Source organism: Blastopirellula marina DSM 3645, assembly GCF_000153105.1.
GTDB lineage: Bacteria > Planctomycetota > Planctomycetia > Pirellulales > Pirellulaceae > Blastopirellula > Blastopirellula marina.
This window is the reverse complement of record NZ_CH672376.1, coordinates 392,711-450,381: the sequence shown is the minus strand read 5'-3', so window position 1 is coordinate 450,381 and position 57,671 is coordinate 392,711. Positions and strand designations below refer to the sequence as shown.

General features: G+C 57.4%; 45 protein-coding genes (1 of these 45 cut by a window edge). 17 read left to right on the top strand and 28 right to left on the bottom strand.

The window, feature by feature from the left end; all coding sequences use genetic code 11:
- On the top strand, positions 1 to 791 hold the 3' portion of the coding sequence (locus tag DSM3645_RS03475; protein ID WP_002650638.1) for a DEAD/DEAH box helicase. 496 nt of this gene lie to the left of the window's left edge; 791 of the gene's 1,287 nt are visible here — the last part of the coding sequence; its start codon lies beyond the left edge, outside the window; the stop codon is at positions 789 to 791.
- Positions 792 to 1,011: 220 nt separating this feature from the next.
- On the top strand, positions 1,012 to 2,235 hold the full coding sequence (locus DSM3645_RS03470) for a DUF1444 family protein (RefSeq protein ID WP_040351577.1): 1,224 nt from the start codon (positions 1,012 to 1,014) through the stop codon (positions 2,233 to 2,235).
- An 80-nt stretch (positions 2,236 to 2,315) separates the two neighbouring features.
- Here the strand turns inward: DSM3645_RS03470 and DSM3645_RS03465 are convergent, their stop codons facing one another.
- The 7 genes from DSM3645_RS03465 to DSM3645_RS03435 form a co-directional block, all read right to left on the bottom strand.
- Positions 2,316 to 3,818, bottom strand: a complete 1,503-nt coding sequence (locus tag DSM3645_RS03465; protein ID WP_002650636.1) for an FAD-dependent oxidoreductase — start codon at positions 3,816 to 3,818, stop codon at positions 2,316 to 2,318.
- 76 nt (positions 3,819 to 3,894) lie between these two features.
- Positions 3,895 to 4,275 carry a hypothetical protein gene (locus DSM3645_RS03460; RefSeq protein ID WP_002650635.1) on the bottom strand — a complete coding sequence of 127 codons (381 nt, stop codon included), beginning with the start codon at positions 4,273 to 4,275 and terminating at the stop codon, positions 3,895 to 3,897.
- 240 nt (positions 4,276 to 4,515) lie between these two features.
- The gene (locus DSM3645_RS03455; RefSeq protein WP_002650634.1) at positions 4,516 to 5,487 is read right to left on the bottom strand and encodes a DUF1559 domain-containing protein; all 972 of its coding nucleotides are present in this window, start codon (positions 5,485 to 5,487) and stop codon (positions 4,516 to 4,518) included.
- A 53-nt stretch (positions 5,488 to 5,540) separates the two neighbouring features.
- The gene (locus DSM3645_RS03450; protein WP_002650633.1) at positions 5,541 to 6,953 is read right to left on the bottom strand and encodes a FecR domain-containing protein; all 1,413 of its coding nucleotides are present in this window, start codon (positions 6,951 to 6,953) and stop codon (positions 5,541 to 5,543) included.
- Complete coding sequence (locus tag DSM3645_RS03445) at positions 6,950 to 7,534, bottom strand: sigma-70 family RNA polymerase sigma factor (RefSeq protein ID WP_002650632.1); 585 nt, start codon at positions 7,532 to 7,534, stop codon at positions 6,950 to 6,952. Before DSM3645_RS03445 ends, DSM3645_RS03450 begins: the two co-directional genes overlap by 4 nt.
- A 262-nt stretch (positions 7,535 to 7,796) precedes the next feature.
- Positions 7,797 to 9,209, bottom strand: coding sequence for a bifunctional folylpolyglutamate synthase/dihydrofolate synthase (locus DSM3645_RS03440; protein ID WP_002650631.1), 1,413 nt, complete (start codon positions 9,207 to 9,209; stop codon positions 7,797 to 7,799).
- A gap of 350 nt (positions 9,210 to 9,559) precedes the next feature.
- Complete coding sequence (locus tag DSM3645_RS03435) at positions 9,560 to 10,585, bottom strand: DUF1559 domain-containing protein (RefSeq protein ID WP_002650630.1); 1,026 nt, start codon at positions 10,583 to 10,585, stop codon at positions 9,560 to 9,562.
- Between the two features lie 443 nt (positions 10,586 to 11,028).
- Here DSM3645_RS03435 and DSM3645_RS03430 point away from each other — a divergent pair, with 443 nt between their 5' ends.
- The 4 genes from DSM3645_RS03430 to DSM3645_RS27620 all read left to right on the top strand — a co-directional run bounded on the left by DSM3645_RS03430 (position 11,029) and on the right by DSM3645_RS27620 (position 17,628).
- Positions 11,029 to 11,973, top strand: coding sequence for an ABC transporter ATP-binding protein (locus DSM3645_RS03430; RefSeq protein WP_002650629.1), 945 nt, complete (start codon positions 11,029 to 11,031; stop codon positions 11,971 to 11,973).
- Positions 11,974 to 12,075: 102 nt separating this feature from the next.
- Positions 12,076 to 13,881: a hypothetical protein gene (locus DSM3645_RS03425; RefSeq protein ID WP_081444702.1), complete on the top strand. Its 1,806-nt coding sequence runs from the start codon at positions 12,076 to 12,078 to the stop codon at positions 13,879 to 13,881.
- Positions 13,878 to 15,671 carry a hypothetical protein gene (locus DSM3645_RS03420; RefSeq protein WP_002650627.1) on the top strand — a complete coding sequence of 598 codons (1,794 nt, stop codon included), beginning with the start codon at positions 13,878 to 13,880 and terminating at the stop codon, positions 15,669 to 15,671. Before DSM3645_RS03425 ends, DSM3645_RS03420 begins: the two co-directional genes overlap by 4 nt.
- 115 nt (positions 15,672 to 15,786) lie before the next feature.
- Positions 15,787 to 17,628 carry a serine/threonine-protein kinase gene (locus DSM3645_RS27620; protein WP_002650625.1) on the top strand — a complete coding sequence of 614 codons (1,842 nt, stop codon included), beginning with the start codon at positions 15,787 to 15,789 and terminating at the stop codon, positions 17,626 to 17,628.
- A 51-nt stretch (positions 17,629 to 17,679) separates the two neighbouring features.
- On the opposite strand, the gene DSM3645_RS03410 is transcribed toward DSM3645_RS27620, so the two are convergent.
- Positions 17,680 to 20,592 (bottom strand): secretin N-terminal domain-containing protein, encoded by a 2,913-nt coding sequence (locus DSM3645_RS03410; protein WP_161603282.1) that lies wholly within the window; start codon positions 20,590 to 20,592, stop codon positions 17,680 to 17,682.
- Positions 20,593 to 20,975: 383 nt separating this feature from the next.
- On the opposite strand from DSM3645_RS03410, the gene DSM3645_RS03405 reads away from it, so the two are divergent.
- Both DSM3645_RS03405 and DSM3645_RS03400 read left to right on the top strand, forming a co-directional pair.
- Positions 20,976 to 22,430, top strand: a complete 1,455-nt coding sequence (locus DSM3645_RS03405) for a zf-HC2 domain-containing protein (protein ID WP_002650623.1) — start codon at positions 20,976 to 20,978, stop codon at positions 22,428 to 22,430.
- Positions 22,431 to 22,526: 96 nt separating this feature from the next.
- Entirely contained in the window at positions 22,527 to 24,077 is a 1,551-nt protein-coding gene (locus DSM3645_RS03400) for an RNA polymerase sigma factor RpoD/SigA (RefSeq protein WP_002650622.1), read from the top strand.
- Between the two features lie 53 nt (positions 24,078 to 24,130).
- Here the strand turns inward: DSM3645_RS03400 and miaB are convergent, their stop codons facing one another.
- Complete coding sequence (gene miaB / locus DSM3645_RS03395) at positions 24,131 to 25,558, bottom strand: tRNA (N6-isopentenyl adenosine(37)-C2)-methylthiotransferase MiaB (protein WP_002650621.1); 1,428 nt, start codon at positions 25,556 to 25,558, stop codon at positions 24,131 to 24,133.
- A 76-nt stretch (positions 25,559 to 25,634) separates the two neighbouring features.
- Positions 25,635 to 25,868, bottom strand: coding sequence for a hypothetical protein (locus DSM3645_RS03390; protein ID WP_002650620.1), 234 nt, complete (start codon positions 25,866 to 25,868; stop codon positions 25,635 to 25,637).
- A 270-nt stretch (positions 25,869 to 26,138) separates the two neighbouring features.
- On the opposite strand from DSM3645_RS03390, the gene DSM3645_RS03385 reads away from it, so the two are divergent.
- The gene (locus DSM3645_RS03385) at positions 26,139 to 26,987 is read left to right on the top strand and encodes a hypothetical protein (RefSeq protein ID WP_002650619.1); all 849 of its coding nucleotides are present in this window, start codon (positions 26,139 to 26,141) and stop codon (positions 26,985 to 26,987) included.
- Between the two features lie 387 nt (positions 26,988 to 27,374).
- Here the strand turns inward: DSM3645_RS03385 and DSM3645_RS03380 are convergent, their stop codons facing one another.
- Entirely contained in the window at positions 27,375 to 28,517 is a 1,143-nt protein-coding gene (locus DSM3645_RS03380; RefSeq protein WP_161603281.1) for a HEAT repeat domain-containing protein, read from the bottom strand.
- A 181-nt stretch (positions 28,518 to 28,698) separates the two neighbouring features.
- Here DSM3645_RS03380 and DSM3645_RS03375 point away from each other — a divergent pair, with 181 nt between their 5' ends.
- Positions 28,699 to 29,955: a transporter gene (locus DSM3645_RS03375; RefSeq protein ID WP_040351574.1), complete on the top strand. Its 1,257-nt coding sequence runs from the start codon at positions 28,699 to 28,701 to the stop codon at positions 29,953 to 29,955.
- Positions 29,956 to 30,336: 381 nt separating this feature from the next.
- Here the strand turns inward: DSM3645_RS03375 and DSM3645_RS03370 are convergent, their stop codons facing one another.
- Together DSM3645_RS03370 and DSM3645_RS31125 are read right to left on the bottom strand one after the other, a co-directional pair.
- Positions 30,337 to 31,323: a DUF368 domain-containing protein gene (locus tag DSM3645_RS03370; RefSeq protein WP_002650615.1), complete on the bottom strand. Its 987-nt coding sequence runs from the start codon at positions 31,321 to 31,323 to the stop codon at positions 30,337 to 30,339.
- A 229-nt stretch (positions 31,324 to 31,552) separates the two neighbouring features.
- Positions 31,553 to 31,711, bottom strand: coding sequence for a hypothetical protein (locus DSM3645_RS31125; protein ID WP_237564891.1), 159 nt, complete (start codon positions 31,709 to 31,711; stop codon positions 31,553 to 31,555).
- Here DSM3645_RS31125 and ispE point away from each other — a divergent pair.
- Both ispE and DSM3645_RS03360 read left to right on the top strand, forming a co-directional pair.
- The gene (gene ispE, locus DSM3645_RS03365) at positions 31,670 to 32,563 is read left to right on the top strand and encodes a 4-(cytidine 5'-diphospho)-2-C-methyl-D-erythritol kinase (protein ID WP_237564859.1); all 894 of its coding nucleotides are present in this window, start codon (positions 31,670 to 31,672) and stop codon (positions 32,561 to 32,563) included. The genes DSM3645_RS31125 and ispE overlap by 42 nt on opposite strands.
- A 176-nt stretch (positions 32,564 to 32,739) precedes the next feature.
- On the top strand, positions 32,740 to 33,345 hold the full coding sequence (locus tag DSM3645_RS03360; RefSeq protein ID WP_002650613.1) for a SpoVG family protein: 606 nt from the start codon (positions 32,740 to 32,742) through the stop codon (positions 33,343 to 33,345).
- Positions 33,346 to 33,362: 17 nt separating this feature from the next.
- On the opposite strand, the gene DSM3645_RS03355 is transcribed toward DSM3645_RS03360, so the two are convergent.
- Positions 33,363 to 34,472: an HD domain-containing protein gene (locus DSM3645_RS03355; RefSeq protein WP_002650612.1), complete on the bottom strand. Its 1,110-nt coding sequence runs from the start codon at positions 34,470 to 34,472 to the stop codon at positions 33,363 to 33,365.
- Positions 34,473 to 35,075: 603 nt separating this feature from the next.
- Between DSM3645_RS03355 and DSM3645_RS03350 the strand changes: the two genes are divergently transcribed.
- Positions 35,076 to 35,930 (top strand): fumarylacetoacetate hydrolase family protein, encoded by an 855-nt coding sequence (locus tag DSM3645_RS03350; protein ID WP_002650611.1) that lies wholly within the window; start codon positions 35,076 to 35,078, stop codon positions 35,928 to 35,930.
- Positions 35,931 to 36,102: 172 nt separating this feature from the next.
- Complete coding sequence (locus DSM3645_RS03345) at positions 36,103 to 37,689, top strand: aldehyde dehydrogenase (NADP(+)) (protein ID WP_002650610.1); 1,587 nt, start codon at positions 36,103 to 36,105, stop codon at positions 37,687 to 37,689.
- A gap of 96 nt (positions 37,690 to 37,785) precedes the next feature.
- Here the strand turns inward: DSM3645_RS03345 and DSM3645_RS03340 are convergent, their stop codons facing one another.
- The 4 genes from DSM3645_RS03340 to DSM3645_RS03325 all read right to left on the bottom strand — a co-directional run bounded on the left by DSM3645_RS03340 (position 37,786) and on the right by DSM3645_RS03325 (position 41,071).
- Positions 37,786 to 38,208, bottom strand: a complete 423-nt coding sequence (locus tag DSM3645_RS03340; RefSeq protein WP_002650609.1) for a hypothetical protein — start codon at positions 38,206 to 38,208, stop codon at positions 37,786 to 37,788.
- 46 nt (positions 38,209 to 38,254) lie between these two features.
- Entirely contained in the window at positions 38,255 to 39,160 is a 906-nt protein-coding gene (locus DSM3645_RS03335) for a DUF1559 domain-containing protein (RefSeq protein WP_002650608.1), read from the bottom strand.
- Between the two features lie 429 nt (positions 39,161 to 39,589).
- Entirely contained in the window at positions 39,590 to 40,000 is a 411-nt protein-coding gene (locus DSM3645_RS03330) for a hypothetical protein (RefSeq protein ID WP_002650607.1), read from the bottom strand.
- A gap of 102 nt (positions 40,001 to 40,102) precedes the next feature.
- Positions 40,103 to 41,071: a DUF1559 domain-containing protein gene (locus tag DSM3645_RS03325; RefSeq protein ID WP_002650606.1), complete on the bottom strand. Its 969-nt coding sequence runs from the start codon at positions 41,069 to 41,071 to the stop codon at positions 40,103 to 40,105.
- A gap of 496 nt (positions 41,072 to 41,567) precedes the next feature.
- Here DSM3645_RS03325 and DSM3645_RS03320 point away from each other — a divergent pair, with 496 nt between their 5' ends.
- Complete coding sequence (locus DSM3645_RS03320; RefSeq protein WP_002650605.1) at positions 41,568 to 42,002, top strand: secondary thiamine-phosphate synthase enzyme YjbQ; 435 nt, start codon at positions 41,568 to 41,570, stop codon at positions 42,000 to 42,002.
- Positions 42,003 to 42,923: 921 nt separating this feature from the next.
- Entirely contained in the window at positions 42,924 to 46,232 is a 3,309-nt protein-coding gene (locus DSM3645_RS27615; RefSeq protein WP_081444700.1) for an aminotransferase class I/II-fold pyridoxal phosphate-dependent enzyme, read from the top strand.
- A gap of 34 nt (positions 46,233 to 46,266) precedes the next feature.
- On the opposite strand, the gene DSM3645_RS03310 is transcribed toward DSM3645_RS27615, so the two are convergent.
- Positions 46,267 to 48,459, bottom strand: coding sequence for an efflux RND transporter permease subunit (locus DSM3645_RS03310; protein ID WP_161603280.1), 2,193 nt, complete (start codon positions 48,457 to 48,459; stop codon positions 46,267 to 46,269).
- A gap of 342 nt (positions 48,460 to 48,801) precedes the next feature.
- Here DSM3645_RS03310 and DSM3645_RS03300 point away from each other — a divergent pair, with 342 nt between their 5' ends.
- Positions 48,802 to 49,140: a CPCC family cysteine-rich protein gene (locus tag DSM3645_RS03300; protein WP_081444899.1), complete on the top strand. Its 339-nt coding sequence runs from the start codon at positions 48,802 to 48,804 to the stop codon at positions 49,138 to 49,140.
- A 91-nt stretch (positions 49,141 to 49,231) separates the two neighbouring features.
- Here the strand turns inward: DSM3645_RS03300 and DSM3645_RS27610 are convergent, their stop codons facing one another.
- The 9 genes from DSM3645_RS27610 to DSM3645_RS31120 form a co-directional block, all read right to left on the bottom strand.
- Positions 49,232 to 50,374, bottom strand: a complete 1,143-nt coding sequence (locus tag DSM3645_RS27610; protein WP_002650600.1) for a TlpA family protein disulfide reductase — start codon at positions 50,372 to 50,374, stop codon at positions 49,232 to 49,234.
- A 35-nt stretch (positions 50,375 to 50,409) separates the two neighbouring features.
- Positions 50,410 to 50,895 carry a hypothetical protein gene (locus DSM3645_RS03290; protein WP_002650599.1) on the bottom strand — a complete coding sequence of 162 codons (486 nt, stop codon included), beginning with the start codon at positions 50,893 to 50,895 and terminating at the stop codon, positions 50,410 to 50,412.
- Positions 50,895 to 51,839: a DUF1559 domain-containing protein gene (locus DSM3645_RS03285; protein ID WP_040351571.1), complete on the bottom strand. Its 945-nt coding sequence runs from the start codon at positions 51,837 to 51,839 to the stop codon at positions 50,895 to 50,897. The genes DSM3645_RS03290 and DSM3645_RS03285 overlap by 1 nt, the downstream gene beginning before the upstream one ends.
- Before the next feature lie 302 nt (positions 51,840 to 52,141).
- Positions 52,142 to 53,092, bottom strand: a complete 951-nt coding sequence (locus DSM3645_RS27605) for a helix-turn-helix domain-containing protein (RefSeq protein ID WP_081444699.1) — start codon at positions 53,090 to 53,092, stop codon at positions 52,142 to 52,144.
- 235 nt (positions 53,093 to 53,327) lie between these two features.
- On the bottom strand, positions 53,328 to 53,549 hold the full coding sequence (locus DSM3645_RS03275) for a DUF2905 domain-containing protein (protein WP_002650596.1): 222 nt from the start codon (positions 53,547 to 53,549) through the stop codon (positions 53,328 to 53,330).
- A gap of 15 nt (positions 53,550 to 53,564) precedes the next feature.
- Positions 53,565 to 53,876 carry a hypothetical protein gene (locus DSM3645_RS03270; protein WP_002650595.1) on the bottom strand — a complete coding sequence of 104 codons (312 nt, stop codon included), beginning with the start codon at positions 53,874 to 53,876 and terminating at the stop codon, positions 53,565 to 53,567.
- 175 nt (positions 53,877 to 54,051) lie between these two features.
- The gene (locus DSM3645_RS03265; protein ID WP_040351570.1) at positions 54,052 to 55,473 is read right to left on the bottom strand and encodes a sulfatase family protein; all 1,422 of its coding nucleotides are present in this window, start codon (positions 55,471 to 55,473) and stop codon (positions 54,052 to 54,054) included.
- Between the two features lie 460 nt (positions 55,474 to 55,933).
- Positions 55,934 to 57,460 carry an AAA family ATPase gene (locus DSM3645_RS03260; RefSeq protein ID WP_040351569.1) on the bottom strand — a complete coding sequence of 509 codons (1,527 nt, stop codon included), beginning with the start codon at positions 57,458 to 57,460 and terminating at the stop codon, positions 55,934 to 55,936.
- Between the two features lie 17 nt (positions 57,461 to 57,477).
- Positions 57,478 to 57,671 (bottom strand): hypothetical protein (locus DSM3645_RS31120; protein WP_002650592.1); only part of this gene is annotated, 194 nt, incomplete at its 5' end.

The window sequence follows — 57,671 nt, the reverse complement described above, 5'->3', positions numbered from 1 at the left end:
GCCCTGATATCGAAAAAATCTTGCGTCGCTGCCCCGAAGAACGCCAAACGTTGTTGTTGAGCGCCACGGTGCCGCCGACGATCGAAAAGCTGGCCCAGCGCTATATGCGCAACCCCGAGAAGGTCGACTTTTCGCCGACCAATATCTCGGCCGAGACGATCGAGCAGCGCTACTTTACCGTCGACCACTCGAAGAAGTTCGACATGCTGGTCGAACTGCTCAAACGCGAACAGCCGCAAAAGGCGATCGTCTTTTGCCGGACCAAGCGAGGGACCGAACGGATCACGCAACGGTTGTCGAAAAAGACCAAGCTGGTCCATTGCATCCACGGCGACATGCAGCAAGGCGCTCGCAACCGGGCATTGTCCGATTTCAAAGCCAGCAAATTTCGGGTGCTGGTCGCGACCGACGTCGTTGGCCGCGGTATTGATATCTCGGACGTGTCGCACATCATCAACTACGACATTCCCGAATTCTCGGACGATTACGTCCACCGCGTCGGCCGCACCGGCCGCATGGGCAAAGAAGGTATCGCGTACACCTTTGTCACGCCGGAAGAGGGGAATGAGCTGACGCGGATCGAAGTTCGGATCGACAAGCTGCTGATCCGCGACGAGTTGCCTGGCTTCGCTCCGTATGAGCGAACCGATGTCGACACCGGGCCTGGTCCGGCGGCGACGGCGATTGGTCCCGATGGCCAAAAAGAAGTCGGCATGGTGACTGAAGAACCGAAAGCGGAACCTCCCAAAAGCCTGAAAAGCCGCGCCAAGCGATACCGCAAAGCGTTGTAGCCAAATAGACGTACGCCGCTTATTGACCTTCTAGCGGCGTTCAGCGAGCCTCCAACCGAGGACGCTGCGGAAAAAGTTCGCGGCGTCCCACGCGGTCTTCCCTGTGACGTAGCAGCCAGGTTTCTTGCAAACGGCCGCGCCAAAGCCCAAACTACGATGACATCGGGATGAACAGGCAAGCGCAGGAGCGCGGCTTGACCTTGGCGCAGGAGCTTTCGGCATGGGTATGTTTGACTTTTTGTTTGGTCCCTCCAAGCAGGAACGTTTCGCCCAATTGCTGATCGATCGGATTCGTCTGGCGGGCGAAACCAAAGAAATCCTCTTCCATAAAGAAGAGTTCCAGCTTCGCTTTTATGAGGATGGCGACGAGGCCGGCGTCGCCAACCTGAACAATCTGTACGCCGAATACTGCAGCATCGCCAAAGCCGATCGGGACGAGTTCCTCTCGCAAGCGACCCGGGCGCTCCTCTCGTATCGCAAAGAAGTCCCCGAAGATTTTGAAGACGCGCGGCATGACGTTCGCCCGGTCGTCCGGAGCCGCGCCTATTTCGAGATGCTCCGGCTCGAGCAGTACTTTCGCGGCGGCCCTCCGCTGGAACTTCCCTACGTCGATATCGGCCGACATCTGCTAGCAGCGCCGGTCTTTGATCTGCCAGAATCGATCCGCGCGATTGATCAAGAGCTGCTCGATACGTGGGGGGTCTCGCTCTATGAATTGATGGAGATCGCCAAACAGAACTTGGAAGACTCGGAGTTTGTGGTCGGCGTGGTCGGCGAAAAGCTGTACGCATTGGCGAGCGGCGATAGTTATGACGCCGCTCGGATGCTGCTGATCGACCATATTTTGGAATTCAAGCTGGAAGGAGATCCGGTCGCGGTCGCACCCAATCGCGATTCGCTGATTGTCGTCGGCAGCGACGACAACGAGGGGCTGGCGATGATGCTCGATCTGATCGAGCAATCGAGCGCCGACCCGCGCCCGATCAGCGCGATTCCGGTTCGGTTGTTCGACGGCGAGTGGGAAACCTGGCTCCCTAATCGTGCGCATCCGCTCTATCCCCGCTTTCGCGAATTCGAGGTGCAATCCCTGCTCGGCGAGTATGAAGAGCAGAAAGCGATGCTGGAAGGAGTCTTCGAGGAAGAAGGAATCGACCTCTTCGTCGCGACCTACACCGCGATTAAGCGGAACGAGTCGAACGAGATCCTCACTTACAGCGTCTGGACGCGTGATGTCGCGTCGCTGTTGCCCAAGACCGACTATGTGCTGTTCGGCGACCCCGGACGCCTAGGAACGGTCGCCTCGGCTTCGTGGGACAAGATGGAGTCGATCGTCGGCGATTTGCTGGAAGATCTAGGGACCTACCCGCCGCGGTTCCGCGTGACCGAGTTCCCCAGCGACGAGCAGTTGGAGAAGCTGGGACATGACCAGCGGATCAGCGCCTAACGCGCTGCCGCCGATGCTTCGACCTTCACTCGACAACCAGTTTTCTGCCGAATGAAGGCCGTTCACAAATCAAGCGACCGTTACGAGGCCACGGTCTTAGTCTGGGCGAACTTTTGAACTTCATTCCAGGCCAACTCGTGCGGCATCACCCCTTTTTGGATCGAGACGGCCGAGGTCAAACCGGCCGCTTCTCCCATCGGCACCGCGTTGCCGGTGACGCGATAGCTGGAATGAGCGAGAAAGTCGCCGCTGATGCAGCGTCCGGCCATCATCAGCCCATCGACATCGGCGGCGACTAAGGCCGGCAACGGGATGTCGTACTTTTTGACGCCGGCCGCTTGATATCGCTTCACGTCTGGCGGATTGGATCCGTCCGGAAAGACGTTGTGAACGTCGAACCCAAACCGGGTGCTGCAAACCGCTTCCTTATGCCGCATTCCCGAGATCAAGTCGTCCGCCGTGATGTAGTAGCGCCCCCGAATCCGTCTCCCCTCGCGCACTCCGATCTGCTCGGCCGTCGCGACGACGGCGAGATCTTGCCAGGGGCTCCCCAATTTCCGCAATCCTTGCACGATCGCATGCACTTCCGCTCTGGATCGGATCGTCGCCTCCGTGATGGCGCCGGCGTCGAACGCCGACACGCCATATTCGTGATTGGTCATCAGCGAATAGATTCCGCTATGCAGGTGACGCAAGGTCGGCGCGCGATACGAGGGATCGATGCCGGCCTCTTTCATAAACTTGTAGAATCGCGATTTCGCTTCGGCGCCGTTCTCGCGAATAAACTCAGACACTTCCGCCGTATTCAAGCCTGTCAGCAGGGCCATCATCGACATCGGCTGACATTCGCAATTGCGGTCGTATCCGACGTCAAACTGACAACCGACTTGCGCCGCGAGATCGCCGTCGCCGCTGCAGTCGACGTAACGCTTCGCGACCCACGCTTGGCGGCCCGACTTTGACTCGGTAATAATCGCGACGATTCGCTTCTGCTCGTCGGTGACCGTCCCGACCAAGCGCGTGTGCAGCTGAATGCGAACGCCGGCTTGGACGCACATTTCTTCTAACACCAGCTTCATAAGTTCGGGATCATAGACGGCGCCGCTCGTCGATTTGGCGACATCGCCGCCGCGCAGCTGCATCGCGGTCAACACTTCTTGCATGACGCCGGTCTTGTCCCCGCCGCCGATGATCTTGGTCAACAAGCCTGCGGTCCAGACGCCTCCCAAGCAGCCGGCGACTTCAATCAATTGCACGCTGGCTCCGGCCCGCGCTGCGGCCAGCGCTGCGCCAATGCCGGCGGGTCCGCCGCCGCAAACCAACACGTCGCTATGACCGGCGATGGGTATGGCGCGCTCGCGTTCGACCACGGCGGCCCGACTTTCGATCAGTTCGCCCTGCGTGCGCAATACTTCTCCATGCAGCAAGTCCGGCTTTTTCAGAACACCGTCCAGCGCGGCCGAACTTTCGGCGCCCAGCGCTTCGCCGAGCAGCAACGTTTGCGCTCCGACTATCGCGCCGACGGCCGATGCTTGAAAGAAGGCGCGTCGACCTGGGTTGATCTGAGACTTGTTTGGATTCATCGGTGACTTTCTGATACGAGTAAAGCAAGGCCTGGCGTTGCAGAAGCGAATGATCGCCATTGGTCTGCGCGTTGCGTTATTTTGATTGAAGATCGAAGTCGATCACGTTCGCTTTGTCTTCGACAACGGCAGTTAAGACGGTTTGATCGTGATATTTTTTCGGCAGCATTTCTTTTCGCATGACCTTGCCATGTTCGTCTTCAATACGCGTACGGATCGTGACAACGGTCTCGCCTAACGAAACTCCGCTTCGCTCCAAGGTATACTTCATCGAGTACTTACCGGCCTGATCGGTCGAGCCATACGATGGCCGGCCGGTCTTTGGTTGAAACTGCACGGTAGCGCCATCGAGCGGCTCGCCGTCCAGCATGACCGCCCCCGTGACCGTCGCCAGATCGGGTCCCTGCTGTTGCTGGCAACCGATTAGGCATGGCGACAGAAAGGCTGCAATCAGCATCCAAGGCGGTGGGAAGAACCGTGAATTGAAGTCCTGCGTCATGAAGCACCGTATCGTCTAAATGGGGAATAAAGAGAAGTTGAACCGCATTTCGCATCTGTGGACAACCTTCACAGGCAAGACTCTTTCGGCCCGCAGGAGCTTTATGCAAGTTGGTGAAAAACGAGCCTGCGTTGGTCGCGACTAGAGGGCGGTCACCCAGAGCGAGCATACGAAACCAAGCGGCTCACACTTTACTGCCTAAAAATCACCAAGAACCTGCCCGTCATTGCGAGCTAACAAGCGTTCGTAAGCGCTATCGACTCCACTTGTATTGCTGGAGCCGTTGGTGACGAAATCAATCGTTTCGGCGATGAGCCGAACCGAGCCATCCATGAAGACAAATTGGGCGCCTCCGGGATGCAAACTGCTATAGCTCTCGCAGAGCTCATTGGAGACGGGATTCGCGTGATTGATCGACGCTCGGCCGCCTGAATAGAGATCTTCGGCGGCGTTGCCCCCTTTGCCTTTGGTCGCGCCGGCCCAGGCGCCCGCCTCGTAGAACAGGTCTCCCCGTTTCCAGGCCGCTTCCCCGACTGCAATGGTGTTGGACGTGCCGTCGGTGACGTCGCGCATTCGAATAGAGCCGACCGAACCGCTCGCCGGTCCTCCCAAGGGCTGAAAGACGCCGGTTTGCTTATCTGGATTCGCGGCGGAGATCGACAATGCTCCAGCGCAATGTCCGTAGCTCGCTTTGTAGTTCGACAGGGCCCACTCCGAATACTTCCGTCCGTCGCCGATGGTCGGCCCCGTGTCAGAAGGACAGCGGTAAGCGTCGAGCGGAGTCATCGCGACCGGGCTGATCACGTCCTCTAACAACTGTCCCTGACCAATACCGGATTGGTCATAGAGCGCCGATTGTTCGATGAACGGCAGCAAAAAAGCGCCCCAGCCCCAACATTCGACGTTCGAGTCGGATGTCGCTCCGCCCCAATCGGGATCGTTTTCTTGCACGACATGCCCAGGCGGCAGCGCTCGATGAACATCATGATAGTTGTGTATCGCTAGGCCGATCTGCTTCAGATTGTTCGAGCAACTCATCCGTCGCGCCGCTTCGCGCGCTTGTTGCACCGCCGGCAGCAGCAATGCGATCAGTACGCCGATGATCGCGATAACCACCAATAGTTCGACAAGCGTGAACGCTCTTCGGTTGGGGCCGCTGGCGTTAGTCATATGGCAAGCTCCTTCGATAAGCACATTAGAATGAAGAGAAAGATGAATTGATTTCAATCGTCAAGCTGCATCTTGGGGACGACGACGATCCCATACATCGAACCGGCCATTTCGGTAGCCCGGTCAAATTGGTCTGATTTTTCTCCGTTGGCCCCCAACTGGACGATCGGACCAGCGATCTCCTTCCGTTTCCAGATATTCACCGGCACATCGACGGAGTTTCCGGCGCCGGTTCCGAGCCAACGCTTGCCGACATGATCCAAAGCGGGCGCATGTTTCTCGCCGCGGCGATGCGCATCGCCGATATCAATTCCAAGCTTCCAGCCGGTGTCGACAAAATCGGCCGAGAGCCAGTCAGGAATTAGGTATCTCTGATCCACCAAGACATAGACATCGGCCGGTCGCGACAACGTCAAAGTGATCTGGATGTCTTTCCGATTTTTATCGTCGTTAAAGGTGCGAATGTAGTCGGCCCCAATCAACTCTGGGGGAATTCCTGATTCGCCCAATCCGTTCCATTCATGATTTCGATCCGAGTAGACTTTCGCCTCCTCCCCAAATCCGCCGGGAACGACAACGTAAAACTTGGCGTCCGAATCGCTGGATACGTTGTCCGCGACAGATGCGATTAGTGAGTTATCGTTTCGCGAGACGGTCGACCAATCTGTCGGTGACGCCGAGCTCCAGACGGTTGAGATTCGCTCATCTCCGCCTGACTTGCGGTATCGTTGCGCTTGTCCCGAGACAAGCACTTCGCGTGCTGACTTCGGCAGTTGGTGGCTCGCAATATCGACGACTCCGTCAAACACCAAGACGTCGGTCTCGCCGAGAGCGTTCGCGCTAACGCCGAATACCGTCCCCAGATCGATAACGTCGACCGCTTCGGTCAAAACGGTAAAGCCTTTGCCTAGCTCCCCGACGTCGACATAGACCTGGCCTGCGTGCAGTCGAACCAATTTGGGAGTTAGCAGTTCCAAATCCGCCCCTTTCGCCAAGGAAACCCGGACGCCGTTGCGAAAGACGACCGAGCTCTCATTTTCGGTCGCGACAATTCGCTCGCCTGACCGTAGTTCGCGGTCCGTGGACGTTTGGTAGCCGGTCCAAGCGATCGGCGTCGACTTCGCTGTGGGAAAGAGGAGCCAGCAAGCGGCGATGGCGCAGATCGCACAGCACACGGCCAACAGGGCGACCGGCTTGCGCCGCCGCGATAGGCTGCGGTCTGCTGCGGCGCTGCGTTCGACAGGTTGCCCAACTTCGGCCAACGCATCAGACAGCGAAACGTGCAGTTCGGCCAACTGCATGTAGGTGTTGCGCAACGTTTCGCTCTCGCCAAGTTGCGATTGGAATCGCTCGAATTCTTGATCCGAGATCTCCCCTTCCAGCAGCTTGCCGACCAATCGCTCGAATTCGCGATCGGAGAAGTCGTCTTCCCACGAGCCGTAATGAGCGTTTCGAACACGAATCATTGTTTCACTCCCGACTTCATGCACTGCAACAAAGCGGCTCGCGCGCGACTTAATAGCATTCCGACGGCAGTCCGCGATCGATCTGAATTCTCCGCGATAAATTCGATCGAGCGCGCTTGATGATAACGAAGCTCGATGACCTCTCGTTGCCGCGCCGTAAGTCGATGCAAACAGGATCGGAGACGGTTCGACATGTCATCCGTCAAAATCGCTTCGGAGGTTCCGGCCTGTTCTGATAGCTGATCGACCAAGTCCTGACGAAAAACGAGCCGACTGCGGTCCGACGCTTTGAGCGCGGCCAACGACTGATAGTAGGCGATGCGCAAAGCCCACGATCGAAAGTTGGTCCCCGGCGTAAATTCGTCCCGCTTCTTCCAAATCACCAAGCTGGTCTCTTGAACGACATCACGCACCAAGTGCGAATCTCTTACCAAGGAGGCGACGAAGCTAAACAAAACTCGCTGGATCGAATCCAATTCCTTGCGAAACCATTCGTCCCTCTCGACGAATGAGTCGCGTCGGCCAGGGGTCCCATTCGTCACTCTCACCTCTGCGGCCATGTCATCCGTCTTGCGATTCATAGGGTGCTCGAAAAATCGACGGCGATTGCGGAAACGAAACCAGTCCTACCAACCCGTTCTTGTCCCTAGCGGCGCCGACATCAAGCAATTGACGCAATCGCCCAGACATAACGCGAAAAAAACGAGAATCGCCCTTTTTCGTCCTTTTTTTATTCCCGCCGCTTGAAACGAAAAGAAATGCGGGCCCAAAAGGCAAAACCCTCTTATCTTCGAGGGGAGATATAGACTACAGCGCCCCGCCGATTGGATCGCGACGCGTACTTTAGGACGCGGCTGGAGGCGAAAGCTCGCGAAAGAACCGCCGAAACTCGCCCGCAATAAAGAACGACCCGGCCACGCACAGCAAATCGTTTTCGTCCGATGCGGCGATTGCGGCGGCGAACGCTTGCTGCGGATCCTCGACAATGTGGCGGATCACCGTGCGGCGACCGGTGGGCAGTTTGACCGCCAACGCTTCGAGTTCCGCCGGCTCGACCGCGCGGGGATTGGTCGCATAGCGGGTAAACCAGATCTCATCAAAATGCGGGAGCAGCAACTTCAGAATCTCGCGATGCTCTTTGTCGCTGGAGAGAGCCAGCACGAGTCGCCGGCGGTTCACCGGCAGTTCGTTCAGCACATCCAGCAGTGCGGTGATCGAAGCGTCGTTGTGGGCCGCGTCGACATAGATGACCGGCGAGTCGGCCAAACGTTCAATTCGGCCCGGCAATTCAGCGTCCGAGACGCCGCGACGAATCGCCGCTTCGCTGACGGTAAAGCCGTACGACTGCAGCGATTTGGCGACCATCACCGCCAGCGCCGCGTTGCGCATCTGATGCTTGCCCGCCATGCGGCACATGAGTCCGGTCAGCGTTTCGCTTTTCTCTCCCTGTCGCCAAGTCAGATCAAACGTCCGCTCGCCATGCGACTGGACGACGAAGTCGCGTCCGACTTCAATCAGTTGGGCCGCGTGTTGGGCGGCGATCTGCTCGATCACGGCGGTCGGATCTGGTTGGTCGACGCCGGAGATAATCGGCGTTTCGGTCTTGATGACGCCGGCCTTCTCGGCGGCGATCTCGGCCAGCGTGTCACCTAACAGCGCCATGTGATCGCGACTGATGGTGGTGATGACAGAGACCAGCGGACGGCAAATGTTGGTCGAATCAAGTCGCCCGCCGAGTCCGACTTCCAGGATGGCCGCGTCGACCCCTTTGCGGACGAAGTGCATCAGCGCCATCGCGGTGGTGATCTCGAAATAGGTCGGACCATCCCCGTCTCGTTCGGCGTCAATCTGCAACACGACCGGCGCGATATCGTGAATCAGCTGCGTCACTTCGTCGGCCGAACAAGCGATTCGATTGATCGCGAACCGCTCTTCTAGTCGCTCGAGATGAGGAGAACTGAACAGCCCGACCTGATACCCGTCCGCTTCGAGAATGGCGCTGAGCGTGGTCGCGGTTGAGCCCTTACCTTTGGTTCCGGCAATATGGACGATCTTCAGTTGGTCGACCAGATTTCCCAGCAGTTGGTCCAACCGACGCATTCGCGCCAGATGAAACTGGGGGGAACGATACGGGATAACCGCCGCTCGCTCGTAATTGATCCGACCTAGTAGAAAATCGATCGCCTCGTCGTACGAGCGAATCTCAGGAGTCGCCAGTTCGACGCTCGGGGGCGATGCTTCAGGTTTTCCGTCCATTTGCTTGAGTTTACTACCCTGACCAGCAGATGTCGTTGGGAGAAGACCACGGAAGCGGGGGCCAAGAAATAAAAAAAGCCGGCTTGGCTGCGGGAGGCCTAAACCGGCGAGGATCTCAGCGGAGTTCTGTCGGAGAGTGCGGAGAGACGCTACTTCGGGAAGAGTTCACGTCTTGGATTCTGAGAGGTTGTTAAAGCACAACCCGTGCCAAAACCGTCTTAATAATCACAAAAATCGCTGTATCTCATTACAGGACAATAGGTTAATGCGATATTTCGTCCGCTTTTGTCGCTGGATCGATTGTAATAGTTGCAGATCTGTAGCGGCAAGCTTTGTAATCGTTGCATTCCCTACAAGCTGCTGCGGTCGATCACTTCGTTTCCCGCTCGGGTTGAGATAGCGCGCCAGGCATTCAGGTCCACCGTTTCGGAAACGCGCGAGACCGAGCCATCCATGAAAGAAACATTGACGATGCCGGGGTGGAAGCTGCGTGCCGTGACTGCCGCAACGGTCGGAGCATCGGAGGCAGAAGTGACGTACTTCTCTCGATTATTCGTAAAATCGATGGCCAGACCTCTCCCATTGGCATCTTTGAACAAGGTATTGGGGGGGAAGAACGTGGTGAATCCGCTGTGATGGACATGACCGTCGACCCATTCCGTATGCCCAGAATCACGACTAATGCTTCCCACAAGTCCCTCCATGTACGATTGCACCGTCGCGCTAGACTGCAGTGATTTGTCGCTATAGGTGGAGGTATCGCGATCATAAAGCGTAAATGCGCGGGCCTCGCTAAAGGCCAGCGTGTTGCTGGTTCCGTCGATAATGGCCGCCATATTTGTGCATTTTTCAGCCGTAAATCCTCCCTCGCCGCCGTTGGCGCCATCCCAAACCACCCAGCGCCCCTGATTGACGACATAGTTCAGCGGGTAATGCTCGGGATTTCCGCTCCCATCCGAGCGAGTCTGATCTTTGATTTCCGATGGACAAAGGAGCGCGTCGACTCGCAGCGCCGGCAAAATGCGGCTATCCGAGCCAAATCGGATCGAATCATGGGTGCCCATGATGTACTCGCCGTAGGGGACGTGAAACTCGATCGCATTCTGTAATGCGATCTGTTCGATAAACGGCAAGAGTCGAGCCTGGATTGACCAGCCGCCCGAGTTTTCTCGAGTCATCGGAAAACGGAGAAAGGTATCGTGGTAATTATGGGAAGCCAAAGTGAGCTGCTTCATGTTATTGGAGCAAGACATCCGCCGCGCCGCTTCTCGGGCCTGCTGCACCGCAGGCAACAACAAGGCGATCAAAACCCCGATAATGGCGATCACCACCAGCAATTCAACGAGCGTAAATCCATGAGTTTCCGACCTCTTCATTCCAGTTCCCCGCGCAATTCATCCAAAGGCTATTGAAGCTGAGACTTTATATCAAAATTGAGCAGCAATTATGATTCCGCTTCATTCAGGGGTCAACCAGACTGGATCCCCCCCGTACGTCGGAGTGAGAGAAACAGGGTATTCCGCATAAGCTGCAAGAGTAGGCAAACCGGGATAAATCAAAGAAGATCGGATGAAACCTCCGTTCCGTAGAACTTCGTTTCCTTGCGATACGCCCCGCTGGCATCTATAGTCAACCTTTTACGCCATCGTCCTTTATCCTCCCCTGACACGGGGTAAAAAAATGGACGCGGCTCGGCGAACGATTGCCCATGGATGTGCGTAGATGATGGGTAGAGCTAGCTCTTCTATTGCTTGCACGCGGCGTCATTCATTTCCTTACTTATCCTTCTCGCTACTTATTTGGCAGGTTTAGCTCCTCTATGGCGACGACCGAGACCATGGATTCAGCGGCGGAAACGCCGTCGGCATCCAATGAAATCGTTATTGAAACTCGTAATCTCACCAAGGTTTACCGCGATTTCTGGGGACGCCAAAAAGTCCGCGCCTTAAAGGCGCTCGACTTAGAGGTGCGCCGCGGAGAAATCTTCGGCCTGCTGGGACCCAACGGTTCCGGTAAATCGACCACGATGAAGCTGCTGTTGGGACTTCTCTTCCCGACCAGCGGTCAGGCGCTCGTCTTTGGCGAAGATCCGTCGAAGGTCAGCATCAAGGAACGAATCGGCTATCTGCCGGAAGAATCGTACTTGTACCGCTTCTTAAGCGCCCGCGAAACGCTCGAATTTTATGGCCGCTTGTTCGACATGCCGGCTTCGGTTCGCCGCGAGCGCATCGACAAGCTGATTGAGATGGTCGGCCTGAAATGGGCCGAGCGACGCCAGTTGAAGGAATACTCCAAGGGGATGACGCGCCGCATCGGCTTAGCCCAGGCGTTGATCAACGACCCCGAACTGATCTTCCTGGACGAACCCACCACCGGTCTTGATCCCCTCGGTATCCGCGAGATGAAAGACTTGATCTTGCGTCTGCGGGACGAAGGCAAGACGGTGTTGGTGACCAGTCACCAATTGGCCGACCTGCAAGACGTCGCCGACCGGATCGCGATTTTGCATCAAGGTGAGCTGAAAGAAATGGGGCGTGTGGACGCTCTGTTGAAAGTGCGCGATGAAACGCAAATTCGCGCTCGCGGGCTGTCGGACGCCGCCAAAGAAGAGATTCGCCAGGTGATTCAACGTCACGAGGCCGAATTGATCGACATCGAGAATCCGACCACCACCCTGGAAGAATTGTTCCTCAGCATCGTGCGCGACAGCGAGGCCCGACCGGGTCGCCGTGCTCGCGTCGACCGAGACGATTCGGCCGACTAATTCTGGATCTGCGTCGGACGCCGCTACCGGGGGCGCCGCTTCTTTCTTTTCTGGCTTCGTAGGTAAAGCGATTCAATGGGAATCGAGAACGATATTTATTCGATGAACGACTGGCTGCTGCCCGGCGCCGATCACCTGGGCGGTCTGGTCGTGTTCATCTCGGCAATCGCAATTTTGGCGGTGGCCGGAGCGCTGATTGGGTTCATCGTCTCCTCCATTCGCAACGGCCCGTTCGAAGCGTTCTACGCCGTCGGCCGAATTGCGGTCGAGTCCGTGCCGGAACTCTTGTCGATCTCGCCGCGTCGCGTCGGTGCGATGACCTGGCTCGCCTTTCAAGAGGCGATCCGCAAACGAGCGCTGGTCGCGTTCGCGTTGTTCATGGTGGTGCTCCTCTTCTCTGGTTGGTACATCACCCCCAACTCGGAATCTCCGGTGCGGCTCTATTTGAGCTTCGTGCTGACGTTCCAAAACTGGCTGCTGCTGTTGATGTGCATTTTGCTCAGCGTCTTCAGCTTGCCGGCCGACATTCAAAACAAAACGATCTATACGATCTACACCAAGCCGGTTCTGCACTGGGAAATCTTCCTAGGGCGATTGTTCGGCTATATCGGCGTCGGCTCGATGATGCTGGTCGCGATGGGCGTTTGCTCGTATGTCTTCCTCTATCGCGGTCTCGATCACACGCATCAGATCGATCCGCAATCGGTCACCGAGCTGACCGATACCGATGATGATACCGGCGAGACCAAAGTCATCGGCTGGGAAGGGGAAACGACCTTCAACGTCGGCCATAGTCACCCCTTCTCGCTAGACGCCGACGGAGACGGACTGGCCGCTCGCGAACGGCAACATACGCACCAAGTGACGCGCAACGAAGATGGCACGTTCACCGTGTCTGGGCCCAAAGAGATGCTGCAAGCCCGCGTCCGTCATCTGGGCAAGATTCGCTTCCTGGATCGCGGCGGCGAACCGACCAACAAAGGGATCAACGTCGGTAACGAATGGGACTATTACGGCCACATCGAAGGGGGAACCCTCTCGGCCGCCGTCTTTACGTTCGACATGTCCGACGCTTTGCTGAACGAAGAAAATCAGCTGCCGATGGAGTTCAATCTGCGCGTCTTCCGCACCTACAAAGGCGACATCGTCAGCGGCATTCGCGGTTCGTACTATTTCAAGCATCCTGACCTCGACATCCGCTCGCGTTCCATCCCCTTCACGGCCAAGGAAGAAGCGGAAACCGTGCTCGTCTCGCGATCGCAAGAGAACTCGGACATTGACCCGACCGCGCCGAATCTTGATCTGGTCGAAAACCTGACCAACGCCGACGGCAAGATTGAACTCTGGATTCAATGCTCGGAACGGGGCCAATACTACGGCGTCGCCCAAAACTCGGTTTTCATCTTGAAGAGCAACGGTTCGTTCTTCTGGAACTTCGTCAAATGCTATATCAGCATGTGGTTCCAAGTGGTGATGGTCGTCACTTTCGGCCTGGTCTTCAGCACGTTCCTCAATGGTCCGGTCGCCGCGTTGGCGTCGTTGATCGCATTGGGCTACGGCTTCTTCGCCGAGAGCGTCCGCGAGTTGGCCAACGGCGAGTGGTACGGCGGCGGGCCGGTCGAATCGTCGATTCGTCTTTTCAATCAGAAAAACGTGATGGTTGATCTCGACGAAGGCGTTTATGTGAACATCGTCAAGTTCATCGACGCACGCTTCTTCGACGGGCTACGCGTGTTTGTCAACATGCTGCCTGACTACAACCAGCTTGATACTCACAGCTTTGTCGTGGACGGCTATAACATTCCGGGCGTGGTGATGATTCAACAATTGTTGATCGTCGGCGCGTTTTTCGTCTGCCTTGTCACGACCGGCTACTTCTTCCTGAAAACGCGGGAGATCGCGGGATGAACAACGGATCATTTATTCGCAAGATTATCTATGGCGGCTGCATTGTCGTTCTGTTGATCTTGAACTCGTTCCTAAGTCAACCAAGAACGTCCAATAGCGCCGGCGGATTGCTTGCCCAAAAACGGACCGAGTACCGCATCGCCAAAGCCGAATTGGGCGAAATCGATCCGACCAGCGAAGCGATGCGTCTGAGCATGCTCGGCATGGATGGGATCGCGACGCTGATCCTCTGGAATCAGCTGAACGAATACCAAAAGACCGAGCAGTACGATCACGTCAATGCGATCTGCGAACAGATCACTCACCTGAATCCTCACTTCCTAAGCGTGTGGGAATATCAGGCTTGGAACTTGTCGTACAACATTTCGCGCGAGTTCGATAACTATCGCCATCGTTATCTGTGGGTCAAAAAAGGCCTGGAATATCAGATGGCCGGCACGCGTTACAACTATGACGAACCGAAACTGATGAACGCGGTCGCGCACTTCTTCGGCATCAAATTTGGCTATGCCGACGAAAAAACGCAGTACCGGCAGATCTTCCCGGACGACACCGAATTTCATGCTGAAATCAATGACTACCTCAGCAAAGCCGGCTCCAACGTTGAGCAAGACGCCGCCGGCGTCGGCAACAAGCCCGACAACTGGCTCGTCGCTCGACTCTGGAATCAGTGGTCTGACCGAGTGGTCGATACCGGCGCCGGCAAGATCGGCAACGCATCGCCGGCGATCTTCTTCTCGAACGCTCCGAAGCGAATGATGAGCTTCGCCGAGTTTATCGAAAAAGAAGGCGCCATCGGCGATACGGCCCAAACGGCTTGGGCGAAAGGGAATGAAGAATGGACCAACGATTACGGCGATCGCGACTTGCCGACCAGCTGGGGCATTCCGGTCAAACTGAATGACTACAAGCGTTACACGGAACAACTGAAAGAACTGCGTGCGAAAGCGAATGCGTTGATCGGACCGATTGACGCCGAGATTCGCGCAGAGAAAAAGAAGGAACTGCCGGAAGATCAACTCGCGGCGCTCGAAGTTCCCGAAGCGGAGCAGACCGGCGAACAACGTCTCGCCGCACGCAAAGCCCAAGAAGCGATGACGCCGAAACCGGCGGATCTCATCAAACGCATCGACGACCCGAAAAAAGCGATCGAGATTCGTCGCTTGTATCGTGACATCGCCGATCTGGAGTTCCTGCAAGGAATCATCGACAAACAAAAGAGCGTCGTTCATTACGATTACTGGGAAACTCGCTCTTCGACCGAAATGACCAATCGTGCGATCAAGGCGCGCAGCCTTGTCTATCAAGCGAATCAGGCGTTCGAGAACGCCAACTTGGTCGAATCGCGTGACCTTTACAACCAAGCCTGGGATCTATGGGCGGAGATTTACGCTGAACATCCCGAATTGAAAGATGACGCGGCCAGCGGCGACTTGTCGGAAGAGCTGAAAACGTACGCACAATTGCTGGAACAATTGGGCGAAACGTTGCCGGCCGACTTCCCCCTGATGGACCTGATGGAAATTCACATTAACGGTTTCCAGCGTCCCGCCCCTCCCGCGACTTCGGCAAAGGACGAGACTGAGGAAGAGCAGAAAGCGGACGAGCCGATGGACGAAACTCCGGCGACAGAGCCGGAGATGAAGAAGCCGGCGCCGACGAGCGACGCTCCGGAGACGGAAGCGCCGATGGCGGACAAAACGCCAGAAACGCCCTCCGCAGAGAAGCCCGCAACCGAGGAACCGGCCGCAGAAGCGACGCCGGAAGCCGCGACACCAGCCGCGGAATAGCCTCGCACTGCAAAAACGCGTATTCTAAAGAGCGGCGGAGCATTTCAACTTCGCCGCTTTTGCTTGCGCACTTTGCATCTCTTCTTCTCCGCTCCTCTCGATTTCGCACGCGCTCATGACCCACGAAAAATTCGGCCCTTACGTCATTCACGAAACGCTCGGTCGCGGCGGCATGGGCACCGTTTATGTCGGCGTCGATGAGCGAACCGGCGATCGGGCCGCGATCAAGGTATTGCACGGCGGAGCTGGTCGCGGAGGAGCCCGCGAGCGTTTTGAACGCGAGATCGAAACGCTCAAAACGCTGAAGCATCCGCACATCGTTCGCTTGTTCGGCTATGGAGAAGAACCGGCCGGCATGTTCTACGCGATGGAGTTGGTCGATGGGAACAGTCTGTCAGAATTGATCCAGCGAAAGCGCGACTACACTTGGCGAGAAGCGTTCGAAATCGGCTTAGCGATCGCCCAAGGCTTGAAGCACGCGCACGACTTTGGCGTCATTCATCGCGACGTGAAGCCGGCGAACATTCTGATCGACAAAGAGGGGAACGTCAAAATCTCCGACTTTGGCATCGCTCGGCTCTTTGGCGCAACCGGGGTGACGGCCGACGGAGGAATCATCGGCACCGCCGACTTCATGGCCCCCGAACAAGCCTTTGGCGAACCGGTCAGCCCACGCAGCGATCTCTATAGTCTGGGCGCCGTCATTTACGCGATGCTGGCCAAGCAGCCGCCGTTTCGCGCGAAAACAGTCACCGAGGCGCTCGACAAGCTGCGAAACTCCGAGCCGCCGCCGATTGATCGCTTGTGCGATGGAGTTCCCGAAGAAGCGGCTGACATCATCCATCGTCTGCTGGAAAAGCATCCCCGCGATCGCTTTCCCACCGCGACGACCGTGATTCGCCGGATCGAAGCGCTGTTGGAGTCCGAGATTCCTGACGAAGCGGCCTTTCGCATCGAATCGGCCGTGATCGAAACGCAGACTCCCGACTTGCTGGACGATTATCGCCTGAAAAGAGACGCCAGCGAATCGGCTCAGATCATTGCCGATGACGAAACGCGCATCGCCCCCGAGTCCGCCGCTCCGGAACCGCCGCCCCCGATCGGGCAAACCAAACATTTCACGACGGTCGCTCAAGATAGCAAGTCAGGACGTTACTTTACGCACAACGTCGAACCAGTTTCGTCTTGGCGAAATCATATTCAAACCGGCCTGATCGCGCTGGCCCTGGTCGTGATCGTGGTCCTGATCTTCTGGCTCCCGCGCGCCCCTTCCGCCGATGCGATGTATGAGCAGCTTGCAGCGTCCGTCGACAATGGTCAATTAGACGAAGCCGGTGATGAACTCGATCAGTTTATCGCCATCTATCCCGACGACCCGCGCGTTGAAGAAGTCAAATCGTGGAAAGAAGAACTCAGCCTGGATCGTCGCGAACGCCGTTATCGCCTAACCATGCAGTTACGGCAAAAGACCGAGACGTTTGATGCGATTGAGATCGCCTATATCGACGCGCTGCGTCAGATCGACTCGGCGCCGGAAGAAGCTGCCGCCAAGATGCGGGCCTTGCTGGCCGTCTACGGTCCGCCGGATCGGATCACCGGCGATGCAAGTCGCTGTCTGACTCTCGCCGCACGTCGACTCGTGCAACTTGACAAGCAACTGGCCGAGACCAGCAGCAAGCAACTTGCCGAAATCGGCGCTCGCATGGCGGCCGCCAACCAGATGGCTGCCGACGAGCCGAACAAGGCGCGGCAAATTTACCAAGGGCTGATCGACCTGTATGGAGACAAACCTTGGGCGTGGGAACAAATGGAACAGGCGCAACAAGCGCTGAGCGAAACTCCCGCGAGCGTCCCCGTCGAAGAGCAGCCGGCGCCCGAAAGTGAACAGGCGCCCCCAGAAGAAGCCGCCGCCCCCGAGAGCGAAACCGAGACGCCGGCGGAACCAAAGAGCCCGTAATCTCTTCGCTCGCGCTGCGGGCTACGAAGAGTAGTAGCATCCTCAACCGCCTTACTGCGCGACTTCGGCGCCGCCGTTCATCCCTGGCTGCACCTGCGGTTGACCATTTTGCGGGCCGCGTTGATTCGGCTGCGGGTTGTTCGCTTTCTGCTCGCGTAGCAATTTGTCGAGCGCGTCCCGAATCTTCACGGGGTTTCCGCTTCCATTGAGCGTGATCACACGCATGGTGGAGACCGGCTTGGCCAATTCGTCGACGCGCTTGATCATGTCGGTCACCAGCGTCATCAGGCTCTCCCCTTCGGTCGAAATCAACAGCGTGTTCGAGACGTTGTCGATGCCGATCGAGAGTTTTCCTTGAAAGGTGATCCGAGTGGGAGCGGCCGAGTTGCTGTCGTCACCGAAGAACGAAGATCGCCCGCGGCTCGAACCTTGGCGCTGTTCGCCTCCCTGCTGATTTTGCTGGAGCGCTTTATCGTTGGAAGACAACAAATCCCGGAAGACGTCTTTGACCGCGTCGGCCACGACTTCGGCTTTGGAATAGCGAACCTGGTAGATCGAATTGATCCGCGCCGTCTGTGAAGTGACCGGCTCTTGTCTGTCATAAAGTTCAATCAGATCGGCGATCGTCTTCAGTTGGTCATTGTCGGCGCCTTGCACGACGATCGTGTTGGTGTCGATATCATAGATAAACTTCAACGGGCGGCGATTGGACAACCGGAGCGGATCTTCCTGCTTTGAATCTTCCGGCATTCCATACCACCAGCGACGGAATGAGTCATCCGAATCATCCTCTTTTTTCTCTTCGAAGAACTCCTCCAGATTGAGAATCACTAACGAAGCGGAAGCGTATTTCAACGTGAATACGTGCCAATCCTTAGGAGGCGGCGCGAGTTCGCGGATCAAATCTTCGATGCGATTCAGCGCGTCGGCATCGGCCGAACTGATCGTCAAATGTCCTTGCGAATCGAGCCCGATCTGAATCGGCGGCGCGGCTGCGGCGACCGCCGTCGCTTGTTTCTCGGCTTCAACAACCGGCTCTTCAACGGCAACGGTCATTCGCTCTTGGGCAAAGTGAAACTTGCCGACCGGCAAGCTGGTCGCTTTGTCATCGGTCTGGGCCGCAGACGGCGTCTCTTGGTTTTCGTCGGCCGCCGGCTCAGCGGCAGGCAAGTCAATCTGCAGCGGATTGGCGCCGGCGCCGGGCCAAAGCTTTTGGACGCGATCCATCAACTTGCGAGCCGTCTCGGCGTCTCCCACATCGACTCGCCGCACCAAATCGCCAGGCGTCCCTTCCAGCGGAATCTCGCCCAATTGCGTCAGCAACTTGTTGATCTCTTCCAGCTCAAGTTCGTTCGCCCACAGCAACAAGCGATTGCTGATCACGTCGGCGTCGACGCGAAACGAGTCGTCCTCTTTTTCTTCTTCCTGATTGCGGCCGCCGTATCCATAACCGTAATAGGAATAGCTGTTGCGACGCGGCTCTTCTTTTTGCTCTTCCTTGCCCATCATGAAACGGATCGTACCGGCGACATAATCCGCTTTTAAGCGCCGCAAAGGAATCACTTTGAACTGTCGCCCAGACCCATCCAGCTTCTTGATCAACATGTCGACTTGCTGATGATCTTTCAGATCATTGGAAATCACGACCACCGCTTTGTTCTTTTCGTCCGCGTACAGGATCGTCGCTGGATTGAGACCGCCGGTCTCTTCCATCACTTTGATCACCGTCTTGGGGTCCAATTGATCCAAGCGATGAATTTTCATCTCTTCAAAGCTTTCAGAAGCCGCGTACTGGCTATCCTTGGGCACGTCCAGCATTCGCACCGCTTGAGAAACCAGCGAAATCCGATCCGGCGGACCATACGCGACCAGACTGTTGTTCCGGGGATTGACGATCAACTGCAGTTCTTCGTCATCGCGGCTGCTGGGCTTTTTGGCGCCCCCTTTTCCCTGCTGCATTTGTTGCATCTGCTGCTGCATTTGCTGCTGCATCTGTTGCATTTGCTGCATCTGATTTCGATCCATCGGCATCGCGGGACCCGACGATTTCGACATTCCCAGCAGCGATTCAATCTGGGTTTTGATGTCGGCGGCGCGAGTATATCGCAATTGAAACGGCATCATCCGGGTCGACTGGGCCGAGCCTGATTGCTCTTCTTGCAGCATGTGATAGATGTCGATCAAGTTGGCGACCGCGTCCAGCGACTCTAACCGATTGGATGTTGTGAGGGCCGTCATCTTGCCATGCGGGCTCAGCATCGGCTTCAATTCTTCGACGGCCGTTTCAGCGATCAACCAACTGAGCGGAAACGAAACTTTGACGAACTCGTGCGGATCGCGATAGCGAAGATCCTCGGGATGAACCCGCGGCACCGAAGCGGGATCGAGCTTGTCGAGTTTCGTGACGACCAATCCATCTTGCTGACGCAGGATGGTGTAGCCGCGCATCATCAGACGTTCGTTCAGCAGATCGCGCACTTCGTCAATCTTGTAGGGACGTTGCGTCGTTAGATTCAGATAATCCCCTGGCAACTCTTGCCAGTCGAGACTCGTGCCGGAAATCTCAGCCAACCAATCGAGCACCGCTTTCCACGACTGACCGCGAAAACTGAATTCAACTTTCCCTTGCAGGTCAGGGCGAACTTTCAGCTCTTTTGGATCGGCCTCGTCCGGCGGCGTATCAGGACGTTTGATCGGCTCGCCTGGTTTCGGCTGGCCTGCGGCCGGTTTCTCTCCCATCGGCGACTTCTCGTCCGACTTCGCTTCACCGGGCTTGGTTTCACCCGGCTTGGCGGCGGCGTCTGCCGGCGTACTTGTAGTCGGCTTGGCGCTGGGACCAGATTGACGCGAACGGGCCTCCACAGCACCGCTGGGAGTCGCCTGAACCGCTTCGGGCTTTGCTTCTTGAGCAAAAACGGAAGCAGCGCATAGCATTAGCAGTAAGGTAGTTAGATACCTAATCATGGGGAAAAGCGCAGGCTGATGCATGATGGGAAAATTGAGCGCAGGGTCCAACGAAGCTCAAAGATTCCTCCCACTCTACCACGATGGAGGGCCCTAATCACCATCTTTGTAGGAATTGGGGAGACTATTTCAACCAGGAAGACGATTCCCGCTAGCGAATCGTTTTACAAAAAAAGAAAACCGCATTCCTGCGTTAACTCGTTATTTGCGTTACACTTAGTTCTTCCACTCCCACGATGTCTGAGCTTCGTTTTGGGGAGAAGGAACTTTTACGTGACAGGCCCCGTCTTAAGTTTTGAGTCGCGCGGCCTGATCCGCCTGGGGCCTGCGAATCATGCGCGGTAACATTCTTGGCGGAAAGATTTTGCACTCGAACTAGTATTATGAACGCCGGGATTCCAGAAGAACTGCTATCGGCTTATCTCGACGGCCAACTTGGCCCGGTCGAGCTACAGCGCGTTGAAGCTGCGCTGGCTGAGAGTCCGACTCTGCAGAATCAGCTGAAAAGCCTGGCGACGACCCGCAATGCCGTTCACAGCTTACCTGCCGCGACGGTTGGACGTGATCTGACGGCCGATATCTTTGCCGAAATCACGCGTCGTAGTGCGACGACTACTGTCGCGCCTGAGGTCGCAGTCGAACTTCGTCCGACGCCTGCTGGTCGCGTGACCGACCGACATCGCCGTAACCCGAATCGATCGTGGCGATGGATCGGCGTCGGCGCCGCCGCTGCAGCGCTGGTTGCTGGCCTGCTAGCGGTCCCCGCTTGGCTGGGTGACAACGGCGATATCCCCCATAACGACGTGGCGAACGTCGATCTGAACAACGATGTTCCCGTCACCGTCTCTCCGACCACGGTCGAAGAGAAGCCGGACGCCAACCCACCAGAAGCGGCGGTTCCGCAGCCCGAAGTTCACGCGCCCAACTTTACCGAACTGATGGGAACGGGCGACAATCGCGTGAAATCTGAAATTCCGACCGCTCCGGCAACTTTGCCCGATCGCAAACCGCCTGGGATGCGTATTAAGATTACATCGAACCCAGCTACGGAGGTTCCATCGCCTGACAAGATGGAAACCAAGCCGATGGGGACGGGAGCGATTGCTCGCGCGACGCCCAACCTCACGGAGAAAGCGGATGCGGCGTTTGATCGTTATGTAAAGCCAACCGACTTCGCGGCGGAAGACAGGAGACAATTGCTCTCGCTGCTCGCTACCGAGAAGACGGATACGGCGAAAGAAGTTTCCGACATCGAGATGCTTGCGGGTTTACGAAAGTTGCCCAAAATCTTGACGTCGACTGACGAAGATCTGGTTGAATTGATTTCCAAACTCGATTTGGATGATAACAATCAGATCGACGATCGCGAACTGGCCAGTTGCCTGGCGGACGCACGTTTTCGTGAAACGGAAACAGGGCGTCAGGTTGCTCGCCTATTTTTCCGAATCGACGACAATCATGATGGCGTATGGACCAACGAAGAGGTGACGAAGAACGTTCGCCTTGCCGGGGGTTTGGACCAAGAATTCACGCGAAAGATTCGCTTATGGGATCAGAACCACGACGGCGTGGTGAATTTCGTGGAGGCGGAGTTTGGCGCTTCGGCGCTGCAGCGTGAGTTCCAATTGATTGAAGGCAAGCTTTACGATTCGCAAATTCTGGCCCAGGCCCAACGCTTGTTCGCTTCGCTGGATCGAAGCGGCGACGGCTCCCTCTCTGGTCGTGAACTGACCCGAGCCCTGGATACGCCCGAGATTGCCGCTGCAGCCGCTGGTCGCAAGACCTTGTCGCTGCACGAGCTATACCTGCATCTGGAAACGATCGCGCTCGGACTCTAAGCCGCGAATTCATCGAGCCGCCCCTCAAAATCAATCGCAGTGCTGGTCCGCTAGCCAGCTTGGGCGGCGCTGCGACGCAAGAAGGAGCGAGTGCGAATGTTGCAGGCAGCCAAAGGCGTTGAGCCTCATGATTCAAGCGACCTAGGATGGCTCGCTGGTCAAGCGACCGAAAGCTTATCGACATTAACCGGCAATTCCACCACGCCCCCGCGTGAGGAAGTTGGCGACGAAGACGCGGCGCCGCCTAGCAAAGATACGACGCCCAGCGACGCTTGGGATGATGACGCATTACGGCGTTATCTCAACGAAATGTCACGTTCGCCGTTGCTATCGGCGAACGAAGAACGCCTGGCCACCGAGCGCGTGATCACTGCACGCAAAAGATTTCAGCGGCGATTGTTCGGCTGTGGAGTCGCTGTCAAGCAAGTGGAAAAGCTGATCGTCGAAACGCTGGACGGATCGCGCCGCTTGGATCGCACGTTCGAGATCACCGTTACATCCGCCGCTCGCAAGCAAGCCGAAATGCTGAAGTTGCAGCAAGCCCTGGCGAATCTCCGCAACGCGAAACAGCGCAACGCCGACGATCTGCAAATCCTCCTCTCGCCCGAGCCAATCGAGCGGCGCAATCAAGCGATCGAACGGCTCATTCGTCGTCGCTATCAAACCGCGATTCTGATCGAAGGTCTCACTCTGCGGATCAAGTTCTTGCCTGACATCCTGTCCCGTCTGGGGAAACTCGTCCAAGAGTTATGCAACCAGCGCAGCGATTTGAATAGTCGGACCAATTTTCAACTCCCCCGCCAAGGCGCGGGCGCCGAAGTCTGGGTCGACAAGTACCAAGAGTTTCCCGAAACGCTCGTTTGGCAATATCCCCGCATCATGCAAGCGCACGAAGGGCTTTGCCGCGCCCAACGCGCGATTACGTCCGCGAACTTGCGTCTGGTCGTATCGATCGCCAAGTCGTTTCGCGGTCGTGGACTCAGCTATCTAGACCTGATTCAGGAAGGGAACCTGGGCTTGATGCGAGCGGTCGAAAAGTTCGATCCTTCGCTGGGCTATAAGTTCGCCACGTACGCGACGTGGTGGATTCGTCAGGCGGTCATGAAGGGGCTCGCCGATCAAGGAAGAACCATTCGTCTGCCTGCACGAATGCAGGATCGCATCCAAAAAATCAACGTCGCCAAAGCGATTTTGTCACAAGAACACCGGAGCGAACCGCCGATCGAATTGACCGCGAAGCAGGCGGAACTGACCGAACGAGAAGTGGTCGCCGCCGATCGGTTGGGTCGCACGATCATGTCGCTGGACGTTTCGAACAATGATGATGACTCGTTTGGCGATACTCTTGCGTCCGGTGACGCCGAACAGTCGTCCGCCGATGAACAACGACTACCGCTAGCGATCAATCAATTGCTGCAGGAATTGACCAGTCGTGAACAAGAGATCGTACGGCGACGCTTTGGCATGTTTGACGGCCGCGTGCAAACGCTCGAAGAAGTCAGCCAGGCGTTTTCGGTAACGCGGGAACGAATTCGCCAGATCGAATCAGCTGCAATCCGCAAACTGCGACAACCGCACTTGATCCGCAAGCTCGACGACTTTTTGGAGGCTCGCGACCTCCGCGCCGCCGCGACCAAGCCGCGTTAGTACGGCCAAGCCAATGCTTCTTCGTAGCCCGAAGAGAATAGTCGCAGAACGCTCTAGCTCAGCATGAACAATTCGGACCCGCACTCTTCGGTGATGACTTCGCCGAAGAGCGTGTGCGACGCCGAATCGTAGATTGCGACCGGCAAGATCTGGCCGATTTGACGGCGATTTCCGTCAAACACGACGATCCGATCGCAGTGGGTTCGTCCCGTCAATTGCACAACCGGCGAGTCGTCCGCATCCTCTTTTTTGGCGGCCGCTTTGCTGATCCCTTCGACCAACACGTTGAGCGTATTGCCGATCTGCTTTTGGTTGTCTTCTAGACTGATCCGATTTTGGATCTCGAGCAGCGTGTTATTTCGCTCTTGCTTGACCGTAAACGGCACGTCGTCTAAAAAGAGCTCGGCGCCGCGGGTTCCTTCACGCTCGCTGTATTTGAAGATAAAGCTGTTCTTGAAACGGCACTCTTCGACCAGATCGACCGTCATCTGAAATTCGGCTTCGGTCTCACCGCAGAAACCGACGATGAAGTCGCTGCTGACCGCAGCGCCGGGGACACCTTCACGAATTCGGCGCATCATGTCCCGATACTGCTCGACCGTGTAGCCGCGTTTCATCCGCTTCAGCATGTCGTTCGAACCGCTTTGCGCCGGCACGTGCAAGTAAGGCGAAACCTTGTCGAGCTCGCGCACGGCGGTCAACAACTCGTCGGTCATATCTTTGGGATAGTTCGTGACGAACTTGATGCGGCGAATGCCGTCGATTTCGTGGATCGCGGCCAGCAGATCGGCCAGGTTCCAGCTCTTGCCGGCCGCATCTTGCCCGCGATAGCTGTTGACCGTTTGGCCGACTAGCGTGATTTCGACCGTTCCTTGATCGGCCAGATGTCGCGTCTCGGCCAAGATATCCTCAGGGCGGCGTCCCTGTTCGGGGCCGCGGACGCTTGGCACGATGCAGTAGGTGCAAAATTTGTCGCAGCCGATCTGAATGCGGACGTAAGCCTGAAACGGCGTCGGGCGCATTTCGGGATCACGCAACGGATCGAAGCTTTCGTGACTCCGCGCGATCTCCACGCGTGAGCCGTCACGTCGACCGAGACTAACTTCGATCTGCCGTCCTTCGCCGGCGGCGACCTTGTCGATCAATGACGGAATTTGATGCAACTGTCCAGGTCCAACGACCAGATCGACGTAAGGGGCGCGCTGAAAGATCTTCTTCTGATGGTTTTGCGCCATGCAGCCCATCACGCCGATGATTTTCTCCGGATGGCTCGCCTTCAAGTCGCGCAAGACGCCTAAGTGGCTGTATGTTTTGTTTTCGGCCTGCTCGCGTACGCTGCAAGTATTGAACAACAGCGTATCGGCTTCTTCCGGCTTAGTCGTCAGTTCGTAACCTTGCTGACGCAAGCTGGCGACAACCAGTTCGCTGTCGAGCATGTTCATCTGGCAGCCGACGGTATCGATATAAAGACGTTTGGGCATGGATCAAATCGTGGGGAGGCGGATCGCACGTCCGCGGGAAGCGGCGACCGCAGGCGAAATTTGGATCGGTAACTAGCTAGGCGGCGTCACGTGATTTCTCGAGCATCTGCTCAAATACCGTCTGACGCTTCAATTCTTCGTCGCGGCGCTTTTGTTTCTTCTTCGCTTCGAGCGCACGCTGATGTTCTTCGTCAAAGGCTTTACGCAGTTGGGTCGTCAACGCATTCCGACGCTGTCGCATAAAACGGACAAGCGTCATCACGGCGATATACGCCGCCGCCGCATACAAAATCCATTCCCACTTTGACATACCGGGCTCCCATCCTTGGTCCCAAACCTAATTATAGTAACGGAAAACGGGGGGGCTTAGCGAGAGGGAAACCTGTTTCCGCCAGCGGGAACCCGACGCTATCGCCGCGATAGGCCTGCTTGCGACGCTAGCCAAACTTTCCACAAAGTACTCCTGTCGCACAAAAACCGCATAATCATTCAACTCGATTCCGTCCTCGCCCCGATCAAGAAGATGTCTGATTCGCTGCGCGGCGCAATATAGCCGCACATCTGTTAGGGGGGTAAAAATATGGACAGGACGCAAGCGAACGACCGAAAGCGGCGATTTCTCGCTTCGGTTTGCGCCTACGGATTGACGATCATCGTTCCTTTGTCGCTGCAGCCAACCAGCGCCAACGCTTCGCGCTGGTCTGATTCGGCTCCGCAAACAGCCGCCGAAACTGCGGCGCCCGACACGACTGCGCCTCCCCTAGCGAACACCGCACCTGCAACCACTGCTGCGCCCGCCCCAAAAGCGGAGACGGCGCGCGATTTGCCGCCGGCGCCGGGTCTGCGACGATTACCCCCGGTCACCCCCGAGTCAGCGCCCCAGAGCGTCACCGCTACGACGACGCCGATTCGCATTCCACCTGCGGATCCGATCGATTGGCGCCGTCCCGCGATGGTGATGGGGCCGCTTCCAGGCGAAGCGACGCCGCATCAATCGCAAGTTCGACTAATCAGCGATACCGCCGCCGTGACGCCGGCGCCTGCGGCGCAACAAGCGAAAGCGTCGCCAAAAAAATCGCCGCGTGACGTCGCCGAAATCATGCCGGCGCACACGACTCCCGAAAATGGCGCGACCCAAACCGATCCGAGCCCGGTCGAAGTGGAACCGGCGCCGTCGACCCCCGTCGTTGCGTCCCGATACTCGCCGGCGACCGCGCCGGAAGTCAAAGTTGCGGCGCCGAAAATAACTCCTCGTTACGCCGTCAGTACTGAACTGGCGAATCCTGCCGAAGCGCCCCTGGAGCCGCCCGCTGAGAAGCCTCATTTCGCGCGTGTCACTGACGAATCGTTCTCATCGCCGGCGCCGCGAGACGGACTCTCGCCGATCTACGTATGCCGTTTGCTAGGACTGAAGGCGGCGACGAAGTAAAAGAGATTGCAGCCGCATTTTCTCACTCGCGCGCAGGGAAGCTGCGCGAGTGGAAGTCACGGGCCGGGCATTTCCTCTTGATTGCCGGCCAGCCCCAGCGAACGAATATCGCTCGGCAATTCTAAGGCGCGGCGTTAGGCCAAGGCCGATGATGTGCGGCAGAATCATTGGACGCCATTGCTACGACCTTGCGTGGCAATGAATAAGTTATCCAATCCGTGGCGGTCGATTGGTGGTATTCATGTAGGCAAATTCTGGTGGGCAGCGCCAACTCAAACATTCGTTTTACGCGTAATCATCGCCACGCACGGCCGTGGCGATGGCGCCCAAACCCAAGCGGCGCGGCGTCAGGCTGAGGCCTGACCTCCATCCGCGTCCGCTCTTCGGCTACCGCTGGAGGATCGACTGTCCGGGGGCCAGCGAAGTTCGCGGCGGGCTATAGCGGACGGGGTTGGCGTTGGCCGGTTCGAGCATCCATTCGTTCGGGGGCGGCTGCGTTTGTCCTGCTTGCTCGGCGACATAGGTCGGGGAATCGAACGACGGCGCTTCGGCCATCGCTTCGGCCGGCGTCGGTATCGGCGGCTGACCAGCAGGAATCGGTTCGACGCCCGATTGCTTCCAGAGGCCGAAGATCGTGCGAGGAGCTCCTCCGGCCAAAGTCGGCGCCGGTTGCTGCGCCACCGCGCGGAACGAAGAGACTGTTTTTCGGGCGGCCGCCAGCAGCTCGTCCGAAGATCGCTGCGAAGCTTTTAGATAGTAGCCGGTCAGAGCTACTTTGTTGACCGGCAACGCTCCTTCGGGAAATTCGGGGCGATCGTAGTTGTCTTCAGGGCGTTCAAACAACTGACCGCAGTCAATACAGTGGGTGAGCGCTTCGACCGCCATGATGCGAACGCGGGGAGAGTTCTCTGATGGGTTTCCATCTTTGTCGCTCCCTTCGGCACAAATCCGCAGCGCTTCGCAAGCCGCCTTCGTCATGGTTCGCGCTTCGGCGAATGCGATCGCCGCTTGAAAGCGGACGCATTCGCTGCGATCCGACCGCAGGCTCGAGATCAACGCGGCTTCCGCTTCAGGGTACCAATGCCAGTCGACGCAAGCTAATGCTTTCACCGCCGCGACGCGGGCCGGCACTTGCGCCTGATCGGCGGCAATTTTGGCCGCCGCGGCTTGGGCAGGAGAGACCGGTTGGCCGTTGGGACCAACGCCGTTGGCGATACCATTTTTCACTTGGTTGTAAACGCTATTGCACGGAGGCGGAAGTAATCCGCCGGTCATCATGCTGACCGGTGCAAATGAGTCATGCAGGAAGTGTCCGAAAGTCGAGTTACAACAATTGGCGTGCGACGCGTGCAAGCAAGAGCAGATCTCGCTGAAGAAGCCTCCCGACGCAGCCGAGGGAATCGGCGCTAACGGGGCCGTAGGATAAGCGGACGCAGCGGCGGTGGTTCCTACCCCAGGGATGTCTTGCCCCCAGCAAACGCTCGCCCCAAGCAATAGGGCCGGTGATACGGCAGCTAGCAACAGTCGCATAATTTCCTACCTTCAAACGAGCAATAAAGCGTTACAGCATGTACTCGCCGACGCGCGTCCGCGTCAAGGTCAGTCGCGATTCGAGAAGAGATTTGAGATTCGCCTTGATGGCCGCTCCATAATTCCCTACAACCCCCGCCGCGGCATCATCCGAATCCTTAACAGCATCGATTTACACCGCGTGGGCAAATCTTCTCTCAATCCGATCCGCTCATTCACGGTGATCCTACTGTGGATCGCAGCAGGCGTTTGCGCAGAAGCCGACGCCCAAGAAATCTTTCGCTTGCCGCCGGTTGATCCGCAGCCGCCTGGGCAACAAGCGATCTTCAACTCGCCATCGGATCGCGTGTTTCATTTCAACTCGGCTCCGATTAGTTTCGAGTCGCAATCGGCGCTGCCGACTCCTCCCGAGTCTCCGGAAGTGGTTCCGATCGGCCCTCCGGTACAGGTCGCTCCGCTGCAGAATGAACAACTCGGCGAAGACTGGGGCTCTTATCAAATTCCATTGAACGGGTGCAGCACTTGCGGCGAATGTCGCTGCGAACCTTGCACGGCGACGACTCGAGCAGGACGTTTCATGTGGCTTGTGCAGCATGCGGTGTGCTGCGTCGATCCCTGTTACGAACCGGCCTGGAAACCGCTGGAGGATTCCGCATTTTTCGTCGCTTCGCCGCGACCGCAAGGGACCATGCGGTTTCGCTTCGACTCCGGCTTTGGATTATCGCACCCGGATCGCGCCGAATACTTTTGGGCGAAAGCAGGGACCGGTCCCACTCCGACCGGGACCTACGTTCCCGATGTCGACTACATGACGCTTTACCAATACACCGAAACCGGCGGCAAAAAGTTCTCGGCGACGTTTGAATATCGCTATATGGAAGTCGATCCCGAAGGAGCGCCGCACGGCGCCGGTTTCGGCGACATGACCATCGGCACCAAAACGCTGCTCTTCGACAACGGACTTTTCCAGGTCGCGTTTTTGATGAAAACGCACATGCCTGCCGGACGCGTCTCGCGCGGACTCGGCACTGGGCACGTCTCGCTCGAACCGTCGGTCGTTGTCGGCGTCAACTTGGCTTCCGAAACCTACATGCAGATGGAAGTTGGCGAATGGATCCCCATCGCAGCCGATCCAACCTATGGCGGATCGCTGTTACACATGGCGACCAGCATTAATCATACGCTCGCCTACCCGGCGCCTAGCTCGCCGTTGATCGGCACGCTTGAACTAGAAGCCTGGTCGTTTCAAGCCGGCGCCTACACCAACTCGTTGGGCGTCGCGACCAGCGCCAGCGGCGCCACCTTTGTGCAAAGCTCGGCCGGCATCCGCTGGTTTATCTGCAAGAGCTACGATGTGGGCGCTTCGTGTTCGACCGGCGTCACCGAAGACCATTGGGCCGACTATCTCTTCCGCACCGACTTCCGCGTTCGCTTCTAAAGAAGGCCGCGCGGCGCGGTCAACCAATGTTGGTTGACAAAGCGCACGCAGTCATGGTCGATTGCCGTGCGGCGAAAAGAAAAGCGGCGTGCGGCGCCAGTGAGCCAGACAACGGCACACGGCCACCCATGACAATTCGCGTTTTAAAACATCGTAGCGGTCCGGTCCGCTTGGTCATCCAGAAAAAATCATCGTGGTCCGGTCTGGTCCGCCGTGTGCCGCTGTCTGGCACATCCAGCAGTGCTGCAGTGCTCAGGATTCGCCAGCTTCGGAACCTGCTCTGGAGGCATCCAGATCCGATGGCGGCGCCTGATGCGGAGGGTAAGTGTTACGGTATTCGATTGGATTCCGCCCCTGCTTCAGGCAGCTTTTCGTAGCTCGCTATTCCACCGGTTCATGCACCACTTGGTCGATCTTCTTATTCGCACTGGTAAAATAGTCGGCGCCGCAGACGACCAGTGCGGCGATGATCGCTAGCGCGGTGCAGCCGATCAATTCGCCGGTCGACGGGGGCGCAATATAAGCGTCACCATCGCGCCACGGCCATAACGCACGCATCGCGCCGATCATGAACCCGCACATCAGCGCCATCGTCTGCGGCTCGTAGCGATGCAGCAGCCAACGTAGAAACTTGCTGAACGCAATCAAGCCAACGGCGCAGCCGACGGCGAAAACGACAAATTGCAGCAAATCGCCGCCGATCGCTTCTCCTTTGAGGAGCGCCTTGGGGATCCCGCTGAGATAGCTATACATCCCCAAAATCAACAGAATATACGAACCGCTGATTCCCGGCAGGATCATGGCGCAGATCGCCACCATGCCGCAGCAGAACGTAAACAAGAGATGCGGCGATTGCTGCACATCGGGAAAAACGCGCGGTCCCGTCAGCAGAAACGCGATCGCGGCGCCGAGGATCCCCAATGCCCAGCAGATCGATAACTGATCGGTCGTCGCGGCGCGGATTAATTTCATCACCAACCAACTCGACGCGGCGATCGCGCCCAGGAAGACCGCATAGGTATAAGGTCGCGCCGGATTGTGAGGTTCAATCAATTCGTGAATGAGCAGAATGAATGTTCCTAATCCAATCACAACCCCGCCGCCTAGCGCCAGCAGAAAGAAAAGGTCGATCCGCTGCGCCGCTGCGCGCCATTCTCGTTGGAGCAGCAGCTTGACCGAAATTGCGTCAAAATGACTGATCGCCGCGACCAGGCGGCGATAGATGCCCAACACCAGCGCAACGGTTCCGCCCGAGACGCCGGGGATCGCATCCGCAGCGCCCATCAGCAGACCGCAACCGGCATGTCGAGCCGCATCGCGCAGCGCCGCTGGGGAAGGAGTCGTCAGATCGGGCGTCTTGTGGTTCATATGCGAGAGTCTTATCGCTTGAAAGTGCGAGTTTCGCGGAAACGAGGTAAGGTCAGAGAGGATTGTAGAAAACTATCCCCTTCCTCCATAGGCGAGTCCGCTCCGCACCAGAGCGAATTCGCTTGACCGGCGGATTTTAGAGCCTTACATTGCTGGAATCCGATCCCAAGCAAACGGCTCGCCGCCGTCACGATAGCGTCGTTATTTTTCGCTTGTCCCGTAGCACCATCTATTCCACCAGATACCAGATAAAGGCCTTGCCGGTGATGTCCCGGCAAGGACAACAGGGATGTTTCTCGAGCGATCGGCAGACTCGGTTACCGTCCATGCGCCAGCGAAACTGAATTTGTTTCTCGAATTGCTGGGCAAACGGAGCGATGGTTTTCATGAATTGGAAACTATCATGACTGCGATCAACGTCTTTGATACGCTTCGCTTTACGGCGACTGAGGACTCGCAACTCTCGCTTCACTGCCGATTTGCCGCCGGAACCGTCGCATCGGCGGCTCGGCAAGACGCCGATGCGCTGTTGGGCGATTTGCCCTCTGGCCCGTCGAATCTGGTTTATCGAGCGGTCGACTTGGTTCGCCGCACCGCGGGAATCGAGCGCGGCGCAAAGATTGAGTTGGTGAAACGGATCCCTTCCGCTTCCGGTCTGGGGGGCGCTTCTAGCGACGCGGCCGCGGCGCTGTTGGCGGCCGATATTGTCTGGAAGCTCGGCTGGTCGCGCGATAAGTTGACGGAACTCGCCGCCCAACTCGGCAGCGATATCCCTTTCTTTTTGCACGCCGGTCTGTTTGGCAGCGGACTGGCCCTGTGCCGCGGACGCGGTGAAATCATCACTCCGCTGGCCATCCCACGGCGAATGCATTTTGTCGTCGTGCGCCCCCCCGGCGGGTTGTCGACGGCCGACGTGTTTCGTCGCTGCACCATTCCTTCTCAGCCGCTGGAGGCTCATGATTTAAGCGATTCGTTGAAATCGCGATCGATGATGGAGATCGGTCACCGAATGCATAACCGGCTGACCGAACCATCGCGGCAACTATCAACCGAGATTGATCGGTTGACGCGTTGCATGATGCGAGCTGGAGCGATTTCCAGCCAAATGTCGGGGAGCGGCAGCGCTTGTTTCGCCCTCTGCAAAGATGCACGGCACGCCCGCGGCGTCGCGGCGAAACTAAAGAACCAGCGCGTGGGCGTTGTGTTTACCGCCAGCAACTGCGGCGTACATTGGAATTAGACGAACAACTTGAGGAAGGCGGACGGCGGAAGGACCTACCAGGCAACGCGACATTACGACGATCCAACTGGAACTAACGGCATTTCGAGCCGACGCAGCGTTCGTAGCGAAGATTTTTTATCTACTTCGGGTGCGAATCTGCGTTCAGCGCGACTGCCAACAGGGAGAGATACGCTGTGAACATCACCGAAGTTCGTATCAAACTCATGGAAGACGCCAGCGATCGTCTACGTGGATTTTGTTCGATCACATTTGACGACTCGTTCGTCGTGCGCGATCTCAAGATCATCGAAGGCGCCAGCGGTCCGTTTGTTGCGATGCCCAGTCGTAAACTGACCGCCCACTGTCCGCAATGCGGCGGCAAAAATCATCTGCGCGCCGGCTACTGCAACAACTGCGGTTTTCGTCTGCGCTTGCCGCCGGCCGAACGAACGGCCGATGGGCGCGCCAAACTGTACGCCGATATCGCCCACCCGATCAACTCGGAGTGTCGCGAGATGATCCAAAACCGCGTCATCGAGGAATACGAAAAAGAGGTCGAAACCGCCAAACAACCAGGCTATCGTTCGCGCTACGACGACTTCTATGGAGACGCCGGCGAAGAATTCTTTGAAGAAGATTCGTTTGACGATGGGAACCGCTCTTCTCAAAAATCGGCGAGCGAATCGACAGGACAAACGCATCCTCCGCAGCCCAACCCGTCTGGTCCGCATCAACCGACCGCCGGTTCGTCACAACCGCAGCGCAAACGGAAGTTCGGACAAGGCATCTTCGAAGAATAACCGGTGAGTTCGCCTGTTCACCATTCGCCGCATTCGCGGGCCAGATCGCGTAAATAATCGATCGCTTCGTCCACTTCCAAGACCTGCATGCCGATTTGGCGACCACCTTCGTCACATTTGCCCAACAGCAGCAAGTCTTCAAAGTTCTCCGACTGCTGCAAGCGCCGCTTGGCCCTCGCCCCAATCGATCCGTCCAGCAGTGCGTGCGCTTCCATGTGATGCTCAATCAACCAATAGGTCCGCTCGGTGATCGTCTCGCCGAGCGCCTCGAGCCCCGCCGCAACATGATCGGGAAAATCGATCCCCTTCCCCACATCGTGCAGCAGCGCCGCCAGCAACAGCTCTTCGTCATACGGAGACTCGCGTCGCGCTAGCTCAAACACCTGCAAGCTGTGATAAAGCGCGTCCCCTTCAGGATGGTAGCGGGGGTTCTGCTTCACATGCTCCAGCGGCAGCAGCAACATCTCGTAGTGCAAAAAGCGATCGACGCGATTCTCGGCCGCGGCCAACTCTTCGTCGGCGTCAGCGTCGGGATATTCGGCCTCTAAGAAGATCTCTAACTCGCGAATACTCATGCGTTCGATCGCTTTGCCGGTGATCGAACTCTTGGAGATGAAGTGCGCCTTGTCGCTGGGATAGACCGTCAATTCGATCGGATAGACGTCACGAATATGAACGTGAATGTAGACCAGATTTTCCCCTTGCTTGCGAACCTCTTTCCGCTCGATGTCAAAGAACATCCCTTCGCGCTCGAGCGTCGCCGCGATCGGTTCGACGCTATCGGAAAAAAGGTGGATATCGATATCCGATCCTCGCCGCACATGCCCTGTCAAAACGCTGCCGATCAAACGGGGGCGAAAGTTGGCCAACAGCTTCATCGTATGGAGCGCGGCGAACCGCATCTCGCGCAGATTGTCGAGCCGAGCATCCCCTTCAAACATCCGCGCGAGCGACTGCACTTCGTCTCGGATCTCGGCGTTACTGGGGAGATCGGCCGGCTTGACCCAGCCTCGGCAGAGTCGCCGAGCCGCTTTCATTTTGGCGCGATAATATTCTGATTCTTGCCGTTCATACATCAAGCGCGCCGCTTGACTGGCGATTTGACGCCGTAGCTTAGAAGCATCCATCACAGAGGGGCCGACGAATTTGAAGTTAGCCTAAGCGTCGGCAGCGAGGCATTAACAGAAAATGACCGAGGAAGTGACGGCCTAAAAACCGCACGTTCTCTCTGTCATATCGTATGCAGACAGACCTAGTCCGTGAAGACCCAAGTTATCATCCAGGCCGATCTTGTATCGTCGACCGATTTAAAACGGGCGGCGTCGCACCGCGCCGTGCCGGCAATCCAGCGCCCTCTCCCGACAACCGAACTACCGGACGGCAACGGTGCGCACGTCAGCCACGATTGGTTGCCACACCATATAGTTTGCAATGAAGAGACCGCAGTCGGTCCAAACCTGATTGCAGCAAAACTTATGCCCAGGGACCTGGTGAGAGGTGGCCATTTTATGACCGCTCGCCTAACACGCGCAACAGGCGGGGGTTAACGTCGCTTGCTTCTACCGGCTCGGATCGAAACGGCGGCGCTGCTTCCCCTGGCTGCCTGGGATGCGGCTTGGTTTGCCCAAATCGCTCGCAAACCGGTGTAGAAGGTTTTTGCAGGCATCACCGTACGTTAAGATGAGACCGTTCCCCATCTGCACTCCCCCACAGCGTGATCTCATTCTTTTATGAAAATCGTCAAATATCTCGACGCTGGCCAATTACCCCGGACCGGCTGGTGGGATGGAGACCTGATCCGTCCCCTCACGATGTCACTTTTTCCCTTGTTGGAAATGATGGACCCCGCGGAAGTCGCTAGGTCCCATGTCTCGGACCGCTGCGAGCCGATTCCGTTCGCCGGCGCCACTTTACTGCCCCCCATCGAGCAACAAGAAGTTTGGGCCGCCGGCGTCACCTATACCCGCAGCAAAGCGGCTCGCATGGAAGAATCCGAAGCGGCCGCCGACTGTTACGACCGGGTCTACGCTTCGCCGCGGCCAGAATTGTTCATGAAAGCGACGCCGCACCGCGTGAGCGGTCCCGAGCAACCGCTGCGGATTCGCCAAGACTCGAAATGGAACGTTCCCGAACCCGAGTTGGGGCTCGTCCTCAACTCGAAGCTGCAGCTGGTCGGCTACGTCATCGGCAACGATATGAGCAGCCGCGACATCGAAGGTGAGAACCCGCTCTATCTGCCGCAAGCCAAAGTCTACGATCAGTGCTGCGGACTAGGGCCATGCATCGCACTACGAGAAGACTTTGACGGCGAACTCCCCAATCTGGCCGATATCAAGATTGATCTCGCGGTTCGCCGCGGCGGTCAAGCCGCGTTTACCGGCTCAACCGATATCGGTGAGATGGCGCGCTCCTTCGAAGACCTGATCGGCTACCTGCGCCGCGACAATAGTTTTCCGACCGGCGCTATTTTGCTGACCGGCACCGGCGTGATTCCCGACAATGACTTTACGCTGTTACCCGGCGATATTGTCGAAATTACGATCGCAGGCATCGGCACGCTCCGCAATCCAATCATTCAGCGATAACACGTCGTGCGGCGCACCAAGCGGCGGAACTTCGGATTTTCGGTGATTTATACTTTCGGCAAAATCACGGACGTTCGCCCTTAGGCGCCGCAGTCGCGATTGCGCGAAAGCATTAAGCTGAATGCTCCCCACCGTTCGCCCATTTCCGTCTAAACCTGTTGAGCCTCTTACTATGTCTGATCTCCAGCCTGTTCTGATCGCCGGCCAATGGAAAGCGGCTGCCGCCGCCGACACGTTCCAAGTCGATAATCCTGCGACCAAACAACCTCTACCGGCCCAGTATCCGATTAGCGCCTGGCAAGATTGCGACGCCGCGCTGGACGCCGCCGACGAAGCGTTTCAAACGCTGTCTCAATTGCCGCCAGAACGAATCGCCGCGTTCCTGACGCGCTACGCCGAATTGATCGACGCCAACGCCGACGAGCTGTGCGCAATCGCCAACGCCGAAAGCGGCTTGCCGGTCTCGCCCCGGCTGAAAGATGTCGAGCTGCCGCGCACTTCCAATCAGTTACGCACAGCGGCCGCCGCCGCGGTCGAACGATCGTGGAAGCAAGCGACCATCGACACCAAAAGCAACATTCGCGCTTACTTCGCGCCGCTCGGACCGGTCTGCGTCTTCGGTCCCAACAACTTTCCGTTTGCGTTCGGCGGAGCCTCAGGCGGAGACTTCGCCGCCGCGATCGCGTCCGGCAATCCGGTGATCGCCAAAGCGAATCCCTCCTGTCCCGGCACGACGCTCGCCCTGGCGAAGCTCGCCTTCCAAGCGGTGCAAGAAACCGATCTCCCCCCGGCGACGATTCAGCTCTTTTATCACTGCAACTACGACGACGGCGCCAAGCTGGTTGCTGATCCGCGCATCGGTGCGACCGCCTATACCGGCAGCCGCCGCGCCGGATTGGTGCTGAAAGAAGCGGCCGACAAACATGGCAAACCAATCTACCTGGAATTGTCGAGCGTGAATCCGGTGGTGATCCTGCCGGGCGCACTAAAAGAGCGCGGCGACAAGCTGGTCGACGAGTTCACCGGCAGTTGCCTGATGGGCGCCGGTCAGTTCTGCACCAACCCCGGCCTGGTGCTGGTGATCGACAACGCCGAGAGCCAAGCGTTCGTGAGCGACACGGCCGCCAAGTTCGCCGCGGCTCCGGTCGGCACGCTGCTGACCAAGGCCGTCGAAACCGGCCTGACCGTCGCATTGCAAACGTTGAAAGAAGCAGGCGCTGAAGAACTTGCCGGCGGAGCAGCTGGCGCCGGAACCGGCTATAGCCATGCCAATACGCTGCTGAAGGTCGACGCGGCCAAGTTCTTAACCGATCCCCTGGTCTTCCAAACCGAGGCGTTTGGCAACGGCTCGCTGATCGTCGTCGCCCAAGATCTGTCCGAGGTGATCGCCGTCATCGATTCGTTGGAAGGCAACCTGACCGGCTGCGTTTACAGCGACACGCAAGGCTCGGACGACGCCGCCTACGCCCAGCTGGAACCGCATCTGCGCGTGAAAGTTGGGCGCCTCCTGAACGACAAGATGCCGACCGGCGTCGCGGTCAGCCCGGCGATGAACCACGGCGGCCCCTTCCCCGCGACGGGACATCCGGCGTTCACGGCCGTCGGCATTCCGGCGTCCCTGATCCGCTTCGCCGTGCTGCAATGTTTTGACAACGTCCGCGCCGCGCGACTGCCGGCCGAACTGCAAGACAAGAACCCCACCGGCAAGACGTGGCGCTTGGTCGATGGGACCTGGACCACGGGGGATGTCGCTTCTTAAGCGCGGCGATGAATTTCTACCAGAAACGACGAAGGGACCGCATAATGCGGTCCCTTTGGGTTGCGTGATGCGGAACGCCAATTTCCAGCTGCGACGCTATTTGGCTTTCAGCTGAACGACGATCTCATTCGGACCCGGCTGAATTTCGAACTTCAAGTCCGACGATTCGTAGGCGCTATATCGTTCGGGATAAACAGCGCGGTGCGCCGGCCCACCGTCGTCCGTCGCAGGGTTGAGCACGATGGCCTGATGCTCGCCGGCCAACGCGCCGTCATGCTCGGCGAAAGTGCTCAGCCGAAACGATCCATCCGGCTCGATCTTGCCGTGAGCGTTGACGACCTCGCCCTCTGCGGTGGTCGTACGAAACTCCACCAACCCGCGTTGGGCCGGCGTACCGCTGGGCAGCAAGACTTTGCCGATTACCGGATGCGTTTTCACTTCGGAGGTGCAGCCGACCGCAGTGACCAAGCCGCAGGCCAACAAGCAGAGCTGAAGCGTTCGATTCGATTTCAAAAACATAAGAGGCATCTATACCAACGGGGATTCGAGCAAAATACGAAGCGATCTAGAAATCGACGCTGATGACCTCATTGTCATTGCGATTCGCCAGATAGCCGAGATTCGTCGTATCCACCGTCACGGCGATCGAGCGCACGCTGGCGTCCCCGAGGACAAAATTCACCACGCCGGGATGAAAACTGCCGAAGACCAATTTCTGGGCTCCAGAAACCGTATCCTTCGGGTTCTTGGCCAAAGGATAACCAGGACCAGCGGCGCGCGTGATCGAGTAGGCCCAACCGCTGAAGACGGGACCATCGCCGCCGGCCGGCTCACTCAACAAGTTCACTTCGCGAATATGTTTCTCGCCCATCGCAATCGTGTTGCTCAAGCCGTCGGTGACCGACGCGAGCCGCGTCCTGGACTTCCATTTGGTCGAATTTCCCTCGGCGATGATCATCATCCCGGTCGCGGTCGACTGACGGTAATAGGCGTCGTCGCCAGAATGACCATCGCACGTCGCATAGTCGCCGACGGCGCCTTGGTCGTCGGGGATCGTGCCGGTGCTCGTTTCTATGTCGGTGGCCAAGTCGCCCACGCTATGTCGACTGGGACAAACGTAGCCGGCGACCGGCGTCTGCTGCGCCGCAGCCAATTGATTTTTGTAAGACTTCGTCATGTCGAGCGAATCGTAGAGCGCGGTCTGTTCCATGAACGGCAACAACATCGCGGACCAACCGAGATAGTTGATGACAATGCGAGTCGGGGGAAGCTCTTGGTAGGTGTCGTGAAAGTTATGCAGCGACAATCCAACCTGCTTCAGATTGTTCAGGCACTGCGTCCGGCGAGCCGCTTCGCGGGCCTGCTGAACGGCCGGCAACAACAAAGCGATCAAGACGCCGATGATCGCAATCACGACCAATAACTCAACCAGCGTGAACCCAGAGCGGGCTCGATGAGACGAATAGAACATGCGCGTTTCCCAAAAAAGGGGAATAGATAAGGAATCCCAAGCTACCCCCATTTCAACGGGCGGGAATCTCTACTTTATCGCTCCATCGCGGGATCGCAATAGATTTTAGTTTTTTTGCGCAGTTTTTTCCCTCTTTACCACCATCCCAAGGCAAAGCATCAACACTCGCTTTCGCATTCTAAGTTCTAAATAGCGGGATCAAATTTTCCATAATGGTGTTTTTCCCCAATCAGCTTTTTACACAATTTGCTCCTGCAAGCGTTCCAGTGACAACAGGGCACAACCCGAGAGAGATTTTTTGCCGAGATTGGTTACTGCGAACCGTTAGAAGAATGGAGGATTCGCCATCCCCGGACGGAGCGTCTTACGACGGAGGAATCGGCCCCGCTGCTTCACCGCAGCTTGACCTCCAAAGCGAATGACCGACGGCTAGTTTTGCTTCAATTCAAACGTAAACGCGTTTGGTCCCGTTTCGGTAACGCTCGCCTGAAGCGCCGTATCAAGACTGCCGTACCGGTTCGGCACAATGTCGACCGAGCCAGACTCGACGTCTTCGTCATAGATGGTCACGCGATGTTCACCGACGACCACGCCGCTCTTGATGCCGTTGCTTCGCAACTCGACAATCTGACCGTCAATCACTTGCCCGCTCGACGCCGGACCGGGCTCGACTGGCGAAAAGGTGATGATTCCCCTGGTCAGCGGCTGCCCGTTCAGCGTGACGTTACCCGAGACCGGAACCGTCGGAGGTAACTTCGGCCCGCGGTCATAGCATCCGGATAAAGCGATCGAACAAAACGCGACGAACGCAACGCTGGCGAGAGGGGAACGAAATGACATGAGTCAAACCTGAGCGGGCGAAGGGTGGATGAATCAGGTAACGAGACGCCGCTGCACCTGGAAGGCGCCAGCGTCAACTTGCCAACCAAGGACCGGCGATCCTCAAAGTTCGCCAGGCGTTTCGTTACCACCGCGGGTTCCATACGCTTGATAGACGGAGCGATCGACCGTTTCCGAAATGAACCGCACCGAGCCGTCCGCCAATCCAAATTCGGCGCCGCCTGGATGAAAGCTGCGACTGTAGATCACCATGTTGTCCGTGCCAGCCCCGTTACAGGGCGCCCGCATGAAGTTGCGACAACTGCTTGAGCGATCACCGACGATCGTGTTCGGCGGCTCCAACGTACTGAAAGAACCGCTCGCACGACGCCCAAAGTAATACGATCCGCGCAGATCTTGATTGGTCGAGTTGCGGGGAGCAACGTCCGGCACGACCAGGATCTCTCCCATTAGCAGCGTGTTGGTCGTTCCATCGGTAACGTCGGCCAAATCGGTCCGCGAGTTCGCATAGAAGATGCCGTTACGATTCCGCATATTGGCGTCAGCGGTCGGGGTAAAAACTTCCGATCCGCTGCAACTAACATAATTGCCGGCGAACCCAAAATTACCCGACCAGACGGACGGTTCGATATTGGTGATCTTCCGACCGTTCGGATCGCTCGGGCAGGTCAAACCATCGATCACCGTAAATCGTCCCGGCGCCGTGGCTGGATTGCCGCCGCCGTCCAAGTGCGATTTCATGCCGTCGTAGAGCGCCGCCTGTTCGATAAACGGCAAGATCATGAGCATCCACGTCGGCGGATTGCCGTCAAAGCTGCCGGTGCCGCGACCGCCGTCAAAGTTAACAAGTCCGACAACGCCCGGCGTGAAACGCCCGAACGTATCGTGATAGTTATGCATCACAATTCCCAACTGTTTCAAATTGTTGGAACATTGCATCCGCCGCGCCGCTTCCCGTGCTTGCTGCACCGCCGGCAGCAACAAAGCGATCAAGACGCCGATGATGGCGATGACTACTAATAACTCAACCAGCGTGAACCCTGATCGAGCTCGATGATAGGAACGAAACATGCATGTTCCCCAAAAAAATGAAATAGATAACAAAATCAGGTTACCCCCGGATTGCCGGGGGGGGAATGCTCTACTTTATCGCCCTGTTGTCGGATCGCAATGGAGCTTGGTTTTTTTGCACATTTTTTCCCTCGTCGCAGCCATTGCAGTTACGATGCGATAACACTCCTCTTTACCTTCCAATCGCCGGATAATGGACGTCACTCCACCATAAAAGGTCGCTGATGCATCAACCATTTTCCCCAGTTTGCCGGTGCCAACGAGCCTAAGACCATCGGAGACGGTCCCGCCGAGACCGCCTACCGAGATTGATTGCTGCTGTCTTTGGGGAGCAATGGGCGACTTGCCCACCCCTGGCTGAGATTCTTCAACCGAGGGTTCCGGCCGGATCCCTTACCGAAGCTTCACGTCCCCAGCGAATGACCGACCAGATCTAGTCGTCTAAACTGGCGCTAAGTCACCGCTCGAACCGTATTCACTCGAAGGCCCGCTTTTCATGAAATCGCACACCCAAGAACTTTGGATGGACGTGCCGCAACGGCGGCAAATCATCTCGATCCACCGCGACATCGAGCAAGCGGTCGCCGACAGCGGCGTGCAAGAAGGGATGGTGCTAGTGAATGCGATGCACATCACCGCGTCTGTCTTTATCAATGACAACGAGTCAGGCCTGCACGCCGACTATGATCGTTGGCTCGAACAACTCGTTCCCTTCAACCCCGGCAGCGATCCTGCCCAAGGAGGCTATCTGCACAACCGCACCGGCGAAGACAACGCCGATGCGCATCACAAACGCCAGATCATGGGACGCGAAGTGGTGGTCGCGATCACCAAGGGGAAGCTGCATCTGGGGCCGTGGGAGCATATTTTTTATTACGAGTTTGATGGGAAGCGGCGGAAGCGGATTTTGGTGAAGGTGATTGGGGAGTGACCAATGGGAAATGGACGACCACACGACCACCCACTGACGGATCTGTTGGTTCACAAAATGCACCCGTTTCCTGAGCAAGTGGAAGCGTTGATCCTCAAATTGACTGGAATCAATCCCGGGGCATTGGCGAATACAGATCACCTGTTGAGCGATTGGGAAAGGGGAACAGAACGAGGAATCGCATGGCTGGAACAGAAATTGAGAGAGCAAGATTGCGACCTATAGCGATCGCTTGGGGGAGATCCTGATTCCGCACGATTGTTCGATTTATGGGCCTCTGGCGATCCGATCGAGCATGACTACCCGCACAACCGCCCTGGCGAAGACAACGCCGAACAACCCGCGCCAAATTCACCACCTGCGTCGGATGGCGCCATGCGATCATTAGGCGATTCAGATTACGGGCACGTCCCCTGGCTCTGGGGGCATTTACGTTGAGCGATCCGCGATGTAAGACCACGAGCGGCCGAGATCTTGACCGGATGTAAGCAAGGACTAGAACGCGATCGTTCGAGATCGATATTGCTTGACATGAAACAACTTACGGCCATCTGGATCGCTTTGACCGCCAGAGAGCTCTGATGGCGAGATCCATGACGCACCTGGCGGTGATTCGCAAGCCACGATTCTCCGTTCGGAACCTTGAGAGATCGCGAGCCATCACCTTTGAACGGGCTAGACAAGACGCTAGAGGCGGCAAAAACCCCGCAGGCAGAAAAGTCGCCCCCTCCGTTTCGGTTTTGAATAAAAACCAATCGAGCCATTTTCGATCCGGCAAAGGATTGCTTATGCAATTACATTGGGTATTGTAGTTGCATTGGACATTGTGGACACATTGGGAAATGTGAATTTCGTGGACAACTCGACGTCCCTGCAATTGTTCGATAATGTTCAAACGCTCTGATGCGATGAGGGTAACAGATGAAGAAGCCCGAGACCCTCCTTGATTCCTTGCGTTCCCATGTGGAATCGCAGGGGGACAATGCCGCATTTACCTTTCTGAAATCGGACGACGAGCAGATCTCGGTCAACTACCGAGATCTCGATTCACGTGCTCAGGAAATAGCTCACCGCTTACTGCAGGTTGTTGAACCTGGCGATCGAGCGTTGCTGATGTACCCCGCCGGTCTTGATTTCATTGAAGCTTTTCTCGGCTGTCTGTACGCCGGGATCGTCGCAGTCCCCGCCTATCCCCCCAAGAAGAATCGCAACGCGGAACGTATCCTCACCATCGCCGAGGACTGTTCTCCGCGTTTGTTGCTCTGCGCTTCCGAGACCAAGCGGAATGTCGAAGCGGAAATCGCGCGTGCGATGCCGCGATCTGCGGTCCTTGCGACCAATGAACTGAGCACATCGCGCTGCGGATCGTTGCCGCAACTTCGCAGCGACCAATTGGCGTTCCTGCAATACACGTCGGGCTCGACCGCAGTTCCCAAGGGAGTGATGGTGACGCATGGAAACATCGTCGCCAACGAGCGTCTGATCCAGAAGTATTTTCAATTCACCCAAGATTCGTTGGTCGTCTCTTGGTTGCCGATGTTCCACGACATGGGTCTGATCGGCGGCATTCTGGCGCCGCTGTTTGTCGGAGCCCCGTCGGTGCTGATGGCGCCCAACACCTTCCTGCGCGAACCGATCAAGTGGCTGCAAACGGTGACGGACTTCGGCGCGACAGCGACCGGCGCTCCCAATTTCGCCTTCGATCTGTGCGCGAAAAAAATCACTTCCGAGCAGAAGAAAAGCCTCGACCTCTCGACCTTGAATATCACCTTCAACGGATCCGAGCCAGTCCGTGCCGAGACTCTGCAGCGGTTCAGTGCAGCGTTCGCCGACTGCGGCTTCCGTTCGGAGGCCTTCTTCCCTTGCTACGGCATGGCCGAAACGACGCTCCTCGTTTCTGGCGGTCCGCCGCTTGCGCACACCGAAATTGCCAGGGTCGACTCCGCCCAACTCGTCCAGCATCGGATTGTCGATTCGGATCAGGGGCAACCGCTTGTCAGTTGCGGCCAGGTCGGCTCTGACCTGGAAGTTCGGATCGTCGATCCCCAGACTTTTGTCGAGCGCAAAGCCCAAGAGGTTGGAGAAATCTGGCTCAACGGCGACAGCGTCGCTCAGGGATACTGGCATCGGACCAACGAGACCGTCGAAGCGTTCCAAGCCAAGTTAGCGGGAGACGATCGCAACTGGCTCCGTACCGGCGACTATGGTTTTCTCCGCGACGGACAATTGTATGTCACCGGTCGCCTGAAAGACCTGATCATCATTCGCGGTCGAAATATCTATCCGCAAGATATTGAGGAGTTGGTTGAGCAGCACTTCGAAGTGATCGAACCGAACAGTTGCGCCGCATTTTCGGTCGAGAGCAATGGCGAAGAAAAACTGCTGGTAATCGCCGCAGGAACGCGCGAGATGGTTCGCTGGTCCAACAACGGCGGCGGCAACGGCGAGGTGGTCGATCTTCACCACAAGATCGACACGCTTCGCTCGGCGATCCTCAATCAGTTTGAAGTGGCGCTGACCGATTTGATGTTCGTGCGCCCCACGACCTTTCCGACTACTTCTAGCGGAAAAGTACAGCGGCAACTCGCCAAAAAACGCTTTGAAAGCGGCGATTTTGAAATCGTCTTTGAATCGGCGGTCCGCACGCCGGAAACGGTCGAGACTTCTCTCTCTGGTTCGGCCGAACTGACCACGATCATCTGCGACATTTTGCAAGCGTGGGCCAGCGACGAAGAGCAACAGCTCCCGCCGCTAGATGGACACACGACGTTCACGTCGCTCGGCGTCGACTCGCTGGCGGCCGCCGACATCGGCGCTCGGCTCGAGAAGAAGTTGGGCTTCAGCGTCGAAGCCGACACGCTTTATCAGCAACATACCATCGACGAGCTGAGTCAGTTCCTCGGTCGTCGCGTACCTTCCAATTCGTTGGCCGGCGGCAATGGGCGTGCGGCGCTGACGCAGGCCGACTATCTCGGCTTCTTCCAAGAAGGCCTCCAACGCTTTCATCAATTTCGCGATGCAGGGCACGACTACTTCGGCACCGTGATCGAAAGACAAGAAGGCAGTCATGTCTGGGTCGACGGCCGAAAGATGCTGATGATGGCGTCGTACAGCTATCTGGGCCTGATCAATCGACCCGAGATCAACCAGGCTGCTGAAGAAGCGATCGCCTTGTACGGGACAGGCGCCCACGGCGTGCGTCTGCTGGCCGGCACCTTTGACGCGCATCGACAACTTGAGCAGGAGATAGCCAAGTTCTTCCATTCCGACGACGCGATCGTCTATAGCAGCGGCTTCATGACGAATCTGGCGACGGTCGCCGCTCTGGTCGGCAAAGGGGACTTCGTCATCGGCGACGAGCTGAACCATGCGAGCATCGTCGACGGCTGCCAGTTCTCGGCGGCGACCTTCCTGATGTTCTCTCACAACAACATGGAAGAGCTGGAACAGCTTCTCAAAGAACACCGTGGACGACGCATGCTTGTCATCGTCGACGCCGTCTATTCGATGGAAGGCGATATCGCTCCGCTCCCACGCATCATCGAACTATGTCGCGAGTACGGCGCGATGTTGATGGTGGACGAAGCGCACAGCTTGGGCGTGATCGGCAAAACCGGCAAGGGAATTCAAGAACACTTCGACCTGCCGGACGACGCGATCGACATCAAGATGGGCACGCTCTCGAAGTCGATCGCCAGCTGCGGCGGCTTTATCGCGGCTCGCCAAGAGATCATCGACTTTCTCAAGCATACCGCCCGAGGCTTCGTCTTCTCGGCGGCCTTGCCGGCGGCCCAAGTCGGCGCGGCTCGCAAATGCTTGGAGATCATTCAACGCGAGACCCATTTGGCCGATCGCCTGCGAGGGTTGTGCGACCAATTTGTGAACGGGCTGCGGCAACTTGGTTTTGAAGTGCCGCCGACCGAATCGGCGGTCGTTCCGATCATCTTCTCGACCGAGCAAGAAACGCTGGAAGCCGTCGGTTTCTGTCGCGATCACGGGCTCTTTGTCGTGCCGGTCTTCTATCCAGCCGTGCCGATGGACAAGCCAAGAATCCGCGCGACCGTGACTGCGTCGTTGACCGAAGATGAGATCGACAGTGCGCTCAGCGTCTTCCAAGCGTTGTCGACGACGCAATCCCAAAGCCACATGGAACGAGTGTTGGCGGCAAAAGGAGTGGAAAAGCGAACCATCACCGTTTCTCGCTCGAACTCCTCACTCTCTACGTCGTGAATTTGTGGGGGATAGCGGCGGCGAACTTTCGCGATTACGCGTCTACATCCACTTGATCCGTCACGCGAAACGTATAAAGCAGCGCCGGCAGCAGCAACAGATCGCACACCAGTGCGATCAGCAGCGAGAGTATCAAGACCAGCGAGAAGCGAGACATCACCAACAACGTCTGGTTTAAGAAAGCGGCCAGTCCCACCGATGCGATCAACGTGGTCGCCAACATGGCGCGGGAACATTGCGAATAGGCGGTGCGGATCGCGCTGCGAGTGATTCTGGTCGATCCCCCCTCGCGGAATGCAATTTCTTTGGCCCGCATCATGAAATGGGTCGTATCGTCGACCGCGATTCCTAGCGCGATACAACCGGCGATCGCGATCCCGATATCGATTGGTTGCCCCCACAGCCCGATCGCTCCGTACAAGCAGATCGCCGGAAAGCAGTTGGGGATCATCGACAACAGCCCCAACGGAACCGACCAAAGGGCCAGCATCATCAACGGGCAGATGACGGCGAACGCCAGCAGATAGTTAAAAAAGAGATCGGCCATTAACTTGTTTTGCGCGACGTGGTACAGCAGACCGACGCCGGTCTGTTGAATCTGGATCTGGTCAGGCGAATAGCGTTTCACTAGTTCCTGCTGGGCGACAATCGCCACCGAATCGCGCAGCTGCTCAAAATCAACGCTTTTGGAAAAGGGAAAACGTAGACTGATTCGCCAAGTTTCGGTTGCTTCGCCAGCGGGAGACGACTGGAGCGACAAATAAGAGGTCTCGGTCAATTGCTCACGTAAGCCGGCCAGTTTCTTGCGGTACAAGACGCGCGCGCTCACGCCGGCGATCCCGCGCTGCTCCGATTCCGGCGGCAGCCAAGCGGTCGCGGACAAAGTTGCGTCAACTTCCGGGGTCTCTACCAGTGCTGTTTGCAGTTGGCGAATCGCGGCCGCTCGATCCGCGACCTGGGCCGGATCCGCGTCAAAAAACTCGATCAGCAGTTCGGTTTGATCGATCGGACCGATCTTCGCCTCAAAGCGGGCGACGTCGCGAATCGTCGCGATCTCAGATCCAAACATCTCTTCGACCTCGAGCCCGCTCTGGAGCAGCGGCAATCCACTAGCGGTCACTACGAGCGTCACGGTGAACACGCCAAAGACAAACAGGGAATGCGCCGCTGTCCAATCATGCATCCGCACCAGCGAAGCGCCAGCGCGACCGGTCTCGATTTTTCCTGCGATCAACTGCAGCGCCCAAGGCGCGAACGCCAATTGCCAAAAGACCGAATTCACGACGCCCACAGCGCAGAAGAACCCGAACTCGCGGATCGCTTGATATTCGCTATGACTAAGCGACAGCATGCTGACCGCCGTCGTCAATGCGGAAAATAGACACGGCTTCCAACCAAGCCGCAGCGCCGTTGCCGCGATCGAATCATGTTCGGCGCCGCGTGCATAATTGATCAGGTGCAGCGTACCGGAGACCGACAGGATAAACGTGAGCGCAGGAATCGCCGATGTGAGTCCGCCCCATTTGTAACCGCTCAAGGTCACCATGGCGATGCTCGTGCCGCTGGCGACGCCGCTGGTGAGGAAGACCACCAGAACCAGCCGCAGATCTCGGAGAAAGAACCAAGCCACCCCCGTCGCCAACAGGCAACACGGCAACAACGCGTTGGTCAGGTTTTGGCGGATCAGCTTATCCCCTTCCGCCGAGATCGCCGGATAACCGACGATCAGCAACCCCGGTTGATCGGCGCCCACGCTATCGCGCACGACCGTTTCGACAAACTCCATCGACTCCAAGCGATTGGTCATGCCTGATTGGGTCAGAATGATCGCGATGCAAGTCTGGTCGTTCTGACCAAAGAAAAACCCGCGAAACCGCTCGATGATCGCAGCCGGCGTCTCATAGGCCGCGCCGTTGGTCTCCAGTAAGTCGGCGCCGGAGATCGTCTTCGCGACCAGCCCGTTCACATCGTCTTGCTGCAACCGATCTTCGACCCGTTGCCGGCGCGGGTCGCCGGCCATACAGCCGTCCCACGTTACCAGCAGAAAGTCATCGACGCCAAACCGCGATACGAGTGACTCATACAACGCACGCTCGTCCGAATGGTCGGGGAGCCATTGCATGACATCTTCGATGTTCGTGTCGATCCGCAAGATGCCGACGATGCAGATCAAGGCGCCGATCAGAAATTGAACAAGCACCACCGCGATCATGGCCGAACTTCGCATGCTAGCGTCTTTGGGAGGCATGTTGGCCGTTGTAGGAGAGTCGTCTCTTATCGACACCCCTCGAAGAGGATTCACGTTTGTAGCATTTCCTCGGGGCTCCGACAAATCGGTGATAAGCAAGGACCAAGCAATTGGTAGACAACCGAGGAAGCGGGGCGCGTGATTGTCGGCTTCTCCCTTGCTGGAGTTCTATGGTTGCGCGACAATAGAGAAACCGTGGAAGAATAGGGCGCCTAGACGCAAGCAATCGCCAGTTTCGCGGAGCGCCGCCAGGAGGGGAAAATCGAATGCTTGGATGCGTTTTGATGTCACCGCGAACCAGAATTGGATAAGCCGATTACGATGCCTCACCCCTGCCCTGCTTGCGGTTTTGAAGTGTTTGACGAGCCAGCCGGCAGCTACGAAATCTGTGCTGTCTGCGGCTGGGAAGATGATGCGGTGCAATTGCGGTTTCCTCGATTGCCGTACGGATCGAACGAAGGCTCGCTTTGGCTCTGGCAAGAAGCGGTGCTGCAGAAGTTTCCGCTCGAGCAGCAAACGGTCGAGACCTATCAACGCTGCGCCGAATGGCGACCATTAACCGCGGCGGATTGCGCCACGACCGAATCGCAGCCAACCAATGGGTCCGAGTATCTGGATGTCGCGGCGAAAGAGCCGCCGCCCTACTACTGGCGCGCTTAAGAAACGCGATCCGCTTGCTTCCCCAGACAAAGAGGGCCGAGTGACCGAGAATGCAATCCGTCACTCGACCGCTTCTCTGGGGAGCTTAACGTTAGGACTCGGTTGATTCAACGTCGGGAAACAACGATTTCAACTGACGCTCCAGTTCTTCGCCGCGGGCGTAGGTCGTAATCACGTTACCATCGGCGCCGATCAAGATCATGCAGGGAATCGAATTGATGCCGTAAAGCTTGGCGGTCGGGTGATTCCAACCCCGCGTCTCTTTCGTTCCTTCCTCATGCAGGACGATCCAAGGGATCTCGTTCTTCTCGACGTACTGTTTCAAGTACTCGTGGTTTTCGTCCAAGCTGACGCCGACGATCTCAAAACCATGGGGACCATACTTCGCGTAGTGTTCTCTCAACTTCGGAAACTCGGCGACGCAGGGGCCGCACCAAGTCGCCCAGAAATCCACCAACACGACTTTCTGCTTCAGATCCGACAAAGCGAGCGGCTTGCCGTCCATGGTCGTGCCGGTCAGTTCCATCGGCGAACCGGGCAGATGTAAACGCCTGGCGGAGGCCAAAAACCGTTCGGCCGTATCTTGCGATTGCGGGTCCGTCATCTTGCGGAAGAACTCAGCGAAGTGCTCATGCACCTCGGCCGCCGCGTGCGAATCCTTGGCGGCCGCGACCGTCTTGGCGACCAAATGTGCGAAGGAACGACTATCCGATTCAGGCGCTTGCCGCATGAGATAAGCGGTCGCTTTGCGCATCAACTCGCGCTGCTCTTCGACTTCGAGCGTCGAGAAGGAATCAAAGTGATAGAGTAGTCCTTCGCGCTCGGCGACGCTCTGCAAGGTCGGCGAATCGGCCTGATCCAACTGGCTCAGCAGCGACTCAAGCTCTTCCTTCGCCCCGGTGACATCAACCCGAACGCCATATCGCAGCAACTCTGTCTTGAATCGGTAAAGCTTCGCCTGATCGGCCTTGTCTTGGTCTTCGGCCAGCAGTGGGTTCACCGTTTCCATCGCATCGCTCAGCTTCTTGCGAAACGCGGTTTGACGTTCCTCCAGGGTCGCTCCTTCGACTTCAAATAAGTTAACGCGAAGTTTTAACAGTTGACGATCGAGCGTGATGGGAGCGGATTCCGCCTGCTCAGCGGCCGGCGTCTGCGGCTCTTCGCTCCAGACAGGAGCCGACCGTCCGACAAAAATAACGACCGCCAGAACCAAACAGCATGGCATACGTTTCATAAGTGAGTTAACTCGATTGAAATCAAGGGAAAGGGTTAGTTATTAACGCCGATGGAACGCAGTGAAGAATCGCCGGTTGGTTTCGCCAAAACGGAAACGCCGCTGAGTTCAATCGGAGGAAGCTCGTTCGTTTCTGAATTGATCGTGACCTGCATGACGGCTCTCGAGGGATTGCTGTAGGCGCCCTTGAGTCGGTCGGGAGTAAGCCCGGTCGACCAAACGAGCGTTACGTCATACTCGCCGGATGGCGCTCCATCTCGTTGCTCATAGGTTCCTAACTGGTAGACGCCGTCGACTCCTACCACCCCCCAAGGTTTGGAGTTCCGCAGATCGACGGGACTGCTAGTCGGAAAAAGCATGACAATCGCGCCCTCCGCTTTTTCTCCATTCACTGTGACAACGCCCGACGCCGGGTAGGTATCGGTCATCCAGTGTTCTCGCTTGCCGCATCCAAACGTCAGGCCGCAAGCGGCGATCGCCAAGAGGAAGCGCCACCGGCGAACAAGGTTTTTGCTGGGCATTAGAAACTCCCCATTACCAAGCCGTCTTGCGGATCATTAAGTTGTCGAGCGACATTGTCCATGTCCAAGTAGTCCGGCAAAAAGCGAACCGATCCATCTCCTAACAGGCCGTTCATGCCTCCAGCATGAAACGAGTACGGATAGGCGAAATGGTTCGCCGAGCTCAAATTGCCGGTGGCCACCACGCCGGTGTAGAGGTTCGTTTTGTCCTCTCCCTGCAGCCAGGTGTAAGCGCAGAGATAGTTGCCGTTCTTCATCCCGGTCCATTGCACCGAACCGTAGCTGATATAGGCGCCGGAGTGTTCGAGGTCGCCCCAGTGCACGGCGTCATGCCAGCTTTGTGCTTGCACCGTGCCGTGGATGTACCAGCGTGACCGACCGGCGCTTTCGTACATGAACAGCGTATTGGTTAGGCCGTCGAGAACCTCAGAAAACGGCGTCCATTCTTTGTTGCCGAACGTCCCTTTGGTGGGAGAGCTGCCGGCGGAATACGCATTGGAAGCGTGCGTGTTCCAAGTCGCGGCCACGTAAGCGTAATCGGAGGTCTGGAATCCGCTGGATTCAAGCGGCTCGCCGCCGTTCGGCGTAGTGGGGCAAATGTACGTTTGCGGCATCTGGTCCTTGATCGCGGTATTGGGAGCGTCGTGGAACCAAGCGGAGTGGTCGTATTGGTCCTCTATATTGGCCTGCTCCATAAACGGCAGGATCGCCACGTTGGGACTCGTAAACGCACTCACCGTATTCAAATAGCAACGCGGCAAAACCCCGTTGGCGTCATGGTAGCTATGCAACGCCAAACCCATCTGCTTCATATTGTTCGTGCAGCTCATCCGCCGCGCCGCTTCTCTCGCCTGTTGCACCGCGGGGAGCAAAAGCCCAATCAGAACGCCGATGATCGCGATCACGACCAACAACTCAACCAAAGTAAAACCACGCTTGTTCATCGATTCGTCACCCAAAAAGGAATGCGGGATATTTGCGTGGTCAAAATTAGCAAACGCTATACCGATTCCTTCTAGACATCCGCCGACAGAGACGACAAATCAACGCAACCCTTTTCTCTCAAAGAACTTGCAGCCATGCTCGCGGCATGCCGCTACGTCGCTAGCGACCTCCCTTTCCTTTTCATGACACAGAAAATGCGCGCGTGAAATCCAGTCGTCCAGCGACCGCGGAGCACAGGACGAAACTTGCGCAAAAAACATGCAGCCGTGAGGGACGTTTCAGCAGTCGGCTGAGGCGAAAACTAAGAATAAACCCGGTACAGGTTAGGCGTCGTGCCGACCTGACGACGGAATTCTCGCCCCATGTGCGACTGGTTGTAGAAGCCGCAGCGCGCCGAGATTTCGTTGAGCGTCAACTCGGATGAGCCGTAACGCAGCAAATGCTTCGCATGCTCAATGCGGACCTGCGAGAGATAGCGCGAAGGGGTCTGACCCATGGTTTGACGAAACAGACGCGTGAAGTGACAGGGGTCAACTCCGGCCGCTTGGGCAAGGTCGTCGCGCGAAACGTCTTGCGAAAAATTCGCGTGCAGATATTCCAACGTGCGCTGGATCGACGCTGGCCGCAGGCGATCTCTCGGTCCGAGCGGCGCCGGCGCCTGATTTTCGGTAAGCGCCAACAAGCGGCGAATGAGATCGTCAACCAGATCATCGGCGGTCATTCTGGCGCCGGCCGCAGGCTGACTCTCGAACTGGTGAAGTAGTCGCTTGAGCAGTACTTCGATCGCATCGTCTCGGAACGATTTAGAGTGCAAAACGTCCATCGCAGGGGCTTCGCGTCCCAAGATACGGCTGGCCCGCTGCTGCAAGACATCGGGCCGAATATACCAGGCGATCGAGTGAAAAGGACCAACTCCTTGAATCTCGGAGGGGAGTTGATCACTCACGAAAACGATGCTGCCTGGTCGGTTGGGACGATGATATTTGCCCAACCCCATGTCCAGTTCCAGGGGATGCTTTGCGCCGCTATTTAACAACAACGACAAAAGCTTCATCCCGCCGGGGTCGCCATCGTCGATCGCTTCGGACAACAACACTTCGGCAATTTCAAATTGCCCGCCGGGGTCATGAAAGTGATTCACGGCCATCATCCGCTCACGCTGCCAATTGGGCGTCTGGCAATACATTTCCCACGAATCGACCCCCATCGAAAGGGAATCGCGTTGAGATAGGATAGCGTCCAGAGAACTCATGACGTCTTGTTCTGTAGATCAGCATGGTGAACGGCGAGACCCTATTATCAACGAGATCTCTCGGTTCTTCAACGTTTTATGGCAGATCTGCGAAGTCGCGCAGAACCAAGTCCCGGTTTTAGAAAATGCCGAATTGAGAAGCTTGGCGGTTCCACGCGATTAACGGCCGGCAAGTCGTCACTACCCAGACTTCTAGGGAAATCGCCGAGAATAGGAGTCCCCGCGCTCTATCGCGCTATCGCCACCACAGTCGCGCGATCGACAGGATGGCGCTCAAGAGAACGCTGAGCACGATGCAGGTAACCAGGGGAAAGTAGAAACGAACCCCGCCCTCTTCGATCCGAATATCGCCTGGCAGGCGGCCAAGCCAAGAAAACCGAGAGGCGATCAGCAGCCCGATTCCCACCGTGCAGATCAGGCCGCCGCTCGCCAATAGTATCCATCCCCAATTTTGCATCACGTCCAACTACGCTTAAATAATGGTCGGCGACCAATTGGGCGGATCGCTGGCCGGGAACGACTCGATGCTTGATTCATCGACCCGATCCTTCGGCACTTCGGCCGCTTCTTCATCACGGGTCCACGAAGCAGTCAGATCATTCGCTGCGAGAATTCGGTCGAGCAGTTCTTCCGTTTCGGCTGGCGGCGCCTGGGCGCAAAAGTGCGCCGTTTGCCGCCGAACCGCATCTTCCATATCGGGATAATGAGCGACGTGACGATCGGCGGCTGCTTCCACTCGATCGCAAACATGTCGCCACTCTTTGGTCATTTGTACGTCGTTCATGGCGCCTCTCCTTAAGAACGTAGGGTTACTTCAATCGCGACGCAAACGTTGGCTGCGTCGCAATCCGTTCGCCCGCTAATGCAATTGTAGGCGCACAGAGGATCACCCGGCCAAATGGAAGCATTTGGCCCTCATAGAGGCTGAATCGCGGCTGGACAGTTGGCCCCTTAGGCTATTAATAATCAGCGCCGTTCAAGCTGTTGACGACCGAAAGTCGCCAATCGCGCTGCAGCTTCGTCAGCTTCTCGGCGATCTCAGGATACTGCTTCAGCACATTTTCTTTTTCGTACGGATCGGCGGCCAGATCGTACAACTCGAAGCGAACCGCTCCTTTCTTGTTCTCAATCCGATGCAATTTCCAATCGCCGCTGGTCAGCGACGCATGCCCTGCTAGGGTATCGATCGAGACCGGCGGTTTCGGCAGGTCCGCCGCATGCAGGCTCACTTCGTCCGCAGGCAAGTCGCCGCCAGTCGCTTGTTGATTCAAAAGCTCTTCCATCATCGCATCGGAACGAACCGGCTTTCCCCCGTTGGCCGTCTGCCAAAAGCCGATCGGTTGCGGCCGCATGTCGGTCTTCGCCGTCAGCAGCGGCAGCAGGTTGATCCCATCCAGCGGACGCTGCTTGTCCGGCGACAATCCCGCCGCGGCAAGCACCGTCGGAAAGATATCGCAGGTGGTCGCTCGCAGCGAAGTCGTCTGCGGCGCCGGAAAACGAGCAGGCCAATCGAGAATGCCCGGCACGAGCAGACCCCCTTCGTAGATCGAACCTTTCTTCTCACGAAATGGCCCGGCCGAGCCTTTCGCCTTATCGGCGCCGTTGTCGCTGCAGTACCACAGAATCGTGTTGTCAGAGATTCCCAGCTCTTTCAGCGTGCTGCGAATCTTGCCGTACGCGCGGTCGATACCGGTTACTTCGCCGTAGTAATCGCGAAACTTGGCAGGCTCATCCTTGTACAGTTCACGATCAGCATCCGCGGCGATATGCGGGCTATGCGGCGAACCAAACCACACGACTGAAAAGAACGGCTTTTCCTCTTTCGCCTGCGCGCGAATCCAATCGATGGCCAAGTCGGCGGTCACGTCCGAGCTTTCGCCGTGATACTGAACCGCGCGGCCCTGATCCGACATGATCGGATCGTTGTCATAAAAATTAGGTGCGCTGATCCAGTCATCAAACCCGCATTTGCCAGGGCTAACCGGGCTGTCCTTGCGTACCGATCCGAGATGCCATTTGCCGAAGTGCGAAGTCGCATAACCAGCGGCTTGCAGGCGCTCGGCCAAGGTGATCTCCTGCGGTCGAATCGGCCAACCCCACGCATAGACGGCCGAACGGTTTGGATTGCGACCGGTCAACACGCTGCAGCGCGTCGGCGAGCAAACCGGCGCCGCGGCGTAAAAACGGGTAAAGCGAACTCCTTCGGCAGCCGCTTGGTCCAGATTGGGCGTGTGAATCGGCGCCGCGTGGTTGTAGCCGACGTCTCCCCAACCTTGATCGTCCGCCATTACGAGGATCACGTTAGGGCGATCCCCGGCCAACGACCAAGAGGCAAAACAGGAAAAAACAGCCAGGCAGGTAAACAGAACACGGAATCGCATGTCGGCAGGCTTTCGATCGGCGGGAAGGTTGCTACACCCCAGATTACTCAAACCCAACGCGGCGTTCTACCGTGCTTGGTCAGCTGGAGAGGAATGGAACACGGCGAAGCCACGGATAAAGCGCGGATCAGCACGGACAGGATTGTCCGGCAAATCGCCACCTCTTGGGCCTGCAGCGGCCAGCCTAAAATAGCATAGCCCCGGGGTTACGTTGCTGCGCAATTCGCGTCTGGGCGAATGCGATTTCCTCCGAGCTGACCCGTTTTTTCTTTTCCCACAATCGAAAGCGAAGACGGTGAGACATGGCGTCCCGTTATCAACATCAGCCGCTCGGCGTTAGCCGCGGTTTCTTGTCTTCATTTTCCGTCGTCCATCAGTTCCTGTCAGAAACCGCGGCTAACGCCGCGCGGCTGATGTCGAGAGAGAAGAAGACGACTAGTTCCGCTCGCTGAAAAGCGATCTAGGTTGGGACAGCCCGTTGGGCTGCTTCGGGGTTGGACCGGACCGCTTCTTTTTTTTCGGGCGGACTCCCGCGCTCGGCCAAGCGATAGGTTGGATGGACGTGCGTTTTTCTGTCGAAGTTCGGGTTCGGTTCGACCTCTCCGGCGGTGAGCATTTGGCTCCAGACAGGCTCGAACCTGGCGCCGCTGATTCCGCTTCGTTCACGGATTCGGGACTTGAACGCATCGTTCTCGGCGACGCTCTGGATCGCCACGCGAATCTTGGCCCGCAAGCGCTGCGCATGGGCTTCGGCTTCGCAGGCGGCAGTTTCGTCCGCGATCGACTGCGGTTCGCGCAGCGTCACGTCCCAGCGGCGGCCGGTTGGATCTTGCAAGCTTCCTTCGTCAATATCAACGCCCCACTCTCCCCCTTGGCCGGCGTAGCCGCCGAGAGTCAGTTGCAACCGATGCTGGCCGCTGCCGGGCAGATAATTTTGCCGATGCCGCACGAGCAACCATTGCCGCGCGAAACCGAGTTCACGAGGAATATCGGAAGCATCCGACTTGATCGCTTTGCGAGACTGGCAACACAAGATCGGCGTCGCGCCATTCTCTAAACAGCAGCGCACCAAGTCGCACAGCTCCGCTGCCTGCGTGCTCTTTCCGGTCGAGGTCAGACGCAGCGGATCGATCACCACCACTTCCAACTGATGCTTGGCGATCCAATCGCGCAGGTTTTCGAGATTCGTCGAACCGTCGCTCGACAACGCCCAGGTTAGATTGGGGAGACGTTTCGACCGGCTGCTGCTGGCGGCGCTCCAACGACGCGCTAGATCGGTCAGTGCATGCTGATCGGTGGTGCTGCTGACAAGCCCGACGCGAAAGGCGCGCGCGGCGGCGAACTGCCCCAAAAACTTCTCGCCGCTCGCCAGCGCCGCACACAGATCGACGGCGATCGAGGTCTTCAGGCTTTTGCTCGGCCCGACGATCACCGCCGGTTCGTTTTGCGTCAGCATGCCAGGCAACAACCACCGCAGCGGCTCTTGCTGCTCGAGCAGCTGTTCCGTCGTGAACTCGAGAAACGAACTGTCGCCGCTCGGCTCTTGTCGACCATTTTTGCGAACTCGGCTCGAAGGATCGTCGCAATCGCGCTGCTCTGCTCGCGACTTGTGCAAGATCGCGGCGTAGTCGGCAAAGTGGGCGAGTTGGCAGCCGTGATCCAAGACTGCGCACATCAAATCCGCCGCTTCAGAGACGCTGTAGCCGACGGATTGCAACTGATCGCGCAGCCGCGGCAGGTCCTTGTCGAGATCATCTTCGGGGCCGATCTGCAAGAGTGCCGAGTAGAGATCGCGATGCGCCTTGACGGTGAAATGGTCGACCGTCATTTCTTCGTCATACAACAGCGGAGACGATTGCAGCACGCAGCCGAGCCACTGCGCGGCGGCGATTTCGGTCGGCGACAGTTGGACCGCGGAAGATCGTTTCCGCCGCTGTTTGGCTCGCTTCAATTGGGCCGCGGCCCGACGACGTTTGGCAGTTTGCATAAGATTTTCGCCCCGCTTCAAAAAGCCCCAAATTGTCGCCGCGTGTTGACGAAAACGCCGCGAAATCGACAGTTCGTGTAGTCGACGCCAATTCCGTGCGCTTCGTCAAGAGACAATTTTTGGGGCACGCGACGATGGGCTGAAAACGGAGCTGCCGACTCCCCCAACATCAGCCGCACGGCGTTAGCCGCGGTTTCTGACAGCAGCGCGT

Coding starts and splice junctions, on each gene's coding strand:
- DSM3645_RS03265 (WP_040351570.1), bottom strand. CDS start 55,473: ATGCGATTCCGTGTTCTGTTTACCTGCCTGGCTGTTTTTTCCTGTTTT.
- DSM3645_RS27610 (WP_002650600.1), bottom strand. CDS start 50,374: ATGAAACGTATGCCATGCTGTTTGGTTCTGGCGGTCGTTATTTTTGTC.
- DSM3645_RS03290 (WP_002650599.1), bottom strand. CDS start 50,895: ATGCCCAGCAAAAACCTTGTTCGCCGGTGGCGCTTCCTCTTGGCGATC.
- DSM3645_RS03455 (WP_002650634.1), bottom strand. CDS start 5,487: ATGACTAACGCCAGCGGCCCCAACCGAAGAGCGTTCACGCTTGTCGAA.
- DSM3645_RS03355 (WP_002650612.1), bottom strand. CDS start 34,472: ATGGATGCTTCTAAGCTACGGCGTCAAATCGCCAGTCAAGCGGCGCGC.
- DSM3645_RS03340 (WP_002650609.1), bottom strand. CDS start 38,208: ATGTTTTTGAAATCGAATCGAACGCTTCAGCTCTGCTTGTTGGCCTGC.
- DSM3645_RS03380 (WP_161603281.1), bottom strand. CDS start 28,517: ATGCGACTGTTGCTAGCTGCCGTATCACCGGCCCTATTGCTTGGGGCG.
- DSM3645_RS03410 (WP_161603282.1), bottom strand. CDS start 20,592: ATGATTAGGTATCTAACTACCTTACTGCTAATGCTATGCGCTGCTTCC.
- DSM3645_RS03465 (WP_002650636.1), bottom strand. CDS start 3,818: ATGAATCCAAACAAGTCTCAGATCAACCCAGGTCGACGCGCCTTCTTT.
- DSM3645_RS03440 (WP_002650631.1), bottom strand. CDS start 9,209: ATGGACGGAAAACCTGAAGCATCGCCCCCGAGCGTCGAACTGGCGACT.
- DSM3645_RS03275 (WP_002650596.1), bottom strand. CDS start 53,549: ATGCAAAATTGGGGATGGATACTATTGGCGAGCGGCGGCCTGATCTGC.
- DSM3645_RS27620 (WP_002650625.1), top strand. CDS start 15,787: ATGACCCACGAAAAATTCGGCCCTTACGTCATTCACGAAACGCTCGGT.
- DSM3645_RS03300 (WP_081444899.1), top strand. CDS start 48,802: ATGCCTCACCCCTGCCCTGCTTGCGGTTTTGAAGTGTTTGACGAGCCA.
- DSM3645_RS03270 (WP_002650595.1), bottom strand. CDS start 53,876: ATGAACGACGTACAAATGACCAAAGAGTGGCGACATGTTTGCGATCGA.
- DSM3645_RS27615 (WP_081444700.1), top strand. CDS start 42,924: ATGAAGAAGCCCGAGACCCTCCTTGATTCCTTGCGTTCCCATGTGGAA.
- DSM3645_RS03450 (WP_002650633.1), bottom strand. CDS start 6,953: ATGATTCGTGTTCGAAACGCTCATTACGGCTCGTGGGAAGACGACTTC.
- DSM3645_RS27605 (WP_081444699.1), bottom strand. CDS start 53,092: ATGAGTTCTCTGGACGCTATCCTATCTCAACGCGATTCCCTTTCGATG.
- miaB (WP_002650621.1), bottom strand. CDS start 25,558: ATGCCCAAACGTCTTTATATCGATACCGTCGGCTGCCAGATGAACATG.
- DSM3645_RS03425 (WP_081444702.1), top strand. CDS start 12,076: ATGAACGACTGGCTGCTGCCCGGCGCCGATCACCTGGGCGGTCTGGTC.
- DSM3645_RS03460 (WP_002650635.1), bottom strand. CDS start 4,275: ATGCTGATTGCAGCCTTTCTGTCGCCATGCCTAATCGGTTGCCAGCAA.
- DSM3645_RS03470 (WP_040351577.1), top strand. CDS start 1,012: ATGGGTATGTTTGACTTTTTGTTTGGTCCCTCCAAGCAGGAACGTTTC.
- DSM3645_RS03385 (WP_002650619.1), top strand. CDS start 26,139: ATGGACAGGACGCAAGCGAACGACCGAAAGCGGCGATTTCTCGCTTCG.
- DSM3645_RS03430 (WP_002650629.1), top strand. CDS start 11,029: ATGGCGACGACCGAGACCATGGATTCAGCGGCGGAAACGCCGTCGGCA.
- DSM3645_RS03325 (WP_002650606.1), bottom strand. CDS start 41,071: ATGTTTCGTTCCTATCATCGAGCTCGATCAGGGTTCACGCTGGTTGAG.
- DSM3645_RS03445 (WP_002650632.1), bottom strand. CDS start 7,534: ATGAATCGCAAGACGGATGACATGGCCGCAGAGGTGAGAGTGACGAAT.
- DSM3645_RS03350 (WP_002650611.1), top strand. CDS start 35,076: ATGAAAATCGTCAAATATCTCGACGCTGGCCAATTACCCCGGACCGGC.
- DSM3645_RS03345 (WP_002650610.1), top strand. CDS start 36,103: ATGTCTGATCTCCAGCCTGTTCTGATCGCCGGCCAATGGAAAGCGGCT.
- DSM3645_RS31125 (WP_237564891.1), bottom strand. CDS start 31,711: ATGAAAACCATCGCTCCGTTTGCCCAGCAATTCGAGAAACAAATTCAG.
- DSM3645_RS03435 (WP_002650630.1), bottom strand. CDS start 10,585: ATGAAGAGGTCGGAAACTCATGGATTTACGCTCGTTGAATTGCTGGTG.
- DSM3645_RS03260 (WP_040351569.1), bottom strand. CDS start 57,460: ATGCAAACTGCCAAACGTCGTCGGGCCGCGGCCCAATTGAAGCGAGCC.
- DSM3645_RS03335 (WP_002650608.1), bottom strand. CDS start 39,160: ATGTTCTATTCGTCTCATCGAGCCCGCTCTGGGTTCACGCTGGTTGAG.
- DSM3645_RS03390 (WP_002650620.1), bottom strand. CDS start 25,868: ATGTCAAAGTGGGAATGGATTTTGTATGCGGCGGCGGCGTATATCGCC.
- DSM3645_RS03285 (WP_040351571.1), bottom strand. CDS start 51,839: ATGAACAAGCGTGGTTTTACTTTGGTTGAGTTGTTGGTCGTGATCGCG.
- DSM3645_RS03330 (WP_002650607.1), bottom strand. CDS start 40,000: ATGTCATTTCGTTCCCCTCTCGCCAGCGTTGCGTTCGTCGCGTTTTGT.
- DSM3645_RS03320 (WP_002650605.1), top strand. CDS start 41,568: ATGAAATCGCACACCCAAGAACTTTGGATGGACGTGCCGCAACGGCGG.
- DSM3645_RS03370 (WP_002650615.1), bottom strand. CDS start 31,323: ATGAACCACAAGACGCCCGATCTGACGACTCCTTCCCCAGCGGCGCTG.
- DSM3645_RS03400 (WP_002650622.1), top strand. CDS start 22,527: ATGTTGCAGGCAGCCAAAGGCGTTGAGCCTCATGATTCAAGCGACCTA.
- DSM3645_RS03405 (WP_002650623.1), top strand. CDS start 20,976: ATGAACGCCGGGATTCCAGAAGAACTGCTATCGGCTTATCTCGACGGC.
- DSM3645_RS03420 (WP_002650627.1), top strand. CDS start 13,878: ATGAACAACGGATCATTTATTCGCAAGATTATCTATGGCGGCTGCATT.
- DSM3645_RS03310 (WP_161603280.1), bottom strand. CDS start 48,459: ATGCGAAGTTCGGCCATGATCGCGGTGGTGCTTGTTCAATTTCTGATC.